The 54,874-nt window shown below is 70.0% G+C and carries 55 protein-coding genes and 2 pseudogenes (1 of these 57 cut by a window edge); 27 read left to right on the top strand and 30 right to left on the bottom strand.

What is annotated here, in order from left to right; translation table 11 throughout:
* Positions 1-147 precede the first annotated feature (147 nt).
* The 4 genes from ACIREO_RS24920 to ACIREO_RS24905 all read left to right on the top strand — a co-directional run bounded on the left by ACIREO_RS24920 (position 148) and on the right by ACIREO_RS24905 (position 5,628).
* Complete coding sequence (locus ACIREO_RS24920) at positions 148-894, top strand: SDR family NAD(P)-dependent oxidoreductase (RefSeq protein ID WP_404113912.1); 747 nt, start codon at positions 148-150, stop codon at positions 892-894.
* Positions 891-1,958, top strand: a complete 1,068-nt coding sequence (locus ACIREO_RS24915; RefSeq protein WP_404113910.1) for an aldose 1-epimerase family protein — start codon at positions 891-893, stop codon at positions 1,956-1,958. Before ACIREO_RS24920 ends, ACIREO_RS24915 begins: the two co-directional genes overlap by 4 nt.
* A gap of 98 nt (positions 1,959-2,056) precedes the next feature.
* Positions 2,057-4,057: a DUF4139 domain-containing protein gene (locus ACIREO_RS24910; protein WP_404113908.1), complete on the top strand. Its 2,001-nt coding sequence runs from the start codon at positions 2,057-2,059 to the stop codon at positions 4,055-4,057.
* 8 nt (positions 4,058-4,065) lie between these two features.
* Positions 4,066-5,628, top strand: coding sequence for a mucoidy inhibitor MuiA family protein (locus ACIREO_RS24905; protein ID WP_404113906.1), 1,563 nt, complete (start codon positions 4,066-4,068; stop codon positions 5,626-5,628).
* Positions 5,629-5,736: 108 nt separating this feature from the next.
* Here the strand turns inward: ACIREO_RS24905 and ACIREO_RS24900 are convergent, their stop codons facing one another.
* Positions 5,737-6,186: a spore-associated protein gene (locus ACIREO_RS24900; protein WP_404113904.1), complete on the bottom strand. Its 450-nt coding sequence runs from the start codon at positions 6,184-6,186 to the stop codon at positions 5,737-5,739.
* Between the two features lie 318 nt (positions 6,187-6,504).
* Between ACIREO_RS24900 and ACIREO_RS24895 the strand changes: the two genes are divergently transcribed.
* A complete protein-coding gene (locus ACIREO_RS24895) occupies positions 6,505-7,053 on the top strand; it encodes a tellurite resistance TerB family protein (RefSeq protein ID WP_404113902.1) in 549 nt (182 codons plus the stop codon).
* Positions 7,054-7,118: 65 nt separating this feature from the next.
* Here the strand turns inward: ACIREO_RS24895 and ACIREO_RS24890 are convergent, their stop codons facing one another.
* Positions 7,119-7,535: a thiol-disulfide oxidoreductase DCC family protein gene (locus ACIREO_RS24890; RefSeq protein WP_404113900.1), complete on the bottom strand. Its 417-nt coding sequence runs from the start codon at positions 7,533-7,535 to the stop codon at positions 7,119-7,121.
* 301 nt (positions 7,536-7,836) lie between these two features.
* Here ACIREO_RS24890 and bla point away from each other — a divergent pair, with 301 nt between their 5' ends.
* Positions 7,837-8,769 carry a class A beta-lactamase gene (bla, locus tag ACIREO_RS24885; RefSeq protein WP_404113898.1) on the top strand — a complete coding sequence of 311 codons (933 nt, stop codon included), beginning with the start codon at positions 7,837-7,839 and terminating at the stop codon, positions 8,767-8,769.
* Positions 8,770-8,788: 19 nt separating this feature from the next.
* Here bla and ACIREO_RS24880 read toward each other — a convergent pair whose 3' ends face one another.
* Both ACIREO_RS24880 and hemC read right to left on the bottom strand, forming a co-directional pair.
* Positions 8,789-9,175: a VOC family protein gene (locus tag ACIREO_RS24880; RefSeq protein ID WP_404113896.1), complete on the bottom strand. Its 387-nt coding sequence runs from the start codon at positions 9,173-9,175 to the stop codon at positions 8,789-8,791.
* Between the two features lie 235 nt (positions 9,176-9,410).
* A complete protein-coding gene (gene hemC / locus ACIREO_RS24875) occupies positions 9,411-10,346 on the bottom strand; it encodes a hydroxymethylbilane synthase (RefSeq protein WP_404113894.1) in 936 nt (311 codons plus the stop codon).
* 398 nt (positions 10,347-10,744) lie between these two features.
* Here hemC and ACIREO_RS24870 point away from each other — a divergent pair, with 398 nt between their 5' ends.
* Complete coding sequence (locus ACIREO_RS24870; protein ID WP_404113892.1) at positions 10,745-11,560, top strand: SAM-dependent methyltransferase; 816 nt, start codon at positions 10,745-10,747, stop codon at positions 11,558-11,560.
* 129 nt (positions 11,561-11,689) lie between these two features.
* Here ACIREO_RS24870 and ACIREO_RS24865 read toward each other — a convergent pair whose 3' ends face one another.
* The 5 genes from ACIREO_RS24865 to ACIREO_RS24845 form a co-directional block, all read right to left on the bottom strand.
* Complete coding sequence (locus ACIREO_RS24865; protein WP_404113890.1) at positions 11,690-12,598, bottom strand: helix-turn-helix domain-containing protein; 909 nt, start codon at positions 12,596-12,598, stop codon at positions 11,690-11,692.
* 107 nt (positions 12,599-12,705) lie between these two features.
* The gene (locus ACIREO_RS24860; RefSeq protein ID WP_404113888.1) at positions 12,706-12,942 is read right to left on the bottom strand and encodes a DUF397 domain-containing protein; all 237 of its coding nucleotides are present in this window, start codon (positions 12,940-12,942) and stop codon (positions 12,706-12,708) included.
* A 242-nt stretch (positions 12,943-13,184) separates the two neighbouring features.
* A complete protein-coding gene (locus ACIREO_RS24855) occupies positions 13,185-13,817 on the bottom strand; it encodes an SGNH/GDSL hydrolase family protein (protein WP_404113886.1) in 633 nt (210 codons plus the stop codon).
* A gap of 110 nt (positions 13,818-13,927) precedes the next feature.
* The gene (locus ACIREO_RS24850) at positions 13,928-14,089 is read right to left on the bottom strand and encodes a hypothetical protein (protein WP_404113884.1); all 162 of its coding nucleotides are present in this window, start codon (positions 14,087-14,089) and stop codon (positions 13,928-13,930) included.
* Positions 14,090-14,202: 113 nt separating this feature from the next.
* Complete coding sequence (locus tag ACIREO_RS24845; RefSeq protein WP_404113882.1) at positions 14,203-14,613, bottom strand: organic hydroperoxide resistance protein; 411 nt, start codon at positions 14,611-14,613, stop codon at positions 14,203-14,205.
* Positions 14,614-14,724: 111 nt separating this feature from the next.
* On the opposite strand from ACIREO_RS24845, the gene ACIREO_RS24840 reads away from it, so the two are divergent.
* From ACIREO_RS24840 to ACIREO_RS24830, 3 genes are all read left to right on the top strand, one after another.
* Positions 14,725-15,204: a MarR family winged helix-turn-helix transcriptional regulator gene (locus ACIREO_RS24840; protein ID WP_404113880.1), complete on the top strand. Its 480-nt coding sequence runs from the start codon at positions 14,725-14,727 to the stop codon at positions 15,202-15,204.
* 76 nt (positions 15,205-15,280) lie between these two features.
* The gene (locus tag ACIREO_RS24835; protein ID WP_404113878.1) at positions 15,281-16,114 is read left to right on the top strand and encodes a PP2C family protein-serine/threonine phosphatase; all 834 of its coding nucleotides are present in this window, start codon (positions 15,281-15,283) and stop codon (positions 16,112-16,114) included.
* 63 nt (positions 16,115-16,177) lie between these two features.
* Positions 16,178-17,167 carry an MASE1 domain-containing protein gene (locus ACIREO_RS24830; RefSeq protein ID WP_404113876.1) on the top strand — a complete coding sequence of 330 codons (990 nt, stop codon included), beginning with the start codon at positions 16,178-16,180 and terminating at the stop codon, positions 17,165-17,167.
* Between the two features lie 62 nt (positions 17,168-17,229).
* Here the strand turns inward: ACIREO_RS24830 and ACIREO_RS24825 are convergent, their stop codons facing one another.
* Entirely contained in the window at positions 17,230-18,519 is a 1,290-nt protein-coding gene (locus ACIREO_RS24825; RefSeq protein ID WP_404113874.1) for an FAD-binding protein, read from the bottom strand.
* Between the two features lie 31 nt (positions 18,520-18,550).
* Positions 18,551-19,357 carry an SAM-dependent methyltransferase gene (locus ACIREO_RS24820; RefSeq protein ID WP_404113872.1) on the bottom strand — a complete coding sequence of 269 codons (807 nt, stop codon included), beginning with the start codon at positions 19,355-19,357 and terminating at the stop codon, positions 18,551-18,553.
* 307 nt (positions 19,358-19,664) lie between these two features.
* On the opposite strand from ACIREO_RS24820, the gene ACIREO_RS24815 reads away from it, so the two are divergent.
* From ACIREO_RS24815 to ACIREO_RS24800, 4 genes are all read left to right on the top strand, one after another.
* Positions 19,665-19,859 carry an antitoxin gene (locus ACIREO_RS24815; protein WP_403995456.1) on the top strand — a complete coding sequence of 65 codons (195 nt, stop codon included), beginning with the start codon at positions 19,665-19,667 and terminating at the stop codon, positions 19,857-19,859.
* 210 nt (positions 19,860-20,069) lie between these two features.
* A complete protein-coding gene (locus tag ACIREO_RS24810) occupies positions 20,070-21,653 on the top strand; it encodes a sigma-70 family RNA polymerase sigma factor (RefSeq protein WP_404113870.1) in 1,584 nt (527 codons plus the stop codon).
* A gap of 137 nt (positions 21,654-21,790) precedes the next feature.
* Positions 21,791-23,620 (top strand): FUSC family protein, encoded by a 1,830-nt coding sequence (locus ACIREO_RS24805; RefSeq protein WP_404113869.1) that lies wholly within the window; start codon positions 21,791-21,793, stop codon positions 23,618-23,620.
* A gap of 21 nt (positions 23,621-23,641) precedes the next feature.
* Positions 23,642-24,019: a VOC family protein gene (locus tag ACIREO_RS24800; protein WP_404113867.1), complete on the top strand. Its 378-nt coding sequence runs from the start codon at positions 23,642-23,644 to the stop codon at positions 24,017-24,019.
* Between the two features lie 42 nt (positions 24,020-24,061).
* Here the strand turns inward: ACIREO_RS24800 and ACIREO_RS24795 are convergent, their stop codons facing one another.
* The 3 genes from ACIREO_RS24795 to ACIREO_RS24785 form a co-directional block, all read right to left on the bottom strand.
* Positions 24,062-24,403 (bottom strand): hypothetical protein, encoded by a 342-nt coding sequence (locus tag ACIREO_RS24795; RefSeq protein ID WP_404113865.1) that lies wholly within the window; start codon positions 24,401-24,403, stop codon positions 24,062-24,064.
* Positions 24,404-24,439: 36 nt separating this feature from the next.
* Positions 24,440-26,170, bottom strand: a complete 1,731-nt coding sequence (gene ctaD / locus ACIREO_RS24790) for a cytochrome c oxidase subunit I (RefSeq protein WP_404113863.1) — start codon at positions 26,168-26,170, stop codon at positions 24,440-24,442.
* Positions 26,171-26,347: 177 nt separating this feature from the next.
* Positions 26,348-26,899, bottom strand: a complete 552-nt coding sequence (locus ACIREO_RS24785; protein WP_404113861.1) for a glycoside hydrolase family 25 protein — start codon at positions 26,897-26,899, stop codon at positions 26,348-26,350.
* Between the two features lie 191 nt (positions 26,900-27,090).
* On the opposite strand from ACIREO_RS24785, the gene ACIREO_RS24780 reads away from it, so the two are divergent.
* Positions 27,091-27,750, top strand: coding sequence for an NADPH-dependent F420 reductase (locus tag ACIREO_RS24780; RefSeq protein ID WP_404113859.1), 660 nt, complete (start codon positions 27,091-27,093; stop codon positions 27,748-27,750).
* 81 nt (positions 27,751-27,831) lie between these two features.
* On the opposite strand, the pseudogene ACIREO_RS24775 reads toward ACIREO_RS24780, so the two are convergent.
* A pseudogene (locus tag ACIREO_RS24775) lies at positions 27,832-28,254 on the bottom strand (radical SAM protein); the annotation flags it as partial.
* Between the two features lie 181 nt (positions 28,255-28,435).
* On the opposite strand from ACIREO_RS24775, the gene ACIREO_RS24770 reads away from it, so the two are divergent.
* On the top strand, positions 28,436-28,981 hold the full coding sequence (locus ACIREO_RS24770) for an SRPBCC family protein (protein WP_404113857.1): 546 nt from the start codon (positions 28,436-28,438) through the stop codon (positions 28,979-28,981).
* A 79-nt stretch (positions 28,982-29,060) separates the two neighbouring features.
* Here ACIREO_RS24770 and ACIREO_RS24765 read toward each other — a convergent pair whose 3' ends face one another.
* Complete coding sequence (locus ACIREO_RS24765) at positions 29,061-29,519, bottom strand: STAS domain-containing protein (protein ID WP_404113855.1); 459 nt, start codon at positions 29,517-29,519, stop codon at positions 29,061-29,063.
* A 232-nt stretch (positions 29,520-29,751) separates the two neighbouring features.
* Here ACIREO_RS24765 and ACIREO_RS24760 point away from each other — a divergent pair, with 232 nt between their 5' ends.
* Complete coding sequence (locus tag ACIREO_RS24760; protein ID WP_404114074.1) at positions 29,752-30,243, top strand: MarR family winged helix-turn-helix transcriptional regulator; 492 nt, start codon at positions 29,752-29,754, stop codon at positions 30,241-30,243.
* A gap of 33 nt (positions 30,244-30,276) precedes the next feature.
* On the opposite strand, the gene ACIREO_RS24755 is transcribed toward ACIREO_RS24760, so the two are convergent.
* The gene (locus tag ACIREO_RS24755) at positions 30,277-31,464 is read right to left on the bottom strand and encodes a PP2C family protein-serine/threonine phosphatase (protein WP_404113853.1); all 1,188 of its coding nucleotides are present in this window, start codon (positions 31,462-31,464) and stop codon (positions 30,277-30,279) included.
* Between the two features lie 282 nt (positions 31,465-31,746).
* Here ACIREO_RS24755 and ACIREO_RS24750 point away from each other — a divergent pair, with 282 nt between their 5' ends.
* Positions 31,747-32,604: a SigB/SigF/SigG family RNA polymerase sigma factor gene (locus ACIREO_RS24750; RefSeq protein WP_404113851.1), complete on the top strand. Its 858-nt coding sequence runs from the start codon at positions 31,747-31,749 to the stop codon at positions 32,602-32,604.
* 242 nt (positions 32,605-32,846) lie between these two features.
* On the opposite strand, the gene ACIREO_RS24745 is transcribed toward ACIREO_RS24750, so the two are convergent.
* Both ACIREO_RS24745 and ACIREO_RS24740 read right to left on the bottom strand, forming a co-directional pair.
* The gene (locus ACIREO_RS24745) at positions 32,847-33,035 is read right to left on the bottom strand and encodes a hypothetical protein (RefSeq protein WP_404113849.1); all 189 of its coding nucleotides are present in this window, start codon (positions 33,033-33,035) and stop codon (positions 32,847-32,849) included.
* Between the two features lie 267 nt (positions 33,036-33,302).
* A complete protein-coding gene (locus ACIREO_RS24740) occupies positions 33,303-34,163 on the bottom strand; it encodes a pentapeptide repeat-containing protein (protein WP_404113847.1) in 861 nt (286 codons plus the stop codon).
* 128 nt (positions 34,164-34,291) lie between these two features.
* Here ACIREO_RS24740 and ACIREO_RS24735 point away from each other — a divergent pair, with 128 nt between their 5' ends.
* Positions 34,292-34,792: a hypothetical protein gene (locus ACIREO_RS24735; RefSeq protein ID WP_404113845.1), complete on the top strand. Its 501-nt coding sequence runs from the start codon at positions 34,292-34,294 to the stop codon at positions 34,790-34,792.
* Between the two features lie 98 nt (positions 34,793-34,890).
* Positions 34,891-35,118, top strand: a complete 228-nt coding sequence (locus tag ACIREO_RS24730; protein ID WP_404113844.1) for a hypothetical protein — start codon at positions 34,891-34,893, stop codon at positions 35,116-35,118.
* Positions 35,119-35,181: 63 nt separating this feature from the next.
* Here the strand turns inward: ACIREO_RS24730 and ACIREO_RS24725 are convergent, their stop codons facing one another.
* A complete protein-coding gene (locus ACIREO_RS24725) occupies positions 35,182-35,940 on the bottom strand; it encodes an ArsR/SmtB family transcription factor (RefSeq protein WP_404113842.1) in 759 nt (252 codons plus the stop codon).
* A 187-nt stretch (positions 35,941-36,127) separates the two neighbouring features.
* On the opposite strand from ACIREO_RS24725, the gene rhaI reads away from it, so the two are divergent.
* The 3 genes from rhaI to ACIREO_RS24710 all read left to right on the top strand — a co-directional run bounded on the left by rhaI (position 36,128) and on the right by ACIREO_RS24710 (position 40,966).
* The gene (gene rhaI, locus ACIREO_RS24720; RefSeq protein ID WP_404113840.1) at positions 36,128-37,294 is read left to right on the top strand and encodes an L-rhamnose isomerase; all 1,167 of its coding nucleotides are present in this window, start codon (positions 36,128-36,130) and stop codon (positions 37,292-37,294) included.
* Positions 37,295-37,356: 62 nt separating this feature from the next.
* Positions 37,357-39,402 carry a bifunctional aldolase/short-chain dehydrogenase gene (locus ACIREO_RS24715; RefSeq protein ID WP_404113838.1) on the top strand — a complete coding sequence of 682 codons (2,046 nt, stop codon included), beginning with the start codon at positions 37,357-37,359 and terminating at the stop codon, positions 39,400-39,402.
* 82 nt (positions 39,403-39,484) lie between these two features.
* Positions 39,485-40,966 carry a rhamnulokinase family protein gene (locus ACIREO_RS24710; protein WP_404113836.1) on the top strand — a complete coding sequence of 494 codons (1,482 nt, stop codon included), beginning with the start codon at positions 39,485-39,487 and terminating at the stop codon, positions 40,964-40,966.
* A 105-nt stretch (positions 40,967-41,071) separates the two neighbouring features.
* Here the strand turns inward: ACIREO_RS24710 and ACIREO_RS24705 are convergent, their stop codons facing one another.
* Positions 41,072-42,130: an enoyl-CoA hydratase/isomerase family protein gene (locus ACIREO_RS24705; protein ID WP_404113834.1), complete on the bottom strand. Its 1,059-nt coding sequence runs from the start codon at positions 42,128-42,130 to the stop codon at positions 41,072-41,074.
* A gap of 178 nt (positions 42,131-42,308) precedes the next feature.
* Here ACIREO_RS24705 and ACIREO_RS24700 point away from each other — a divergent pair, with 178 nt between their 5' ends.
* Positions 42,309-44,408: a SpoIIE family protein phosphatase gene (locus ACIREO_RS24700; RefSeq protein ID WP_404113832.1), complete on the top strand. Its 2,100-nt coding sequence runs from the start codon at positions 42,309-42,311 to the stop codon at positions 44,406-44,408.
* A gap of 91 nt (positions 44,409-44,499) precedes the next feature.
* On the opposite strand, the gene ACIREO_RS24695 is transcribed toward ACIREO_RS24700, so the two are convergent.
* The 5 genes and pseudogenes from ACIREO_RS24695 to ACIREO_RS24675 all read right to left on the bottom strand — a co-directional run.
* On the bottom strand, positions 44,500-45,144 hold the full coding sequence (locus ACIREO_RS24695) for an LAETG motif-containing sortase-dependent surface protein (RefSeq protein WP_404113830.1): 645 nt from the start codon (positions 45,142-45,144) through the stop codon (positions 44,500-44,502).
* Positions 45,145-45,347: 203 nt separating this feature from the next.
* Positions 45,348-45,836 (bottom strand): GNAT family N-acetyltransferase, encoded by a 489-nt coding sequence (locus tag ACIREO_RS24690; protein ID WP_404113828.1) that lies wholly within the window; start codon positions 45,834-45,836, stop codon positions 45,348-45,350.
* A gap of 53 nt (positions 45,837-45,889) precedes the next feature.
* Positions 45,890-46,873, bottom strand: coding sequence for a DUF6397 family protein (locus tag ACIREO_RS24685; RefSeq protein ID WP_404113826.1), 984 nt, complete (start codon positions 46,871-46,873; stop codon positions 45,890-45,892).
* 135 nt (positions 46,874-47,008) lie between these two features.
* Positions 47,009-47,392 (bottom strand): roadblock/LC7 domain-containing protein, encoded by a 384-nt coding sequence (locus ACIREO_RS24680; RefSeq protein ID WP_404114072.1) that lies wholly within the window; start codon positions 47,390-47,392, stop codon positions 47,009-47,011.
* A gap of 180 nt (positions 47,393-47,572) precedes the next feature.
* Positions 47,573-48,053, bottom strand: a pseudogene (locus ACIREO_RS24675) (GTP-binding protein); the annotation flags it as partial.
* A gap of 200 nt (positions 48,054-48,253) precedes the next feature.
* Between ACIREO_RS24675 and ACIREO_RS24670 the strand changes: the two are divergent.
* Entirely contained in the window at positions 48,254-48,853 is a 600-nt protein-coding gene (locus tag ACIREO_RS24670; RefSeq protein WP_404113824.1) for a class I SAM-dependent methyltransferase, read from the top strand.
* 4 nt (positions 48,854-48,857) lie between these two features.
* Here ACIREO_RS24670 and ACIREO_RS24665 read toward each other — a convergent pair whose 3' ends face one another.
* Positions 48,858-49,763 carry an oxygenase MpaB family protein gene (locus ACIREO_RS24665; protein WP_404113822.1) on the bottom strand — a complete coding sequence of 302 codons (906 nt, stop codon included), beginning with the start codon at positions 49,761-49,763 and terminating at the stop codon, positions 48,858-48,860.
* Between the two features lie 192 nt (positions 49,764-49,955).
* Here ACIREO_RS24665 and ACIREO_RS24660 point away from each other — a divergent pair, with 192 nt between their 5' ends.
* Positions 49,956-50,861, top strand: a complete 906-nt coding sequence (locus ACIREO_RS24660) for a hypothetical protein (RefSeq protein WP_404113820.1) — start codon at positions 49,956-49,958, stop codon at positions 50,859-50,861.
* A 54-nt stretch (positions 50,862-50,915) separates the two neighbouring features.
* Here ACIREO_RS24660 and ACIREO_RS24655 read toward each other — a convergent pair whose 3' ends face one another.
* From ACIREO_RS24655 to ACIREO_RS24645, 3 genes are all read right to left on the bottom strand, one after another.
* Positions 50,916-51,458, bottom strand: a complete 543-nt coding sequence (locus tag ACIREO_RS24655; protein WP_404114070.1) for an MOSC domain-containing protein — start codon at positions 51,456-51,458, stop codon at positions 50,916-50,918.
* Positions 51,455-51,637, bottom strand: a complete 183-nt coding sequence (locus tag ACIREO_RS24650) for a hypothetical protein (protein ID WP_327111752.1) — start codon at positions 51,635-51,637, stop codon at positions 51,455-51,457. Before ACIREO_RS24650 ends, ACIREO_RS24655 begins: the two co-directional genes overlap by 4 nt.
* 96 nt (positions 51,638-51,733) lie before the next feature.
* Positions 51,734-52,798: a fatty acid desaturase family protein gene (locus ACIREO_RS24645; RefSeq protein ID WP_404113818.1), complete on the bottom strand. Its 1,065-nt coding sequence runs from the start codon at positions 52,796-52,798 to the stop codon at positions 51,734-51,736.
* A 260-nt stretch (positions 52,799-53,058) separates the two neighbouring features.
* Between ACIREO_RS24645 and ACIREO_RS24640 the strand changes: the two genes are divergently transcribed.
* Positions 53,059-54,874, top strand: the 5' portion of a protein-coding gene (locus ACIREO_RS24640) for a DEAD/DEAH box helicase (protein WP_404113816.1). 1,070 nt of this gene lie beyond the right edge of the window; 1,816 of the gene's 2,886 nt are visible here — the first part of the coding sequence; its start codon is at positions 53,059-53,061; its stop codon lies beyond the right edge, outside the window.

Here is a 54,874-nt window from a genome sequence, read left to right as displayed (position 1 = left end):
CTTCGTGACTGTATTTGTCGTTCCGCACCCTGTTGTTAGCGCTACCGGTAGCGCTAACATGCACGCTAAGCGGGCTCCGCTCGCAGTGTCAATGCCACGATCCGCCCCTTCGGCACCCGGCCGGCACCGGGAAGATGGGACCCACCGATGAAGCAACAGCAAGCCGCACTCGTGACGGGTGCCGGAGGCGCCCTGGGCCGGGCCATTGCCGCCCGCCTGGCCGCCTCGGGACACGATGTCGCCGTACTCGACCGCGACGCCGCGTCGTTGAAGGAGACCGTCGAACAGGTGGAGAGGGCCGGCGCCCGGGCGCTGGCGCTCACCACCGACCTGCGCAACCCGCAGGCTGTCGAGGACGCCGTCGCCCGGTCCGCGGCTGAGCTGGGAACCCTGCGCGTCCTGGTCAACAACGCCGCCGTGTACCCGAGCCGGCCGTTCCTCGACGTACCGCTCACCGAGTACGAGGACGTGGTGGCGGTCAACCAGCGGGCCTACTGGGTCGCCGCGCAGTCCGCCGCGCGCCGCATGGTCTCCACGGGTGGTGGGGCGATCGTGAACGTCGCGTCGATCACCATGCACGGAGGCTGGGACTCGCTCGCCGCGTACATCTCGACCAAGGGCGCCGCCGTCGCGCTCACACGTGCACTCGCCCGGGAACTCGGCCCGGCGGAGATCCGCGTCAACTGCGTCTCCCCCGGCGCCTTTCCCACAGCGGCGGAGGAGATCCACGAGGACCCCGAGGCCTACCGGCGCCACGTGCTCGAACGCCAGTCCCTCAAGCGGCGCGGCCGCCCCGAGGAGCTGGCCTCGGTGGTGTCGTTCCTCTGCGGACCCGATGCCTCCTTCGTCACCGGCCAGTGCCTCGAGGTCAACGGAGGGTGGGTGATGTCATGAAGCTGAACGGACGCGACTACGACCGTCAGGCCCTCGCCCGGCTCGCCGGCGACCTGAGCGCTGCGGGCGGCGTACGGTCCGTCGTACTGGACGACGGTTCCGAACGCGGGATCCGCACACTGGAGTTCCGTACGGGGGCGGGTCTCTCCTTCGACGTTCTCGTGGACCGGGCCATGGACCTGGGCGGAGCGGAGTTCGAGGGCCGTGGCTTCGGCTGGCGCTCCGCGACCGGTTTCCGCCACCCGGGCCTGCACGAGTACCGGGACGACGACGGCCTCTCGATGATGCGCAGCTTCTCGGGACTGCTGCTCACCGCGGGCCTCGACCACACGCTCTTCGGAGCCGAGGTCGACGCCTCGCAGTACCACTACCCGCCGCGTCGCACCGTGTCGCACGGGCTGCACGGACGGATCGCCAACCTGCCTGCCCGGCTCACCGGTTACGGCGAACAGTGGCAGGACGACGGAAACTGTGTGCTGTGGGCCGAGGGAGAGGTGCGCCAGGCCGCGATCTTCGGTGAACATCTGCGGCTCACCCGTCGTATCGAGGCGGATCTCGGCGGCACGGAGATCCGGCTGACCGACCGGGTGCGCAACGCGGGCTTCGACACCACACCGCACATGTACCTGTACCACATCAACATCGGCTGGCCCTTCCTGGACGAGGGCGCGCGGTACGAGATGCCTGTGCGCCGCACACTGTGGCAGAGCGACAGCGTCGCCGAACAAGGTGTCTCGAACACCTCCATGCCCGGCCCGCGCACGGGGTTCGTCGAACAGGTCTACGAACACGAGCTGGAACCGGACGCCGACGGCCGGGTCCGGCCCCGTCTGGTCAACGAACGCCTCGGCGTGTACTTCGAGTTGGAGTACGACGCGGCGCAGTTCCCCGCCTTCTTCCAGTGGCTGCATCTGCGCGAGGGGGCGTACGCGGTGGGCTTTGAACCGTCCACGCACCACGTGGAGGGCGAGACCGCGGCCCGTGAGGACGGTTCCATGACGTTCCTGGCTCCCGGCGAGGAACGTGTCTACACGACCACGTTCCGGGTGGGGCGGCTCGGCTGAGCTCTCCGCCGGGCCGCCGCGGGTCAGGACGAACACCTGAGGACACGCGCGGCGGCCCGGGCGTAAACTCTGCCCGGAACCGACGGGGGGCAGAACACATGACGGGCGATGCGGCGGAGCGGTGGGGGTCGGTCCTCGACTCCGTGGTGGTGTACGGCCAGGGCGCGGTCTGCCGGCGTCTGGCCCGGGGCAGTGTGCCGCCCGGCGGCAGGGTGCGGGTGACGGGGCTGCCCCGCTCACTCGATCCGGGTTCGCTGCGGGTCCGCGTTCCGGGCGTCCGCGGGATGCATGTCAGCGAGGCGCGCGTGGAGGTCGAGGCCGAGCCGCTCGGCGCTCCCTCGCCCGACGGCTTGCGGAGCACCGTCGAGCGGCTGCGCGAGGAGGCCGTGGCGGCACGGGGCCGCCGGGACCACCGCTTGAGCCTCATCGAGGAGGTCAGGGCTCTGCGCCCTGTCCCGCCCGCCCGCCGGCGCGAGGACGGACACCGCCGCACCCCGGCCGACGCGTGGCTGGAGCTCGCCGGTTTCGTGGAGGAACGCCTGACGGGCCTGCACACCGGCCTCGTCGAGCTGGAGGAAGCACTGCGGCGCGCCGAGCACGAGCTCGAGACCGCCGCGGACGGACTCGCCCGCGCCTCGACCGACACCCCGTCAGCACATGTGGAGACCACGGTCTCCGCCGTGCTGACCATCGATGTCTCCGGCACCGACGACCCCGCTGCCGAGGTGGAGCTCGAAGTCGAGTACGGCGTGCCGGGCGCGGTCTGGGTGCCGGCCTACCGGCTCGCCTGCCGTCAGGGCGAGCGCAGTGGCCGGCTGGTGCTGCGTGCCTCGGTGGCACAGCGCACCGGCGAGGACTGGACCGGCGTGACCATAGGCCTGGCCACGGCGGATCTGCGGCGCGGGACCGACCTGCCGCGGCTGCGCTCCATCCGGATCGGACGCAGTCAGCCCTCGTCCACTCCTGCCGGCTGGCGCGAGCCCCCGGCCGGTCTCGCCGATCTGTTCACCGGCTACGACGCTGCGGGGCCCCGGCCTGTGAGCCGCGCCGCGCCTGTGGCCGCCCCTGCTGCCGGGGGGCCGGTCGCCCCACCGCCACCGCCGCCCGTGCCCCAGGCCTACGGGGGGCCTCCCGCGCCCTCGGCAAGGGCGGGCGCCGCCGAGAGGCGGCGTCCCGCGGGCATTCCCTCCGCGGTCCCCGCCCCCATGGCACCGGGGGGATCCGCCCCGCAGGCCTCCCCGTTCCCGGCGCCGGAGACCGGCCCGCCACGGCCGAGCAGCGCGGAACTCGACTACGCCGCCCTCGTCCTGCGCGGTCCCGAAGCGGAGGGAGACAGCAGAGGGAGGCTGTTCCCCGGCTCTCCCTTCGACCCGGTGGCGGTCGAACACCGCCGCCGCGCCGAGTCGGTGGCCGCGCTGCCGCTGCCCGGGCATGCCGTCCGCCCCCGGGAGTCCGCGGGGTCCTTCGACCACCGCTTCGACACCGCCGCACGCACCGACATCCCGTCGGACGGCACCTGGCACACCGTCACCGTCGGCGAGGTCGCCGTGGGCACGCACACCGAGTACCTCTGCGTCCCGTCCGTGGAACAGACGGCGTACGCGACCCTGGTGCTCTCCAACGCCACCGGCCAGGCCCTCCTCGCCGGCCCGGTGGAAGTCACCGTCGACGACGACTTCCTGTTGACCGCCGCCCTGCCGACGCTCGCCCCTGGCGGCGTATGCAGGGTCGGGCTCGGACCCGCCGAAGGCATCCAGGTCACCCGCCGTACGAATCTGTACGAGTCCACCTCGGGTCTGCGCAACAGCACCACCGTGCTCGACCACCGCGTCCATGTGGAGCTTGCCAATCGTCTCGCCGGGCCGGTCACCCTCCAGATCCGCGAGCGGGTGCCCGTCACTTCCGAGCCGGATGTCCGGATCGAGGAGCGGGCCGACTGGGCGGCTCCTGAGGACGGCCCGGGGCCCGATCACCACGCCTCGGGCACCCGCGTCTGGCGGGTGGACCTGCCCGCCGGCGGCACCGCCGTGCTCGACGGCGGCTACGAGATCCGAATGCCGGCCGGCAAGGCCCTCGTCGGCGGCAACCGCAGGAGCTGACACACGCCATGACCACGACTCCGAAGCCGATCGCCCTTCCTGTCACCGCCGTGACCTGCCTGGAGGATCGCGCCCACATCGAGCGTGGCGCCGTGCTCGACCTGGAGGCGGGGGTCCAGCGGCTGCGTCTCGGCCCCGTCAGTGCGCTGGCCGTCGACCGGACTCTCCACGCGGAGCTGTCCGCCGATCACGCCGCGACCGTGCTGGACGTCCGGATCACCCGCAGTTGGGTGCCTCGCGGGCCACTGCAGGACACCAGGCACGACTCCGCTCTGCGCCTCCGCGTACACGCCCTCCAGGGGGAACAGCTCGCCCTGGAGCAGCGGCGGGACCGGCTGCACGCCCACCGTGACCTTCTCGCCCGTCTCGCCGCGGATCTGCTGCGGGAGATCGGTGAGGGTGCCGGCTTCGGGGAGACGGACACGTCCCGCTGGGCCGGTGAACTGGACCGGGTCGACGACGAACGCGCCTCCTGCGGCGAGCAGCTGCGCACCGTGGAGGCCAGGCTGATCTCCCTCCACGACGAACTCGGGCAGACCGAGCGAGCCATGCACGCGTCCGAGGAGGAGCCCGCCGAACTCGTCGGCCATATAGAACTGACGGTGGAGACCGCGGGCGCCGGGCCGGTCGCGCTCCGCCTCACCCACCTGACCTCGTGCGCGCTGTGGCGGCCGGCCTATCGGGCGGTACTCGACGGTGACTCCCTGACGCTGGAGACCGACGCGATGGTCTGGCAGCGGACCGGCGAGGACTGGTCGGACGTACGGATGACGCTGTCGACCGCCCGCTCCGCGCTCGCCACCGAGCCGCCGCGCCTCGGCGAGGACCGGCTGACGCTCACGGACCGCTCGGCGGCGGAGCGCCGCACGGTCGGTGTGGAGATTCGCGAGGAGGAGATCGGGACGCTCGGCCCGGCCCCGGTCGTGGGCCTGCCGGGGGTGGACGACGGTGGCGAGGCGCGGGTGTTGCGGTCTCCCGCGCGGGTCTCCGTGCCCGGTGACGGCCGCGCTCACCGCGTGCCACTGTCCGCTTTCACCACGGAAGCACGCAGTGAGTACGCCTGTTCACCCGAACTGTCCCCCCTGGTCACCCGGGTCGTAGGGTTCGACAGCCTGGCCGGCCACGCGCTGCTCGCCGGGCCCGTGGATCTGGTCCGCGACAGCGGATTCGCAGGCCGCGGCACGCTGGACTTCACGGCCCCCGGCGCCCCGGTCGAGCTCGCCTTCGGCAGCTGCGACGACCACCGTGTGGTCCGGCATACCGAGGAGTCACGGGACACTGCCGGAATCACCCAGCGGACCGTCATCACCCGCACGGTCCGACTGCATCTGTCCCGGTTCTCCGCCCCCGGCGAGCAGGGCGACCGGGTGGTCACCCTACGGGAGCGGCTTCCGGTCTCGGAGGTCTCGGCCGTGGAGATACGCGTGCGGAAGGGTTCCTGCTCGCCCGAGCCCGACACGGTCGACGCCGAGGGCATCGCCCGCTGGGACGTCACGCTCCCGCCCGACGGCCGGCGAACGGTCACCCTGGTCTACGAGCTGTCGGCGAGCGCCAAGGTCACCGGGCTCTGATCTCCGCCCCCGGAGCCCCGGGGGCGGCGGCGGTCCCGGCAGACAGTTCCCTGCCCGGCCCGCCGCCGCTCACGGCACGGGGCGGCTCCCCGGCTTCACGAGGTGGGATCAGCGGATCTCGGTGACCCGCTGCTCCTTGCGGGCGGCGCAGTTGGAGTTCTCCACCGACACGTACACGTTGTCGATGTTGCCGCCCCAGCTCACGCAGTAGCCCTTGCCGTAGACGTAGCCCGGACCCGCGTACGAGGTGAAGTTCCCGTCGTCACCGGCCCATGCGTCGGTCGCGGGGACGTAGATGTACGCGGACATGTGCTTCGCGGTGCCCGGATTGGCGCGGATGCTCGCGACACAGTTCTGACCGTTGGAGGAGTTGTACGTCAGGTAGACGGTGCCCAGCGAGCCGACCGGCACGGAGTTCACGGTCTTGTAGGCCTTGCCGCAGACACCTTGCGGCGTGACGTTCGGTGCGGCGGAGGCCGTCGTGCTGAGCGCGACCGTACCACCCACCGCCAGTGCGGTGAGCGCCCCTACAGCCGCGACATTGCGAACGAATCTCATATTTCCCCCTTGTGTCCCTGAGAGCGGTTTACTCCCACTTGATGTGACCCTCGAACGGCACGGATGGTTGCACTGCGTCCACCGAACGTGAAGGAACGGACGACCGGCCCACGACCCGCGGTTGTCACCCCGCCGCCAGGATCTCCACGCCGAGCTCCTCGATCTGACCGACAACCGCGTCACCGAGTCCCCGTCGGCGATCACTCCGCAGCCGGAAACCGTCGGCCACTTTGCGGAACCTTTACCCATGGCCGGCCGTTGGGTGGGTGAACGCACCGCGCTCGACCGACAACTCAGACGAAGACCGAGGTGACCTCAATGGCAGTGTGGGACCGGCTCAAGGATCAGGCCAGGACTCTGCAGCAGTCCCAGGGAGCACGCGGGCAGACCGCCGGGCGGAGTGGCGGACAGGGATCCGGTGGCGGTTCGCGTGCCAAGCTGGTCAGCACGCTGAAGTCACAGCTCGGTTCTCTGAAGACGGAGCTGAAGAGCGGCGCCTACCGCGATGCGAGTATGGCGATGTGCGCCCTCGTCGCGGCCGCCGACGGACATGTGGACCCTGCCGAGCGTCAGCACGTGGAGTCGATGATCCTCGGCAACGACGTCCTGCAGAACTTCCCGCCGGAGCAGTTGCGCCAGCGCTTCAACAAGCATGTGGACCAGCTCGGTCTCAACTTCCAGCAGGGCAAGGCCGATGCCATGCAGGAGATCGTCAAGACCACGAAGAAGCCGACCGAGGCGAGGGCAGTGATCCAGACCGGCATCGTCATCGCCGGTTCCGACGGCGACTTCTCCCAGGCCGAGCACATGGTCCTGCGAGAGGCCTGCACGGCGCTGGGGCTGTCCCCGGCGGAATTTCAGCTCTGACCCGAACACACCTCAGGTCGTCCCACGACGGAGCGGTTCCGGGTGCGCGCCGGTGGGACCTGCGCTCAGCGCACGGTCCGCGAATCGGGTGGCCAGGTGCGCTGCCGGCGGTCTGCGGGGAGTGCACAGGCCGGCGTGCCCCCCGGCAGCCGCTCGCGGTTGTTCGCGATGAGCCGGTAGACGCCGTGGGCGATCCAGCGGAGGGGAGGCAGGGTCAGCAGTGCCCCCAGGACGGCCCAGCCTCTCCCCGCGTTCAGCAGCAGCTTGGCGACGGCCTGCGCGCCACCGTGGATCAGCCCGGACGGCGTGATCCACAACAGTTCGTACTCGGCTCGCTCCCTGGCGGCACCGAGGGAGCCCATCTCCGCGAACTGCCAGGGGGTGATCTCACAGCTCGGCCGGAGCCGGCGTTCGGCGAACAGCACCGAGGAGGTACAGAAGGCGCAGTCTCCGTCGTAGATGAGCACAGGTCGCGTCCGCATGACTTCATCATGCCGCACACGTCCCGGTGACCCATGGTCGACGTACGGCTCGTGGCGCCGACGGGATCGGCCGGCCGAACATCCAGGGCCGCCCGGGGCAACCGTCCCGCATACGCCCCGGCGCCGAGGGGTCGCTGCGACACGACGCGGAGCAGCCCCCCGCCTGCTGACCCGACGTCCTAGTGTGGAGCGCCAGAACGCTGTCGGCCGCTTCCTTCCGCCACGAGATCGTCCGAGCCATCGGTGCGCTCTGCGGAAGGACGCCCGGCAGCCCCCTCGGACCCAGGAAGCCGCCGCCCTCGTGCCCACGCCTCTCCCCCGCCGTACCGCGCTCTCCGCGCTGGCCGGCCTCGTTGTCCTTCCGTCGGCCGGGTGCGGCACGACCGCGCCGGATGCCGCTCCGCCGGCGCCCTCACGGACAGCGCCCACGCGGTCCGAAGGGGCAGCCCGCCGGACGGAGCGTGCCTTCGAGGAACTGGAGCGGAAATATGACGCCCGGCTGGGTGTGTACGCGGTCGACACCGGGAGCGGCCTGACCGTCACCCACCGCCCGGACGAGCGCTTCGCCTACGCCTCGACCTGCAAGGCGCTGCTGGCGGGCGCGTTGCTGGAGAAGTACACGCTCCGGCGGCTCGATCGGCGCGTACGGTACGGCCCCGCTGATCTCGTCGCCAACTCCCCGATCACCGAGCAGCACGTGGACACAGGACTCACCCTGCGCGAGCTGTGCGACGCCGCCGTCCGCCACAGCGACAACACCGCGGCCAACCTCCTCTTCCACGAGCTCGGTGGTCCTCGTGGCCTGCAGGACGCGCTCGTCGCCCTCGGCGACCGCACCACCCGGTGCGACCGGTACGAACCCGACCTCAGCGAGGCCGCGCCCGGTGACCTCCGCGACACCAGCACACCTCGTGCCCTTGCCGGGGCTCTGCGCGCCTATGTGCTCGGCGATACTCTCGGCAGGGACGAGCGGACCGTGCTGACCGACTGGCTCGACCGGAACACCACCGGCGACGCGCTCATCCGTGCGGGCGCCCCGGCCGGATGGGTGGTGGGCGACAAGACCGGCACGGGCGGCTACGGCACGCGTAACGACATCGGTGTCGTCCGGCCGCCGGACTCCGCGCCGATCATCATCGCTGTGCTCTCCCGTCGTGATGCCCGGGGAGCGGAGCCACAGGACACCCTCGTCGCGCATGCGGCTCGGATCACGCTCACGGCCTTCGTCCGGTGAGGTCCGTCCCCGGCGGCGCTCAAGGGCGGTACCGGAGCGGATGGTCGGTGGGCACCTCGGTCAGCACGATGCGGTGACCGTCGGGGTCGGTGATCCACATCTCGATCAGGCCCCAGGGTTCCTGGAGCGGTGGACGCAGGACGACCGCCCCACGGGCCGCCACCTCCTCGTGCGCCGCCGCGCAGTCGGCGACCTGCATCCAGAGCTGCATCGTGCCGGTGGGCGGGGCGTCCGAACGACCCGACACCTCGAGAAAGCCTCCGCCGAGGAAGTACACCGTTCCACGGTCCGGGCCTGTGCCGAACTCCCTGTAGACGGGCAGTCCCAGCGTCCGTCCGTAGAAGTCACGGGAGGCCTCCGGGTCAACGGGCCTCAGCAATACCCTGCTGCTCAGTACATGCACCATGGCGTCGACCCTACGCGCAGCGGCCCGCCCCGTTCCTCTTCCTCCGCTCCTGCGAACGCGCAGGTCCTCCGGCCAGGTCCGCAGATGCGATGACCTGTGGTGGACCGTGTCCAAGTGTGGCGGAGACCAAGGCAGTGCGGAGCGGGTACCCGCGGCGCTCGGCCGGAGCGAGGTTCCCGCGTCCCCGGAGGCCGGGAAGCCGCTGGGACGCCCCGATCGGGGACCACGCGGAGGCTCAGTGGGCGATGGTGTCGATCAGCTCACGTGCGCCCTGGCGCAGCAGGGCGACGGCCACGGAGGTTCCGAGGGTGGCGGGGTCGAGGGGGCCGGCCCATTCGTGGGCGTTGAGGACCGTCTTGCCGTCGGGGGTGAACACGCAGGCGCGCAGCGAGAGATCCCCGTTGCGGTGCGCCGTGGCGTACCCCGCGATCGGTGAGTTGCAGTGGCCCTGGAGGACATGGAGGAACATGCGCTCGGCCGTGATCTCCCGGTAGGTACCCGGATGGTTGAGCGCGCTGACGAGGTCGATGGCCGCCGTGTCCTCTTCGCGGCACTGCAGGGCGAGGACGCCCGCACCGATGGGCGGGCACATCGTCTCCGGGGAGAGGATGTCGCTGATCACGTCGGGGCGGCCGATGCGGTGGAGACCGGCGACGGCCAGGAGGAGAGCGTCCGCCTCACCCGCGGCGAGTTTCGCCAGTCGCCGGTTGGCGTTGCCTCGGAACGGCACGCAGGTCAAGTGAGGGTGTGAAGCCGCGAGTTGTGCGGTCCGTCGGACGGACGAGGTGCCGACACGCGTGCCGTCGGGGAGCTGGTCGAGCGTGAGCCCGTCCGGGTGGACGAGGGCGTCGCGGATGTCATCGCGTTCGAGGAACGCGGCGAACGTCGTACCGGCGGGCAACGGACGGTCGGCGGGGATGTCCTTGACGCAGTGGACGGCCAGGTCGGCCTCGCCTGCGAGCAGAGCGGCGTCCACCTCCTTGGTGAAGGCCCCCTTGCCCTCCACCTTCGAGAGATCCCCCATCCACTTGTCGCCCGTCGTCCTGACGGGGACGACCTCGGTGACGGTGGCGGGACTACGGACCGCGAGTTCGGCCCTGACGCGCTCGACCTGGGCCAGGGCCATGGGTGAGTCGCGCGAAACGATGCGGATCAGCTCAGGGGCGGACATGACTCCCACGATAGACCGCGAGGGCCGGGCAGCGATCCTCCGACGCGGTTGCGGGCATCTGCTTCCGGACCATCGCGGCGAAGACCGCGGATATCAGCACCGTCGATTTCCGGCCGCGTTGAAATGTCGCTCCGCACGACGCGCCCCCGGCTCCACACGCCCGGCCGTACGCGCCAATAGGTCTACCAGCAGCAAGAGTTGGCATATCGTCGCCCTCAAACGCCCTCACAGACGGGACCGGGCCCTGCGACGGACCGTCCTGTCCTCGCTCTCGAGTGGCTGATTCGGAACCCCGCGCCCTTGCATCACTCCACAGAGGACTGTCAGCCGCCCGACGAGATCCCTAGCATGGCTCCTCACGGACACCGACATCACTCTTTTGGAACCGCGAGGGCTGGATGAGCAACGGGGACACCTCCATTCCGACCAACATCGACGTGAACGTGCCGAGCGTCGCACGGATGTACGACTACTACCTGGGCGGCAAGGACAACTACCCTGCCGACCGGGTGGCGTCCGAGCAGCTGCTGGAGCACGTTCCGAGCACCAAGGTCCTGGCGGTGAACAACCGGAGGTTCCTGCGGCGCGTCGTGCATCACCTGGCGTCCGAGTACGGGATCCGCCAGTTCATCGACCACGGATCAGGCCTGCCGACCCAGGACAACGTCCATCAGGTCGCGCAGTTGGTGGATCCCGGCTCCCGGATCGTCTACATAGACAACGACCCCATCGTCCTCGCGCACGGCAAGGCCATACTCGAGGAGAACGACAGGACCGCGGTCATCCAGGCGGACATGCGGGACACCGAGGGGATCTTCGGTCACCCGGAGGTGAACCGGCTCATCGACTTCGACGAGCCGGTGGCCGCGCTGTTCGTGTCCGTGATGCACTGCATTCCCGACGAGGACGACCCAGCGGGTCTGGTGCGCAGGGTGGCGGCCCGTCTGGCTCCGGGAAGTTTCCTGGTGGTGTGTCAGCTCGTGAGTGAGGACGCGGCCGTCCGCGACTTCGTCACGGATTTCATGGCGAAGAGCACCGGCAACCAGTGGGGCCGGGTGCGCCGGCAGGAGGACGTACACGGATTCCTGGAAGGCCTCGACGTGCTGGAGCCGGGCCTGGTCGAGGTGTCGACGTGGAGGCCGGATTCGGACCTGGCACCGAAGCAGGAGACCCAGGAGTGGATCGAGTACGGAGGAGTCGGCCGCAAGTGGTGACGCGGTTCGCTTGATGCCGGCGCGGTGACGACGGGGCGGGCGCCGACGCGCACGTGACCCTCCCCGTGCCGGCAGGGTCGGGTGGTTCGGCTGCGGTCGCACAGCGGGGCCGTCAGCCGGCTGACTGTCCTAGCTGTAGCGCTCGAGAGCCCGCCTCAGCAGGTGCCTGCTCTCGGCCGGGCTCGGCGACTGGGCGCTGAGCGAGTCCAGGATCCACCGGTACTCGTCCGTGCTCTCCTGCTTGTTGACGGACGTGGCGTTGGTCAGATGCTCGATGTACGCGACGTCGGGGAGCCCTTCCACCGCGAACCGCAGATACGTGATGCCGTTGCCCGGAGACGTGTGGGCGGTCACCTCGAAGGGCGCCACCTGCACGATGACGTGAGGCAGCTCCGTCATCTCCAGCAGGTACGCGAGCTGCTCACGCATGACCCGGGTACCACCCGTCGGGCGCAGCAGCACCGCCTCGTCGAGCAGCACCCAGAGCTTCGGCGCGTCCCGTCGCTGCAGCAACTGCTGCCGTCTGAGCCTCAGCTCGACCCGGCGCCGGGTGATCTCCTCCGATTCGAGGGCGTGTCCGGAACGCACCACAGCGTAGGCGTAGTCCGCTGTCTGCAGCAGCCCGGGAACGTAATGCCCCTCGTACGTACGGATGGACGCCGCGGCCTCCTCCAGACCGACCAGGGGCTCGAACCAGTCCGGCAGCACGTCGGCGTAGTTGCGCCACCACCCGCGCTGTCCCGCCCTGCGCACCAGGTCGATGAACTCGGCCGTCCTGGCGGAGTCGGCCACACCGTAGAGCGCGAGCAGGTCGGCCGCGTCGCGTTCCTTGCAGGGGGAGTGTCCGGTCTCCATCCGGCTGATCTTCGCGGTCGAGCACCGGATCCGGTCCGCGGCGACCTCGGGCGTGATGCCCGCATCGCCGCGCATCCGCCGCAACTGCGCGCCCAGAACCAGGCGCAGAGCTGTGGGACTTGCCCCGGTGGCCGAGGTGAGCGTCGGCTTCCGTGACGGCTGAAGCGATTCGATGCCGGGCATGCGGACTCCTGAGGACGGGCGTCGTGACGCCAGTGTGCCATCAGGAGCCCCGCCATGGCCCGGCCGATGCGAGAGTGCCGCGACTTTTCGGCTCTCCCGCCGCGAATTCAGCCGGCCATGCTGTCGAAGTCGCCGTCCCTGACGCCCGCGAGGAACGCGCGTACCTCGTCTCCGGTGTACACGAGGGCGGGCCCGTCGGGGTGCCGGGAGTTTCGTACGGCCACTGCTCCGCCGGGCAGAAGCGCCATCTCGACGCAGTTCCCGCTGGGATTGCTGTGGTGGCTCTTCTTCCACTCCACGCCGGTCAGGGAGTTGGCGGGAACGCCGTTGTCGAAGTGCTGCATGCGGTCCGTCCTCTTCGTTGCGCTGACACCCCTGCGTGCAATTCCGGATGCAATTGCACGCAGTGTGCGGACGGCGAGGATACTAGTGGTCATCCGGCCTTGACGGCACCACTGAGCCGGGCTTCGGCGGAGGGTGACCAGCTCTCACGCACACGGAGAGAACGGGCAGGTCCGTCCGGGACGGGATTCCGGTCTTCCCGGCGCCGGGGCACGCCTGGCAACAACGTTCCGGGACAGCACGCCTAGAGCCCTGCGAGTGCCGTCCAGGCCTTCGCCAGCAGCGTGTGTCCGAGCGGCGTGGGATGGACCCCGTCACCCGCGATGTATCGGGCACCGCCGGCGGCGAGCGCCGCCTGGTTGAGCAGCCCGTCCGCCGCCAGAAGAGCGGCGCCGAATTCCTCGGACAGCCTGCGGACCGCCCGGATCCTGGGGTCGAGGTCCTCGCGCCAGGCCCACTGCTCGTCCCGTACGGGCACGAGGAAGGGCTCGATGAGGATCAGCTGGGCGTTCAGCTCGTCCCGGACCTGCGTGAGGACGGCTCGGTAGTCGTCCTCGTACGCGCGCACCGAAGTGACGGTGCCGGCGTAGTAGCGGCGCCAGGTGTCGTTCACACCGATCAGGACCGACACGACGTCCGGCTCGATGTCCAGGGTGTCCTCACGCCAGCGAGCACGCAGATCCGACATGCTGTCGCCGGCCACGCCCCGGTTCACGAACGTGACGGCGCTGTCCGGGCGGGCGGTCCGCACGCGTTCGGCGGCCATCCGGACGTAGCCGTTGCCCAGGGGGCTGTCCCGTTCCATCAGCCGTCCCGCATCGGTGATGCTGTCGCCCTGGAACAGGACGGAAGCCGAGGGGTGCAGGCTGATGGTCACTCGGTCTCCGGAGCGTGAGGGTCGAGGGGGCGGCGGACATGATCCTCCCCACGGAGGGCCGGCCCGATCCGGGCCGGGCCCGAAGGGACCCGGCGTGGTCCGGACCGGCCTCAGCGGGCGGCGGCCGGAGCACGCACCGCGCTGAAATCGAGCGCGAGCTCCACCTCGAGCAGCGTCTCCTCGGCCACCCGTCGCACCTCCGCCGGAACGTCGCCCTGTTCTTCCACCAGTCCGGCATAGATCGGCGCGTCGGATACCTCTGCGAAACTCACGTGAACTGCCTATCGATCGGTTATGCCCGCCAATCAGCGGAAACGGGAGCTGAGTGTACGCGCCCCCTCGGGCCGTCCGGGAGCGGACCCCGGGAACGGGCATCGGCCGTCCGCTATTCGATGACGAGCTCGACGTCGATGTTTCCGCGCGTGGCCTTGGAGTAGGGGCAGTACGCGTGCGTCGCCTCGACCAGACGACGGCCGGTCTCCCCCTCGAGCTCCTGAGGGAGTTCGACGCGCATGACGACCGCGAGACCGAAGCCCGAACCGTCCTGCCCGATCGAGACCTCGGCCGTCACGGCGACGTCCTTGGTGTCGACCTTCATCTCGCGGGCGACCGAGCTCATCGCGCTCGCGAAGCACGCGGCGTATCCGGCGGCGAACAGTTGCTCCGGGTTGGTGCCCTCCCCGTCGCCCCCGAGAGCGGGCGGCAGGGCGAGCGCCAGGTCGATCCGCCCGTCGGAGCTCACCGCCCGGCCTTCACGGCCGTTGGCGGTGGCGGCAGCGGTGTACAGCGCGTCCATGGTGTGCCTTCTCTCTCGTGCGACGGTGACCGCGGTCCGGCCACTCCCATGAGAGTGACACACAATTTAATTGCACACAACTAAATAGCGGATGCAGGCTACCCTGGACTCATGACGCCACCACCGACCCCTTCGCCCGGACTGGCCGACCTGCCGGACACGGAACTGCTCAAGCTGGACCACCAGGTCTGCTTCTCCCTGCAGGCAGCCTCCCGCGCGTTCGGTGGCGTCTACCGGGAAGCGCTCAAGGACCTCGGCCTCACCTACCCGCAGTACCTGGCGATGATGGTTCTGTGGGAGCACGGCCCTCTCCCGGTCAAGACGATCGGGGAGCGGCTGCACCTGGACTCCGGCACACTGTCGCCCCTGCTGAAGAGGCTGGAGTCAGCCGGCCTCGTACGGCGTGAGCGCGGCCCGCAGGACGAGCGGTCGGTCACGGTCCACCTCACCGGGGCCGGAGCGGAGCTGCGTGAACGCGCGCTGCCCGTCCCCCGCTCGATCCTCAGGTCCACCGGCCTGTCGGTCCAGGAGGTTCTGGCCCTTCAGGAGACCCTGGGACGGCTCACCGACTCCCTCGGCCGGGCCGGCTGACCTTGATCAGGTCAGCGCTCGCAGGAGTTCCGACGCCGAAATATGATGCAGGAACTATCGCAACGCGGAGCGGCCCATGAACCGGCGTCGAACTCCCCGGTCGGCGAGTGCCGAGGACCTGCTCAGCACCTTGCAGCATCTGACTGCCCGTGCGCGGAAAGAGGTGGAGCTGCACCAGGCCCGCGTCGAGCTGGCCCAGGCCCTGCAGCGCAAGATGCTGCCCGCGGCCCTGCCCGTCTTCGCAGGACTGCAGACGGCCGCTCGCTATGCTCCGGCGCGCGACGGGCTGGACATCGGCGGCGACTGGTACGACGGCTTCGTGCTGCCGGACGGGTCGCTCGGCCTCGCCATCGGCGACGTCCAGGGGCATGACGTGGAGGCGGCCGCCTTCATGGGGCAGGTCCGGATCGCCATGCGCGCCATCGCCAGTTCGGCGGCCGATCCCGGTGAGGTGATGGGCCGCACGAACGATCTGATTCTTTCGATGGATTCGACCCTCTTCGCCACGTCTACCTTCCTCCGGCTCGACCCGCGGACGCGGGAACTGTGGAGTGCCCGCGCGGGTCACGTCGCGTCCGTGTGGGCGACGGCCGACGGACGCTCGGGAATCACCGCCGACGCCGGCGGGCTGCCGCTCGGCATCGAGCTGCGCCAGCACTACCCCGTCACCCGGCGCGAGCTGGATGTCGCCGGAGCCTTCGTCCTGCTCACCGATGGAGTCATCGAAGGGCCCTCGCTGCCGATCGACGACGGGCTGGACCGGATCAGGCGTCTGGTGAGCGCCCACGTTGGTGCCGACGCCGAGGAGCTGGCGGACCGGGTGCTCGAGGCCGCGGTGTTCACGGGCCATGAGGACGACGCGGCCGTGCTCGTCCTGCGCCACGGTGACGGCTCCTCGGACCCCGGGTAAGCCGGTTCTGCAGTCGCGCGTGTCACAACCGTCCGCCGTCATGGGCGGTGTCTTATGAGATGCGTGATCCGCAGCGAGGAAACCAGACGCCGAACCCTGATCGTTCTGCAGATGCTGGGCATCGCCGCCGCCTATTACGTGTCCGGGCGTCTCGGTCTCCTCAGAGAGGTCAAGGTGGAGAGCTCAGTCGTCACCCCTCTGTGGCCGCCCTCCGGAATCGCCCTGGCTTCCCTGCTGTATCTGGGCCCACGGATCTGGCCCGGGATCGCACTCGGCGCTCTGGTCACCGTCATCGCCATGAGCGACGGTTTCACCTTCTGGGGGCTGGCTGTCGCGACGGGCAGCGCTCTGGCCCCGCTCTGTTCCTACCTGGCCCTGCGCGCGGTGGGCTTCCGCACGGAGCTGGACCGCCTGCGCGACGGGGTCGCCCTGGTCTTCCTGGGAGCGCTGGGCGGCATACTCATCGGCGCCACCTCGGGCTCAGTGGTCCAGATGCTGAGCGGGGCACTGTCCGCGACCGAGTTCTGGCCGGTCTGGTCGGCCTGGTGGGCGGGAGACACGATGGGTGTCCTCATGGTCACGCCCCTGCTGCTCGTCCTGAGCAGGGCACGCATGCCCAGGAGGAACGACAGGTGGGCGGAGGCTGCGGCACTCGCGCTGGTCGCGGTGGCGTTGACGGCCGTCGCGGTCAGGAGCCCACTGTCCATGATCTACCTCCTCTTCCCGGTAGTCGTCTGGGCGGCGCTGAGCTTCCAGCTGGCCGGCAGCGCACCCTGCGCGCTCCTGATGTCCGTCATGGCGATCATCGCCGGGACCGAAGGGATCGGGCCGTTCGCGGACCACTCGGTGATCGAGGTCATGCTCAACCTGTGCGTCCTCAACGGCTGCGTGGCACTCACCGCGCTCCTGCTCGGGGCGATCGTGACCGAGCACAACAACATCCGCCATGAGACGGAGCTGGCGTGTGAGGAGCTGGCCGCTCTCGTCGAGGAGCTCGCACCGGGGCCGGCGGCCGGGCACCGGCCCGAGGGACCGGGGAGCGGACAGCGCTGAAGGCCGTTCGCCCGGACACGGGCCCTGAGGTCCGGGGCCCGGTCCGGACGGAACCCGAGACCTCAGCCGGTACGGGGGAAGTGGTCCGCCAGGAAGTCGTTGCGGAACGTCCCGGTGGGATCGAGCCGCTCGGCAAGCCGCCCGAAGTCGCCGTAATGGCCGTACAGCTCCCGGAGCGTGCCGGGCGGCGTCGTGAAGACCTTGCCCCAGTGCGGCCTGGCCCCGAAGGGGGCGAGGGCCTCCTCGATGGCTCCGACCACGGGCTTGACCGCGGCGGCGTCGGGCACCCAGGTGAAGTGGAACGCCACGGAGTCCCTCCCCTGTGCCGGGCTCAGCCACAGGTCGTCGGCGGCCACGGTCCGGATCTCACCGATCTGGAGCAGCGGCGAGAACTGCTGCCGGATCCGGTCGAGGGCCTCGTAGGCCGCCACGGCGTCGTGCCGGGCGACGAAGTACTCCGACTGGAGTTCCTCCCCGTTGCTCGGGGTGAATTCCAGGCGGAAGTGAGGGAGCCTGGCGTGCCAGGGACCGGGGACACCCTGCTGCTGCGTGCAGTGCTCCGCCGCCACACCGGGGACCGGGTGCCTCGCCCCTTCCGCCAGCGACGCGCCGAGCAACCGGTGCGGGGCGGTGCGGGGGCCGTCATCCGCGACACGCTGCTTGAGCCACACCTGGTCGAGGGGACCACCGTGCCAGCCGGTGAAGAGACTCACGCTGTACGCCGCGGACATCACCTCGTCGAACCGGCCGAGCAACTGCTCCTGCGGGAGCCCCTCGTACACCCACTGCTGGATCTCGAACGCGGGCACGAGGTCCAGGGTCAGCCGTGTCACCACCCCGAGCGCGCCAAGGGAGACCACCGCACCGTCGAAGTCGGCGTCGCCCCGCTCGAGCGACACGATGCCGCCGTCGGCGGTGACGAACTCCAGCGCCCTGACGGCGCCCGGCAGGGAGCGGTTTCGCACGCCCGAACCATGGGTTCCTGTGGCGCATGCTCCCGCTACGGAGATGTGCGGCAGCGAGCCGAGGTTGTGCAGCGCGAAACCGCTGCGGTGCAGGGTCTCGGTCAGCTCACCGAAGCGCAGACCGGCGCTGACCGTCGCTGTGCGGGCCTCGTGGTCGATCTCGATGGCGCGGGGCAGCCCGGCGACGGATATCAGGGTGCCGCGCGTGTCGGCGACCGCGTTGAAGGAGTGGCCGGTGCCCAGCGCCCTGACAGCCGTCCCGGCGGACACGATGTCCTGGAGCTCCGCGACAGAGCTGGGTGTGCGCAGGTGCTCCGCGCCGAACGTGATGTTGCCGGCCCAGTTCGTCTGGCGGGCGGACGGGGCGCGCGCCGAATGATCGATCATGCCACCGGAGCTTACGCCCGCCGCCAGGGGCTCAGGGCTTGCGTCCCACACCGCTGACGGCGTGGCCCTGCGGTCCGTCCTCCCTGCTCCGGGCCGGGTCGGGACGCCAGTCCGACGTCCTGACGACGCCTGGCTCGACCAGTTCCAGTCCGTCGAAGAACGCGGCGATCCGGTCCGGGGCGCGCAGGTGGTAGGAGTTCGCCGAATGCGTGTTGTAGGCCTCGATCGCCCGGTTCATCGTGTCGCTGGTGTCCGTGCCGTCAGCGAGGGCGAGGTAACTTCCCGGCTCGAGCACCTCGATCAGACGGGTGACCAGGCCCCACGGGTCCTCGTCGTCGGGCAGCTGCCCCATGATACCGAGCAGTGTCAGGCCGACGGGACGGCTGAGATCGAGGGTCCTTGCCGCCTCCTCGATGATGCGGCCGGTGTCGCGCACATCCGCGTCGACGTACGCGCACGCGCCCTCAGGAGTGCTGGTCAGCAGTGCGCGGGCGTGCGTCAGCACGAGCGGGTCGTTGTCTGCGTACACGATCCTGGCCTCCGGGGCCGTCCGCTGGGCGACCTCGTGCGTGTTGTCGGCCGTGGGCAGTCCCGTGCCGATGTCGAGGAACTGCCGGATCCCCGCTTCCCCGGCCAGGAAGCGTACGGCTCGGACGAGGAAGGCCCGCTGGTCACGCGCGACGCCCGCGATGTCCGGGAAGGTCCTGAGGATCATCTCGCCCGCCTCGGCGTCCGCGGGATAGTTGTCCTTGCCGCCGAGCAGGTAGTTCCAGACGCGGGCCGAGTGCGGCACGTCCGTACTCAGCCGGTCGGCGGATGGCTGTGGGTGATCGCTCATGACGAAGCCTCACACACCGCGGTGATGACAGAGCCGGCCGTACGGCAGGGCTCAGTACGGCAGGGGCCGTCCGGACGGTGTTCGCAGGTCCAGCGGGGGCGGCCCCGTCGGGGGTTGCGGACGGCGGACGATCTGGATGCGGCCCACGGCCACCACCTCCTCCTGGTAACCCGGTATCTGCCCACCCAGCCGCCCTTCACACGTCGCGCGCCCGCCGGAACCGTCCGGCGGGCGCGCGCGGATGCGGACCGGGCGATGTGCGGTAACCCTGGTCAGGTGGGGGAAGCCGACACGAGGAGGATCCGCCATGTCCGCGCTGGACAAGATCAAGAAAATGCTGAAGGGCCATGAGGACCAGGCCGGAAAGGGCGTCGACAAGGCCGGAGACATGATCGACGACCGGACACAGGGCAAGTACGGCAAGCATGTCGACACCGGCCAGGACAAGCTGAAGCAGCAGCTCGGCGCGGATCGCGACCAGGACAACCCGCCCCGCTCCTGACCAGGAAAACGCGTCGGCCCGTCGTCCGGCCCTCGCCCGGTGCCCGGCCCCGGTGACAGCACCCTCTGTCACCGGGGCCGGGCACGCTGCGTGTACGGATCCCGGAGCGGATCTCGAGCACATGACCGGATTCCTGTTATCGTCCCCGCCGCACAGCGTCTCCCGAGTGTGGGAAGTGACGGAACAGGATCCCGGAAGAGTGAGCAGAGCATGGGCGAGACACGCGAGACGGCGTTGATCAAGGCCGCGCAGAAGGGCGACCCCGAGGCGCAGGACCGGCTCGTCGCGTCCTACCTGCCGCTGGTCTACAACATCGTCGGCCGCGCGCTGAACGGTCATGCCGACGTCGACGACGTGGTCCAGGACAGTGTGCTGCGCATGCTCCGCGGCCTGCCCGCACTGCGTACCCCTAAGAGCTTCCGGTCCTGGTTCGTGGCCATCACCATGAACGAGATACGCGGGCACTGGCGCGAGCGCAGGACCGGGGAGATGTCCGCGGACCGGATGGACGAGGCCCACGACGTCGTCGATCCCGCCGCCGACTTCGTCGAACTGACGATCGTCCGGCTCGGCCTGACAGGTCAGCGCAGGGAGGCCGCCGAGGCCACACGGTGGCTCGACGACGACGACCGCGAGCTGGTGTCGCTGTGGTGGCTGGAGACGGCCGGGGAGCTGTCCAGGGCGGAGGTGGCGAGCGCCCTCGACCTGTCCCCCCAGCACACCGCTGTGCGCGTCCAGCGGATGAAGGAGCGGCTGGAGGCCGCCCGGGTGGTCGTACGGGCCCTGGCGGCGCACCCACGGTGCGTCCTGCTCGAAGACCTGACAGCCCGGTGGGACGGGATGCCGTCCGCACTGTGGCGGAAGCGTCTGGTGCGCCACGCGCGTGAGTGCACGGTATGCGCGGGGCACCGGTCGGGGCTGGTCCCCGCGGAAGGCCTGCTGGTGGGGCTGGCCCTGGTCCCCGTGGCGGCGTCCGCGGGCGTCCCGGCGGCGGAGCTCGTGCCGACGGCGTTCCTGCCCTCGGCAGCGGCCGTGTCCGCCCCCGGACGTGCCGAGCGCCGGCGGGACGGCGTCAGACGCCGACGCCGCACGACGGTGGTCGCCGGCCTGGCCGCGGTCGCCGTACTGGGAGGCGGGGGCACCGCGGTCCACCTCCACACGGACGACGCGGACGGGGACCCCGCGACGGCCACAGCTCCGCTCACCGGTCCGTCAGCACCGGTGAGCTCGCCGTCGTCGCCGTCGGCCTCCCCCTCCTCCCCCGCCGCCACCTCGGCGTCGCCGTCACCGTCGGCGACCACGTCTCCGTCCGCGTCCAGGAGCCGGAGCTCCGCCCCCACTCCAGAGAGGACGCGGCGGACGCACACGCCGTCCTCCGAGCCGGCTCCGGCTCCGAAGGCCTCGTCGGCCCCTTCGGTGGCCGACGAGGTCATCGCCCTGGTCAACGCCGAGCGGGCGAAGGAGGGCTGCGCGTCGGTGAGCGGGAACAGCCTGCTGACGAAGGCCGCATCGGGTCATTCCGCCGACATGGCGGCGCGGGACTATTTCTCCCACACGTCGCCGGACGGCACGGACCCCGGCGCACGCATCACCGCCGCCGGGTACCGGTGGAGCACGTACGGCGAGAACATCGCGAAGGGCCAGCCGACCGCCGCGGCGGTGATGGACTCCTGGATGAACAGCGACGGCCACCGGGCGAACATACTCAACTGCGCCTTCAAGGAGATCGGGATCGGCAGGGAGGACTCGTCCGGCGGCCCCGTGTGGACCCAGAACTTCGGCGCCGCCCTCTGACACGTACGGTCCGCGACACCGTCATGCCGTGGAAACGGACAGGTAGCACGCTCTCCACGTAAGGGATCTACGCTGGGTACGAGCCCAGGCCGAAGGCGTCCGCCGGCGACAGTGTCCTCCCCGCGGACAGGAGCACGGTGCCCACGCTTTCCCTTCTTGCCACCCGGCTGCCCCCTTGGCTCGCGCATGCGCTGCGCGCTCAGCGCGGACCGGTCCCGTGGAACGCGGTGCTGCGCGGGACGCTGGCCGCCCTGCCCCTGCTCGTGTCGGTGGTCGCGGAGCGGCCGACCGCCGGGGTCCCCGCCGCACTCGGCGCGATGCTGGCCGGCATCAACGACCGTCCCGGAAGCCGCCGCGCCTCCGTGGCCCGGCTGGGCTTCCCCGCGCTGGCGGGCTCAGCCGGCCTGCTGCTCGGCACGGTGATCGCGGCGGCTGTGGGCAGTGGTCGGTCCGTCGTCGTCCTGCCGCTCGTGTTCGGGCTGCTGGGCCTGGTCGCGGGAGCGGTCAGTTCCACCGGGCCCGTCGCGTCCGCGTGCGGCACACAGGTGATGGTCGCGGCCGTGATCGGGGCCGGTATGCCGCTGCCCGAGCCCGGACCGGTGCGGGCGCTGCTGTTTCTGGCCGGTGCCGGATGGCTGCTGCTGCTCCGGCTGGTCCTTCCGTCGCCGGGGAAGCTGCGCGGCGGGCCGTACCGGCTCGACGGGGAGCGGGAGGCGGTCGCCGGGGTGTACGAGGCCGCGGCCGGGCTCCTGAGCGCCACAGGCGGCCCGCGGGCCCGCGCGGGGCGGGCGGCGCTGAGTGCCGCGCTGGACCGGGCGCAGGACGCACTGTCCGGCCCACGCCTGCGCCGGTACGCGAGCTCCGCGGCCGAGCGTCGGCTGCACGCCCGGTACACGGCGGCGTTTCCGCTGGCTGAGGCGGCGACCGCACTGGCATGGGCAGGGGCCCCGTTGCCCGCACGGATCGTGGAAGGCCCCCGGAGGCTGGCGGCCGCGGTCCGGATCGGCGGGCCGTGCGGACCGCTGGCGGCTCCGTCCAGGACCGATGCCGGGCTGCGGGCCCTGGACGATGCCCTGCTGCGAGCCGCGGCGGCCTTCGACCGCCCCGCCGACGCGCCGCCGGGCGGGCGCGAAGCGCGCTCGTACGCGTCCGTACTGTGCCGGGCGTGGAGTGCGGCGGGGCGCGAGTACGGCCTTCGGGTCGCGGTGTGCTGTGCGACGAGTACGGTCGTCGCGCAGTGGCTGCATCACGACCACTGGTACTGGCTGCCCGCCACCACCGTGTTCCTCGTCAAGCCCGATCTGGGGCCACTGGTCTCACGAGTGGTGTGCCGGGCCGTGGGTACGGTCGTGGGCGCCGTGGTCTTCGGTGGCCTGGCCCTGGCGTCAGGCCCCTTCCCGCTGGTCGCGACGGTGGCGCTCTGCGGTGCGCTTCTTCCTGTGGCCACCCGTCACTTCGCGGTGCAGACAGCGGTGGTCACCGTGCTCGTGCTGTCCCTCGTCGTGCTGGGGGGTGAGCCGCCGGCCTCCTGGGGGCGCGTGGTGGAATCCCTCCTCGCCTGCGCGACGGTGCTGCTCGTCGGGCACCTGCCGCTGCCGGGCCGGCGGGGCCAGGCCGTACGGGCCGCCCTCGACACGGCGGTGGCGGCGGCCCACCGCTATCTGGGGCACGTCCTGGATGCCCGGGAGGACCACACCGGAAGGGCGGCGCTGCGCCGGGACGCCTACCGCTCGCTGTCGGCGGCCCGTGCGGCGATCGACCTGTCGGCGGCCGAACTCCCTCCGGTGGCCAGGCACTCGGCTGGTTCCGAGGGGGTCGCGGGGGCGCTGGAACGACTCGTCGACACCACCACGGCCTGTGCGGTTCAGCTGGACCACCCCTCCGCCGAACTGCCCTCGCCGCACTCCGAACTGCTCGCCGCGCACCTCTCCGAGCTCGACAGGGCGTGGGCGGTCCCGGTCCGGTGAGCTGCTTCTAGGATGCTGCACATGATCGCTGAACTGCAGTGTGTGGTGCTGGACTGTCCTGACCCGGCGCGACTGGCCGGGTTCTACGCGGCCGTGCTCGGAGGGGAGGCCGGACGGCCCGACAAGCGGTGGGCTCTCGGTGACGACTGGGCGACGGTGCACACCCCGGCCGGACTCGTGTTCTGCTTCCAGCGGGTCGAGGATTATCTGCCTCCGAGGTGGCCGGACCCCGCCGGCCCGCAACAGTCCCACCTTGACTTCGGTGTCCCGGATCTGGACCGTGCCCAGGAGCAGGTGCTCGCGCTCGGGGCGACTCTGCTGGACCGAGGCGACGACACGCGCGGCTGGCGGGTGTTCGCGGATCCGGCCGGGCATCCGTTCTGTCTGCTGCTCCACTGACCCCGGGTGCCTGGACACAGGAACAGGCACCCGGGGCGGGGGTCAGCGGCTGATCGACGTCAGGGCGGCGCAGGTACCGCCCACCGTGCCGATGGCCAGGACGGACAAGGCCACGCAACGGGCCCTGAGCCGTTCGTAACGCGCCGTGTACTCGCCCCGGAGCTCCACGGCACGGCCGGCGATCCTTGTGAGCGTCTCCCGGCAGACCTCGATCCTGTCTGCCGTGAAGACGCGCTCGACGTCCTCACGCTGGGCGGTGGTGAGCCACGGCAGCGCGTCGGTGAAGGAGCGGGCCTGTCTGCGGGCCTCCTCGACCTCGGCGTTCCAGAGCAGGTAGCCCTCGACCTGAGCCAGGCCACGGGCGCTCTCCTTGTCCGGTTTCACGCGGTCCTCCTCTCCTCGGCCTGTCGCTCCGGGTTCCTATTCCTGCTTGTCCCCGGGAGCCACGGTGACGGAGGCGTGAGGCTGGTTCGCCACGTCCTCGAGGGCACGGATCGCGGGGTAGTGCAGGTCGAACGCCGGCGATTCGGAGCGGATCCGGGGAAGTGTCAGGAAGTTGTGCCGCGGGGGCGGGCAGGATGTCGCCCATTCGAGCGAACGGCCGTAGCCCCAGGGGTCGTCGACCTCGATCTTCCTGCCGTACTTGGCGGTCTTCCAGACGTTGTACATGAACGGAAGCATCGACAGCCCCAGCAGGAACGAGGAGATCGACGAGATCGTGTTCAGGGCGGTGAAGCCGTCGGCGGCGAGGTAGTCCGCGTAGCGTCGCGGCATGCCCTCGGCACCGAGCCAGTGCTGCACCAGGAAAGTGCCGTGGAAGCCGATGAACAGCGTCCAGAAGGTCATCTTCCCGAGCCGCTCGTCCAGCATCTTGCCGGTGAACTTCGGCCACCAGAAGTGGAACCCGGCGAACATCGCGAAGACCACGGTGCCGAAGACGACGTAGTGGAAGTGCGCCACGACGAAGTACGAGTCGGAGACGTGGAAGTCCAGCGGCGGTGAGGCCAGGATCACGCCGGTCAGACCACCGAAGAGGAAGGTGACCAGAAAGCCGACGGACCAGAGCATCGGTGTCTCGAAGGACAACGACCCCTTCCACATCGTGCCGATCCAGTTGAAGAACTTCACACCGGTCGGCACCGCGATGAGGAATGTCATGAACGAGAAGAACGGCAACAGCACACCGCCGGTGACGTACATGTGGTGCGCCCACACCGTCGCCGAGAGACCGGCGATGGCGATCGTCGCCGCGATCAGACCGACGTATCCGAAGATCGGCTTGCGGCTGAACACCGGAATGATCTCGGAGACGATTCCGAAGAACGGCAGCGCGATGATGTACACCTCCGGGTGGCCGAAGAACCAGAAGAGGTGCTGCCAGAGCAGTGCGCCACCGTTGGCCGCGTCGAAGACATGTGCGCCGAATTTCCGGTCGGCCTCCAGCGCGAGCAGCGCGGCGGCGAGGACCGGGAAGGCCAGCAGGACCAGGACGCCGGTCAGCAGGACGTTCCAGGTGAAGATCGGCATGCGGAACATCGTCATGCCGGGGGCGCGCATGCAGATGATCGTGGTGATGAAGTTGACCGTACCGAGGATCGTGCCGAAGCCGGAGAAGGCCAGGCCCATGATCCACATGTCTCCGCCGACCCCTGGCGAGCGGACCGCGTCGGTGAGCGGGGAGTAGGCGAACCAGCCGAAGTCGGCCGCGCCCTGCGGGGTGAGGAAGCCGGCCACGACGATCAGCGAGCCGAAGAGGTACAGCCAGTAGGCGAACATGTTCAGCCGTGGGAACGCCACATCGGGCGCGCCGATCTGCAGCGGCATGATCCAGTTCGCGAATCCGTTGAACAGCGGCGTCGCGAACATCAGCAGCATGATCGTGCCGTGAATCGTGAACGCCTGGTTGAACTGCTCGTTCGAGACGATCTGGTCACCCGGACGGGCCAGCTCGGCACGCATGACGAGCGCCAGGATGCCACCGACGATGAAGAAGGCGAACGACGTGATCAGATACATCGTGCCGATCGTCTTGTGGTCGGTGGTGGTCAGCCACCTGATGACCACGTTCCCCGGCTGCCGACGCCGTACAGGCAGTTCGTCCTGGTAGGCGGCATCGGCTTCCGCCGATGCTGAGGGAACCCTCGTCGTCACTGCGGCACTCCTTCGGTCGACGGCCGATTGCGGACTCGGCGACCAGAATGGACTCCCCGCGGCGCCGCCGCAGGTCATCTCCGTGCGCACTGCACCGGTGGCTGGCAAAGGGCACTCCACTGGCCGATGGTCATCAACTCGGTGTTGACGACCGCATCGCACCTCCGCGGTCCGGCCTCAGGCCGTGGCCCAGTCGCGCATCGCCTTCCGCGAGGGGAAGTCGGCCACGTTCTTGTCGAGCGGATCGTCGGTGTACTGGTGGATTCGCCAGTCCGCCTCGATCCGTGGTGCGGCCGCCTTGCCGTAGTCGGCGATCCAGAGTCCGTCACCGGCGTACGAGGTCGTGTCGTGGTTGATCCAGAAGGAGCGATTGCAGTAGAGCAGGACCCGGTGATGAGGCCTCAGCTTCTTCACCTCCCGGATGAAGCGGTCCTTGTCCGCATTGCTCGCACGCGTCCCCTCCCCGGTCTGTTCCCAGTCGACGGCGAGGAGGTCGCCCTCCTTCTCCGGCGTCTTGTCGAGGAAGTAGTCCGCCTGCTCCTTCGCGTTTCCGGGCCAGAGGAAATGGTAGAAGCCGACGACACAATCGGCGTCCCTCGCGCGCTTCACCTGGCTCTTCAGTCTCGGATTGACATAGGAGCGGCCTTCGGTCGACTTGACGAAGACGAAGTCCGATCCGTCAGTGTCGTAGTCCGTCTGAAAGGCGCTGACATCTACGCCGTGCAGCACGGGCACCACCTCCAAGTGGGGCGTTGCGGTTCCGTTTCTCTCTTCCATACGTGCCCACGCGGAGCCCTCTCATCCGCCGCCCGGGTGCTGAACCGATTCGGCACACCCGGAATAGTGTCCGCACCCCCGGGGTTGGTGATCCGTCGAGACCCTTTCACTCCAGGCACGCGGCATCGGAAGGTCGGATTTTCATGAAGATCGGCATCATCGGGGCAGGCAACATCGGCGGCAACCTCACCCGGCGTCTCACCGCGCTCGGACACGACGTGTCCGTCGCCAATTCCCGCGGGCCCGAGACGCTCAAGGACCTCGCCGAGGAAACGGGCGCCACGGCGGTCACGGCGGCGGAGGCGGCGCGGGGAGCACAGATCGTCGTGGTGACCGTTCCGCTCAAGTCGGTCCCGGACCTGCCCTCGGGCATCCTCGACGGAGCGACCGACGATGTCGCCGTCATCGACACGGGTAACTACTACCCGCAGCAGCGTGATGGACGTATCGCGGCCATCGAGGACGGGCTGACGGAGAGCCGGTGGACCGAGAAGCAGATCGGCCACCCGGTGATCAAGGCGTTCAACGGCACATACGCCCAGGACATCCTCGACAAGGGGCGCCCCCAGGGCACACCTGGCCGCCAGGCTCTCCCCGTGTCCGGCGACAACACTGCGGCCAAGCAGGCGGTCCGGATCCTGATCGACCAGCTGGGCTTCGACACCGTCGACACGGGCGGCCTCGACGAGTCCTGGCGCCAGCAGCCAGGAACGCCCGTGTACGGGAACCGGGGCGACGCCGACGCCATCGCGAAGGCATTGGCCGACGCCTCCCCGGAACGCACCGCGGAGTGGCGCGCCTGACCGGCGGCAAGCCCGTCACCGCGCCGGACCGCACCTCGGCCGCTGTGGCCGGGGCGTGGTCATCGGTCAGCCTGACGCGGCTCACTCCTGGGCAGGGAGACTCTCCATGAACGAACTGACCGAGAACACGGCCCGGCCGGGGCCCGCGGGGCCGTAGCCGGGCGGTGAGGACAGCCCGCACTCCTCCATGGCCGAGCGATAGGCGGCGAGCAGCCTGATGTGGTATTCGAGGGGCGCGCCGTCGGGGTTGGTCTTGCCCGGGGGCGTCGTGGGCTCGGGGCACCAGGTCGTGAAGCACGGGGTGATGCCGTGCGACATGAAGAAGCGAAGGCCTTCGGTGGTCGAGGCGATGGCCTCGTCGACGGTCGTGAAGCCGAAGGGCTCCGCCATCTCGACACCGGCGACGAAGTTGGGAATCACGTTGCGCGCGCCGAAGACGTCGGCGGAGTCGAGGATGCGGCGGTGCCACTCGTCGCGTCCCACATAGCGTTCCTTGCCCGGGCACGATGCCGGTGGGGCCGGGTCGGCTGGTGCCCGGCATGTGCGGGCTCCTCGGGTCCGGTGTGCTGGACGCTGTTGCGTGTACGCCACACTGTCCAACGAACCAGAACCGCCCAGCGTTCGCAGATGATCCCTCCGGCTTACGCGAGATGCCCCGGCCGGCCGAGGACGAGGAGTACCTCTCATGCCCCGCACCATGTCCGTATCGGACAGCATCCTGATCCGGGCGGCGCCGTCAGCCGTGTACGCACAGGTGAGCGACCCCACGGCGATGGGCCGGTGGAGTCCGGAGAACCAGGGCGCGCGGATACTGGGGGACCGCCAGGGAGCTCATGTCGGCATGGTCTTCGAGGGCCGCAACAAACGCGGCTCCTTCCGCTGGACGACCCGGTGCACGGTGACGGCCGCCGACCCGGGCGAGCGGTTCGCCTTCCGCGTGCACGCGATCGGGGCGCGGCGTCCGCGGCTGCCGGGTGCCATCGCTCTGTGGGAGTACCGCTTCGAGGCGGTCGAAGGCTCCACCCGGGTCACGGAGACCTGGACCGACAACCGTCGGGCGTGGCCCGACTTCCTCGCCAACGCCTTCGACCGGGTCGCGACGCGTGGGCATACGTTCGCGGAGTTCCAGCGCGGAAACATCCGTACGACCTTGGAGCGCCTCAAGACCGCGCTGGAGCACGACGGCCCGGAAGAGGCCGGTCTGGTGCAGAACGGCCCGCACCAGGGGTGAGACGTCCGGCGCGGTCCGGTGAAAGCCGCACACCGGCTGCCGGCGGCCGGATCGTGTTCGCGGAGCCCGGCGGCAGCCCTCAGAGGGCTTCGCCGGGCATCACGACGCGGGTCAGGGCCTCGGCCGTGGTGAGGACCGTGGGTATGAGGACAGCGACGCCCGTGATGTCCAGCAGTCTCGCGAGGTGTGACGGCGCGGCGGCCAGGCACAGGGACCCGTGCCGGTCCTTCGCGTACCGCAGGATGCCGATCATCGTGTTGAGACCGGAGGAGTCGCAGAACTCCACGGATGCCAGATCGAGAACCACGTGAGGTCTGCCCTGTCTGATCAGTTCCAGGGCTCTGGTCCGCAGCACCGGAGCGCTGTCCGCATCGATCTCTCCGGCGACGGTGAGGACTGCCACGGCCTCCGCCGGGTACCGGACGGTGAGCTCGAGGGTCTGGCTGTGCGTCATGGGTGTCAGTACTCCAAGCCGGGAGCGGGTTCCCATCGCGGCGGAGGCGACGGCCCGCTGGAAGATCACAGATTCAGATGTCAACCACAGAAACATACCCCACGACAACTATTGTCATGGGGAAACATACTGGAGTGCCGGCCGTAATTTCGGAAGCCTGCTGCAGAGGGGGGTACGATATTCAGGGCCACGCGCGCGCCCCTGAACCTTTTGCCCTGGCTTTCCATACGAGCGCGACGAATGCCCGGCTCGTTTTTTGCTCAGTCCGGTGGCCAGACGGACGAGTGAGGCGATGCCGGATCGGAGTGTCATCAATATGGGCCTGAGCCCCGAACCCGACCGCCGGTCCCGGGACGCGGCCCGCGAGGGTTCCGAGTTCGTCGAGCTCCTCGAAGTCCTCTGGGAGCACGGACGCGAGGCCCCGCCGACGGGCCCGGTCTCCCCTTCCCAGCTTCGCGTGCTGTACACGCTGGACCGCGAGGAGGGCATCAATCTGCGAATGCTCGCCGAATCCCTCGGATCAGCCTCCCCCTCGGTCAGCAGGCTGTGCGACCGCCTCCAGGCCACGGGGTTCGTGGAACGCGCCCCCAGCCCTGTGAGCCGCCGGGAGCTGGAGCTCCGGCTGACCAGCCACGGCAAGGCCTACCTCGTCGACCTGCGTACGCGCAGGGAGGAGGTGTTGATGTCCACGATCGACGCCATGCCGGCCAAGGCGCGGCGTTCCTTCCTCGAAGGACTCAGGGCCTTCCGCGAAGCCGCCTCGGGGCAGGACGGCAGCGGCGCGAGACCCCTGCGGTCGACCGGATAGAGGCCGGTCGACCGCCCTTCCCCCCGCCGACGGTCACTCGAGCGCCTCACCGGCGGCGGCCCGTCGGCCGAACCAGTCGAGGCAGACCACCAGGGCATCGTCGTCCAGCGGCGCCGCACCTTGGTATTCCCGCAGATCGCGGAGGATCGCCATCGGCACCTGCTCGGACGGCAGCAAGCGGTGCGCGGACAACGACCGCGCCAGAGCGCGCTGCCCATAGCGCTCGCCCGCCGCCGAAGCGCTGTCGTAGACACCGTCACTGCCGATCAGCAGCCGGTCGCCCGGCTCCACCCGCAGGCGCTCCGCGACGTACTCCGTCTCTTCGAACATGCCCAGCGGAAGCTGCGCGTCGAAGTCGAGGGTCTCGACGGCACGCCCCCTGAGCCGCCACACGCGGGGGGATCCCGCGTCCACGGCCTCCATCTCCCCCGATGCCAGATCGATGCGCAGCAGCAGGACCGACGCGTGCAGCGCGCCGCGGTGCTGGGCGTAGACGGCCTGATCGGCGAGGCTGGCCTGGCCGGCGAGGTCGAGGCCGGCGCGCCGGGCGTTGCGCAGCGCGTTGACGACGAGGTTGGTCAGCAGGGCCGCCTCCATCCCCTTGCCCATTCCGTTGGTGACGGTGAGCGTGAGGTGATGGGCCGACACAGACCAGTCGAAGTTGTCGCCGAAAATCGCGTACGCGGGCTCCAGATGGGCGCCCAGTGAGAACTCGGGGCGGGACACGGAGCGGCCGGGCAGCAGCTCCCACTGCATCTCCGCGGCCAGGGTCAGCCGCGTGGCGCGGCGGGCCAGGAGGTAGAGGTCGGTGTCCCGTTCGGCGACCAGGATCTCGTGACCGAGCGCTTCGCAGATGTACTGCATCCCCGCGAGGCCCGCCGGGGTGCAACTGCTCTCCGGTGCCGTGACGCTGAGGACGCCGAGCCGGTCACCCCGAACAGTGACGGGCAGGTGCGCGGTGGCCGGCCCCGGCGCGGTCACAGGCTCCACGAACGGCTCCTGGGCTCCGAAGGCCCGCCCCTGCGGGCTGTCATGGACGGGCACCGGTTCGGCGAGCGGCGCCTCGGACACCACCTGTAGCGTGGTCATGCCGTAGTCGGCGAGCCGCAATTCCACACTCTGTACGTCGCACTGCTCCCGCAGAGCCGCCCTGACGACATCGAGGAGCAGATGGGGTGCGGCCTTGCGCAGCTCCCGCTCGACGGCAGCGAATCTGTCCACGTGATCCTGTTTCTCATCGTGTTGCGCCGAACCCCGGACCGCCCCGGCCACCGGCCTCCAGCGTACGGGTCCTGTACCCGATCCAGCGCGGCGCGCCCGAGAGGTCGCACCAGCGGCCGGTGAACTCATCTTACGATGCCCAGGAGCAACTGTTTCCACGCAGCAAGAAAATTCGCCTCAGCGCACATAGGCCCACCAGTGCGGGGCAGGGGCTGGAGACGAAGCGCGCTCAGCACAAGGGAGGGTGGGAACCCAGTGATTCCTGAACAGACTGCCGGAACCGTGTCGGCTGACGAGGGGTCGGCTACGGAGGCCTCGCCGGGGCACGTCGGTGAGCTGCCCTGGATCGAGGATGCGGGCAAGGTGGCCCCGAAGGACGCTCGCGCTCTGTCGATGCTGTTCTTCGAGCAGTTGCAGGTCCTGGAGGAGGGCACGCACGAGTACCAGTACGCGCGCAACACCCTCATCGAGATGAACATCTCCCTGGTCCGGTTCGCCGCGCGCCGCTTCCGCAACCGTGGCAGTGGCGACATGGAGGACATCACCCAGGTCGGAACGATCGGTCTCATCAAGGCCATCGACCGCTTCGAGCTCTCTCGGGAGGTGGAGTTCGCCACCTTCGCCGTCCCCTACATCGTCGGCGAGATCAAGCGCTTCTTCCGGGACACCACGTGGGCCGTCCATGTCCCCCGGCGGCTGCAGGAACTCCGGGTCGATCTGGCGAAGGCGAAGGACGAACTCTCCACTCGCATGGACCGCGACCCGACGGCGAAGGAACTGGCCGACTTCCTGGACCTCACGGAGGACGAGGTCATCGAGGGCGTCATCGCCTCGAACGGTTACACCGCGGGATCCCTCGACCTGCCGACCGACGGCAGCGAGAGCACGGGCAAGGCGTCGCGCACCTTCGCCGACATCCTGGGCGAGCCGGACTCCGCCATGGAGACGGTGGAGAATCTTCACGCCCTGGCCCCGCTCCTCGGGGAACTCGACGAGCGCGAGCGCCGCATCATCGAGATGCGCTTCGGGCAGGAGATGACGCAGTCACAGATAGGCGCCGAACTGGACGTCTCCCAGATGCACGTCTCCCGCCTCCTCACACGCACGCTGGGCAAGCTCCGCGACGGCATGCTCGCCTGATCGCCTGATCCGTCCACGCCCCGCACCGCTCAGCCGTCCCGCCCCCGCGGAATGCCACCGGGCCGGCCGGGTCGCGCTGCCGCAGGCCATCTCTCGACTCGACGCGTGCGCGGCACCCTCGTCGCCGAGGCCACCCGACGCGGCAGTTCGGCTCAAGCTCCACCGGGATTTCGCGCCCAGCCCCCGGCCGCGCCGGTGGTCCCGTGAACGGTCCACCGGCGCGGCCGGGCAGGCCGCCTGCCTCACTCCCCGGCCGTCGGGGACGCCGCCGCGGAGGCCGCCCTCCTCGCCCCGGGGCCGTACCAGAACACCAGGGCCGTCAGGATGGCGAGCATGCCGGCGTGCTCGGGCGAGGCGTTGGTGAGGATGACCATATCGAAGCCGATCGCCCGGAGTTCGAGGTCGACGGTGGTGATGAACTTCGTCAGCACCCACCTGGGTGGTCAACAGCAGGGCCGCGCCGAACGGCAGGATCGCGAGCCCGCCCTCCAGGGCGTTGAAGCCGACGACGTTCCGGAGGTACCGCACCAGGTAGATCAGGAAGCCGGTGAGAACCGCCGCGAGGAGCAGGAGGTCCACGAAGGCTCCGGCCCGCGTGCGGTCGGCGAAGATCTTTCCGGGCAGCAGGGGTTCGACGGTGCGCCGGTCCACCACGAGTTTCACACCTGTGACATGCCTCCGCGGCACGCACCGGGTGTTCAGGCGGTCTCGGTGCCGCTCGCCGTCCAGTGCGAAGGACGGGCCAGGGAGTCAGGCAGCTTCGTGGCGGCGTTGCCCCTCGCCGCGTTCAGCTGCGCCTGGGTGAGGAAGAGGGCACCGGTGAGGTCGGCGTCGGACAGATCGGCGTCACGGAAGTCGGCGCCGATGAGCTCCGCCCGGCGCAGGTCGGCTCCGCGCAGGTCAGCCGCGATGAGGTACGCCCCTCGGAGTTCGGCCCCGCGCAGGTCGGCACCTCTGAGCCGGGCTCCGATGAGGTCAGCACCTCGTCGGCTCCGTGTGCCACGCCGGGGAACGGTGGCGCGTTCGAGTTCTCCGGCGCGCAGGAGCAGGGCCGCTGTCGTGTCCCGGTGTGCGGACACATCCAGCTCCGTGAGCTCCTCGGCGGGCAGATGAGTGAGGCGTTCCGTCACTTCGAGGGCTTCGCGGAGATCGGCGTGCAGGTCCGTGGCCGCCGGCAGGGTGAGGGCTTCGGTCAGATACCAGAGCAGTTCATGAAGCTGCCTCATCACCGGGAAGACCTGGAACATCTGCTGGGCGGTATCGGCGGCCGTCCGCCAGTCCCGGCCGGCATAGGTCTCCTGGGAGACCTTCTGGCCCGCACCGAAGCAGTCGTACACGGTGCAGCCGGAGAAGCCTTCGGGCCGAAGCCGGGTGTGGATGCCGCATCGGAAGTCGTCCGCCAGATTGGGGCAGGGGGTCCCCGCCGCCTTGTCGATCGCGAAGTCCGCCGACGCGGTCAGCGTCAGTGCGACGCAGCAGAGCCCGAAACAGTTCGCGCAGTCGGCGCGCAGGGCGGCTCGTTCCGTGAAGGGTTCGGCCGTGGGGTCGTCGTCGGGCACGTAGGTGGTTCCTCCGAGATGCGGTTTCCGTCAAGCTTACGGGCATCAGAAAATCCGGCGGCGAGGCCTCTGTCAGTGCACGGAGGCACACTTGGCAAGAGGGCTCGGCACCGGCGAGGGGACAGGACGTGAGCACGTCGCAGGAGCAGGAGAGAGGCTTCGAGCCCGCCACCGGCGACGGTCGCGAGATCCTCGGCCCCCCGGGCGGACGCGCCGGGGAGGTGCGGGCCGGGGAGGTGCGGGCCGCCTTCGAAGGCATGCTTCAGATCAGGCGGCTGACCGGTGAGGGGCGTTCGGATCCTGAGAGTGCGCCCGCCCCCTGGGAGCTGCACCGTCCGCTGCGGGCGGTGGCGTTGGCCCTGGAGGCCGCAGGGATACCCGCGTCGGCCGTCGGCCCGTCCGGGGAGCGGTCCGCCACGGGCTATCGCGTGTGCGAGGGCGAGATGACCGGCTCGGTGCGCGTCGAGTGGGCAGGCCCGCCGGGCAGTGGGGCGGCTCACGACGAGGAGGAGGCGCTGGCCCGGTGTGCCACGGTGCTGCGGCGCCTGGGGTGGACGGCCTTGCTGTACCGCGGGCCGCGCCGGCGGCGATTCCTCGAGGTCGAACCACCGCCTGCGGCCCGGCCCTGAAGCACCTTCAGCATGGGCGCGGGGGGCGTTGTCAGAGCCGTTGTCAGACCCATGAGGAATGCTTGACGGTCCGACACCTCTGACCGGGAGATGCTGAGATGCACGAAGCCGAAATCGCCGCGGCCCAGGCGTACGTCCGTCTACTGGCTGCCACGCGCGCCGCGCTCGCCGACCCGGCCGAAGCCCCGCTGTACATGCCGTTGCTCGCCGCCCCGATCGAGGAGGCGGACGAGGCCCTGCGGAGCGCGGGCCTCACGGGGAACGAGGACCGGCTCTTCGCTCTCGTACGGAAGCTCCAGCCGAGTCTGACCGGTTCCGGTCGCTGACCGTGCCCCGGCCGGCCACCCTCGTGTCCCGTCCCGAGAGGCGGGCGCTCGCGCGGTGGCCGGTTAGCGCTCGCCGTACAGGAGCGAGCCGGGGGTGGTGAGGAGCTTCCCCGTCTCCAGCCAGGTCTTCAGGCCGGAGAGGATCATCGGCCAACCGCCGTACAGCTCCTCGCTGGCGCCCTCGCGCAGCTCGTCGTGGGTTACGGTCAGCCGGCAGGAGTCGCCGACGGGCTCGATCTCCCAGGTGACGCGGGTCGGGCCCTCGCTCCGCGCCTCGTCGCTCCAGAGCGCCACCATGCTCTGGACGAGCTTGCGCGGCGGGTCGACCTCGAGGTTCCGCCCCTCTCCGAGCGAGCCCGGAGCGCCGGGGGCACCCATCTCGAGGCGTGAGCCCTCGGTCCAGTCCGAGGTGATCCGGGCGCCGAAGTTGTATCTGCTTCTGATCTCGGGAGCGGTGATCGCCTCCCAGAGGCGTTCAGGAGTGGTACGGATGTAGATCTCGAAGACCCTCTCCGTGGGACTCTCCAGTCGGCTCTTGAGAGCGCCGAGCCCGGCTGCCCAGGGCTCCGCGTACTTGCTCACCCACCGGTCGTGGACGAGCCGGATGGGCACCGGGTTCAGGAAGTGCAGTTTCTCCCGTCCGCGTCGTCGCGTGACGACCATGCCCGCCGCCTCCAGCAGCTTGAGGTGCTTCATCACCGCGAACCGCGTGATCTCGAAGCGGGCCTCCAGCGCACTCAGTGTCTGCCCGTCCTGACGGAACAGCTCGTCGAGCAGGCTGCGCCTCGTCGGGTCGGCCAGAGCTTTGAACACCGCGTCCATACGGCAAACATACGTGACCATTTGGTCACCTGCCACGCAAGCCGTCGATGAATTGATTCAAACCCCGAAGAAACTTGACTGGCCGCTTGACTAGTGACAGTGCCAAAACCTAGCGTACGTTCCGGATGAAACGATTCACATCCCCGATCCTGACAGGTCGCCGGATGACTCTGCTTACGAGGTGTTCATGTCTGATGTGTCGGCCGTCAAGGCAGCTCTGAAGTCTCAGGTCATCGAGACGCCCTCCTGGGGTTACGGCAACTCCGGGACCCGATTCAAGGTCTTCGCCCAGCCCGGCGTGCCGCGCGATCCTTTCGAGAAGCTGGCGGACGCGGCTCAGGTGCACGCCCATACCGGGGTAGCCCCGAAGGTGTCGCTGCACATTCCGTGGGACAGGGTCGACGATTACCCGGCGCTGACCCGCTACGCCGAGGGGCTCGGGCTGCGGATCGGTGCGATCAACTCCAATGTCTTCCAGGACGACGACTTCAAGCTCGGCTCGGTCACCCACCCGGACCCGAAGGTCCGCCGCAAGGCCACCGACCACCTGCTCGAATGCGTCGACATCATGGACGCCACCGGCTCCCCCGACCTCAAGCTGTGGTTCTCGGACGGCACCAACTACCCGGGCCAGGACGACATCACGGGCCGCCAGGACCGCCTGGCCGAGGCGCTTGCCGAGGTCTACGAGCGGCTCGGCGACGACCAGCGGATGCTGCTGGAGTACAAGCTCTTCGAGCCCGCCTTCTACACCACGGACGTCCCGGACTGGGGCACCTCCTACGCCCACTGCCTCAAGCTCGGGCCGAAGGCCCAGGTCGTCGTCGACACCGGCCATCACGCGCCGGGCACCAATATCGAGTTCATCGTGGCGTTCCTGCTGCGCGAGGGGAAGCTCGGCGCGTTCGACTTCAACTCCCGTTTCTACGCCGACGACGACCTGATGGCAGGTGCCGCCGACCCGTTCCAGCTGTTCAGGATCATGCACGAGGTGGTCAAGAACAGCGGCCTCGAAGCCGCGACCAACGTCAACTTCATGCTCGACCAGTGCCACAACATCGAGGCCAAGATCCCGGCCGTCATCCGCTCGGTGACCAATGTCCAGGAAGCGACCGCGAAGGCCCTGCTGATCGATGCCGAGGCGCTGGCCGACGCGCAGCGCTCCGGCGATGTCCTCGCCTCCAACGGGGTACTGATGGACGCGTTCAACACGGACGTACGGCCGCTTCTCGCCGAGGTACGGGAAGAGCTCGGTCTGGCTCGCGACCCGTTCGCGGCCTACCTCGCCTCCGGCAACCAGGAGCGCATCGCCGCCGACCGCGTCGGCGGCGAGCAGGCGGGCTGGGGCGCCTGAGCCCCGCTCCCCCGCCGCACGTCCAGCCGCACCCGCCAGACCCTCTTCCCGAAGGAACCCTCATGACGTCCGCGACGCACGCCGAAGTCGCCGCGCTCCTGGAGCGCGCCCACCGGATCGGATCCGATCCCCGTAACACCAACTACGCCGGTGGCAACGCCTCGGCCAAGGCGACGGAGACCGACCCGGTCACCGGCGGCGAGGCCGAACTCCTCTGGGTCAAGGGCTCGGGCGGTGACCTCGGCACGCTGACCGAGGCGGGTCTCGCCGTGCTCCGGCTGGACCGGGTGCGAGCGCTCAAGGACGTGTATCCGGGGGTGGAGCGCGAGGACGAGATGGTCCCGGCGTTCGACTACTGCCTGCACGGCAAGGGAGGCGCCGCCCCCTCGATCGACACCGCGATGCACGCACTGGTCGAGGCCGCACACGTGGATCATCTGCACCCGGACTCCGGGATCGCACTGGCCTGCGCGGCCGACGGCGAGAAGCTGACGGCCGAGTGCTTCGGTGACAAGGTCGCGTGGGTGGGCTGGCGCCGGCCCGGCTTCCAGCTGGGTCTGGACATCGCGGCGGTCAAGGAGGCCAATCCGCAGGCGGTCGGTGTCGTCCTCGGCGGTCACGGCATCACGGCGTGGGGCGACACCTCCGCGGAGTGTGAGCGCAACGCCCTCTGGATGATCCGGACCGCCGAGACCTTCCTCGAGGACAACGGCAGGGCCGAGCCGTTCGGTCCGGTGCTCCCCGGCCGGGAGGCACTGGACGAGGCAGCGCGCCGGGAACGCGCCGCGGCGCTGGCCCCGGTGATCCGCGGGCTCGCGTCCACCGACCGGCCCCAGGTGGGGCACTTCACCGACACGGCACCGGTGCTGGACTTCCTCTCGCGCGCCGAGCACCCCCGCCTCGCCTCTCTCGGCACGTCCTGCCCGGACCACTTCCTCCGTACGAAGGTCAGCCCGCTGGTCCTCGACCTGCCCGCCGACGCGCCGCTGGAGGAGGCTGTCGCCCGGCTCGAGGTGCTCCACGGGGAGTACCGGGAGGCGTACCGCGCGTACTACGAACGCCATGCCGCGTCCGACTCCCCCGCGATGCGTGGAGCCGACCCGGCGATCGTGCTGGTGCCCGGCGTCGGCATGTTCTCGTTCGGCAAGGACAAGCAGACCGCCCGGGTCGCCGGGGAGTTCTACCTCAACGCCATCAATGTGATGCGGGGTGCCGAGGCCGTCTCCACGTACGCGCCGATCGAGGAGTCCGAGAAGTTCCGGATCGAGTACTGGGAGCTGGAGGAGGCCAAGCTCCGCCGGATGCCGAAGCCGAAGGCGCTCGCCACCCGGGTCGCGGTCGTCACCGGGGCGGGATCGGGCATCGGCAAGGCCATCGCGCACCGGCTCGTCGCGGAGGGGGCCTGTGTCGTCGTCGCGGACCTGAACGCCGTGAACGCGGCGGCTGTCGCCGAGGAGCTGGGCGGTCCGGACAAGGCCGTCGCGGTGACCGTGGACGTCACGTCCGAGGAGCAGATCACCGATGCGTTCAAGGCCGCCGCACTCGCCTTCGGCGGTGTGGACCTGGTCGTGAACAACGCGGGGATCTCCATCTCCAAGCCGCTGCTGGAGACCACGGCCCGGGACTGGGACCTGCAGCACGACATCATGGCGCGCGGTTCGTTCCTGGTGTCCCGCGAGGCTGCGCGGGTGATGCGGGCCCAGAATCTCGGTGGCGACATCATCTACATCGCGTCCAAGAACGCCGTGTTCGCGGGCCCGAACAACATCGCGTACTCGGCCACCAAGGCCGACCAGGCGCACCAGGTGCGCCTGTTGGCGGCCGAGCTGGGTGAGCACGGCATCCGCGTCAACGGGGTCAACCCGGACGGGGTGGTACGTGGCTCCGGAATCTTCGCGGCGGGCTGGGGCGCCCAGCGTGCGGCGACCTACGGCATCGAGGAGGAGAAGCTCGGCGAGTTCTACGCCCAGCGCACGATCCTCAAGCGCGAGGTTCTCCCCGAGCATGTCGCCAACGCCGTCTTCGCGCTGACGGGCGGCGACCTCACCCACACCACCGGCCTCCACATTCCCGTCGACGCCGGTGTGGCGGCGGCGTTCCTGCGCTGACCATGTGCAACCCTGCCGTTCCCCGGGTGCTGTTCGTGCGCGACCCGGGGCGCGGCTCCGCCCTGATCGGATGAGATGTTCCATGTCTGCGACTTCACGGCACGACCCGGTGTTCGCCGCGGTGGACCTGGGTGCCACCAGCGGCCGGGTCATCACCGGCCGGGTCGGCCCCGACGAGCTGGAGCTCACCGAGGCTCACCGCTTCGCCAATACGCCGGTCCAGCTCCCCGACGGGCTCCACTGGGACGTGCTCGCCCTGTACCAGGGAGTGCTGGACGGACTGCGCGCGGCGGCGCGCGGGGGTCCCGTGGCCTCGGTGGGCATCGACACCTGGGCCGTGGACTACGGGCTCCTGGACTCCGACGGATCGCTCCTCGGCCTCCCTTTCCACTACCGCGACGGGCGTAACACCGCAGCCGCCGAGGAGGTCCTGGCCCGTTTCGGCGCGCAGGAGCTGTACGGCGTCGGCGGACTGCAGCACCTGCCGTTCAACACGGTCTTCCAGCTGGCCGCCCACCGTGCGACGGCTCAGTGGCCGGCGGCCCGGACGATGCTGCTGATGCCCGACCTCCTGGTGTACTGGCTGACGGGGTCGGTGGGTGCGGAAGTGACCAACGCGTCGACGACGGCTCTGTTCGACGCGCGGACCGGCGACTGGTCCGATGCGCTGATCGGGCAGCTGGGGCTGGAACGTTCGCTGTTCCCCGCCCTGCGGCAGCCGGGCGAGCGTGCGGGCACGCTGTTGCCGCATGTGGCCGGGTACACCGGTCTGTCCACGGACACACCGGTGACGACCGTCGCCTCGCACGACACGGCGTCAGCTGTGGCCGCTGTTCCCGCCACGGAACCGGGATTCGCCTATGTGTCGTGCGGCACCTGGTCGTTGGCGGGGCTCGAGCTGGACGCTCCGGTGCTGACCGAGGAGTCGAGGGCGGCGAATTTCACCAACGAACGCGGTGTGGACGGCACGGTGCGCTATCTCCGCAACATCATGGGGATGTGGCTGCTGGAGGAATGCCGTCGTACGTGGGAGCGCGACGGCACACCGACGGACCTCACTGCCCTTCTCGCGGACGCGGCGCGTGCCCGGCCGTTCGCCTCTGTGATCGACCCGGATGATCCGGTCTTCCTGACGCCCGGTGACATGCCGTCGCGGATCGACGCCGCTCTCGCCCGGACCGGACAGCCCACGCCGGACGGCCCGGGCGGCTATGTGCGGTGCGTGCTGGAGAGCCTGGCACTGGCCCACCGCAGGACTCTGCGCGAGGCCGCCCGACTCGCCGGCCGCGAGCTGACACGGATCCATCTGGTGGGCGGCGGTTCGCGCAACGAGCTGCTGTGCCAGTGGACCGCCGACGCGACGGGGCTGCCGGTCACCGCGGGGCCCGCCGAGGCCACCGCGCTCGGCAACGTGCTGCTCCAGGCAAGGGCGTACGGGCTGGTGGGCGGGCTTGCGGACATGCGGAGGCTGGTCGCGCGCACGCAGGAACTGCGCCACTACACCCCGCGGGGTGACCCGGGGGCCTGGGACCCGGCAGCCGACCGGCTGACGGCACGCGTGTGAGCGGTCCCCTGCCCTCTCCTGCCCCTCTGCCTGCTCGGGAGGCGGGCGGATCGGCCATGCACGGACGGTGGGCGGGGCATCCATGCACGGGCGGCGGGCGGCGCGTCAGACCGAGGACAGGCCCAGTTCCTGGTCCCCGAGCGGCTCGAAGTGGCGGGCGACCTCGGCGGAGGTGACATCGCGGGCCTCGGCGGGGCTCCATCGCGGGGCGCGGTCCTTGTCGATGATCCGGGCGCGTACGCCCTCCACCAGGTCATGTCCGGTGAAGGCCCGGCAGGAGACCCGGAACTCCTGGTCGAGAGCGGCTTCGAGACTGCCGAGCCGTCCGGTCCTGCGTACGGCGGCAAGAGTGACCTTGAGCGAGGTCGGTGATGCGGCGAGAAGCGCGTCAGCGGTCTCCTTGGCGTCGGGCAGTCCGCTGTCGACCAGCCGGTCGATGATCTCCTCGACGGTGTCCGCGGCGTAGCAGTCGTCGATCCACTCCCGGTGAGCGGCCAGTTCCCCTTCCGGCGCCTCGGCCGCGTACCGCCGCACGGTTTCCGTCACCTCGGCGGGTGTCGCGCTCCGGGCGAGCGCCGTGGTGAGGTCGTCGAGATGATGCGACGGGACGAAGTGATCCGCCAGACCGCACAGGATGGCGTCGGCCGCGCCGACGGCGCGGCCGGTGAGCGCGAGGTGGGTACCGAGCTCGCCCGGCGCGGCGGCCAGCAGATAGGTGCCCCCGACGTCGGGAACGAAGCCGATCCCGGTCTCGGGCATCGCGACGCGTGAACGCTCGGTGACGACGCGCACGTCCCCGTGTGCCGATACGCCCACCCCTCCGCCCATGACGATGCCGTCCATGAGCGCCACGTACGGTTTGGGGAACCTGGCGATCCGGGCGTTCAGGCGGTACTCGTCACGCCAGAAGTCCACGGACGCGCGTCGGCCCGCACGGGCGTCCTCGTAGATCGACCGGATGTCGCCGCCGGCGCAGAGGCCCCGCCCGCCGGCCCCACGGATCACGACGCCGGTCACCGCGTCGTCCTGCGCGGCCAGAGTGAGCGCTTCGCTGATTCCACGCACCATGGTGTGGGTGAGCGCGTTCAGGGCCCGGGGCCGGTTGAGGGTGATGTGCAGGATGTGACCCTCGGTGTGCAGCAGGACGGGCTCGTCGTCGTTCATGTGTGCGCTCCGGTCAGCCGTGGACGATCTCCGGGTGCCATTCTGCGACGGCCGTCGCAGCGGTCCGTCGCCGGGTCTCCCACGATGGCGCTGTGGCACTCCCGCATCGCGGGCTCGACAATTGAGACCGACGGGCCGCGACGTCCAGCAGCCCCGCCGGACGATCTCCGGAGCAGGCATGACCGACTCTTCACGGCGAGCAGATGACGAAGCAGCTTCACGGTTCCGGCTCGAACGGCGCCACGCCGGTGAGACAGGGATCGCGGAGCGGCTCGCCCTGAACCGGACCGGCAGCTTCGAATGGGATCTGGACGCCCGTACCGTGGACGTGGACGAAGCCGGACTGATGGTCTTCGGCCTCGATTCCGCGACGTTCGAGGCGTCGCCGGCGGCCGTGATCGACCGCCTTGACGCAGCGGACCGCGCCCGCCTGGAAGCCACCGTCGACGAGGCGATATCCGGCGGGAGCAGTTCCTACAGCGTCCACTTCCAGGTGCCCCTGGAGGACGGGACCCGGCAGTGGACGCACGTCCAGGCGCGGATCCTGCGGTCCGAGGACGGCCGGGCACACCGTGTCATCGGTGTGGTGCGGGACGCGACGGCCGAGGTCACCCATTCGGCCTTCGTACTGGATCTGGAAAAGCGCCGCCGCCGCCAGACGGCCATCGTCGAACGCACCACCACCGCGATGTCACGTGCGGTGACCGTGGACGACGTCACCGCCGCGCTCACCGGCCCGGGTGGCCTGGTCGGGATCGGTACGGACGGGCTGGCGCTCGGGCTCGTGGAGAACACCGCACTCAAGATCATCGCGCTGAGCGGTGACTCGGTGGAGGTCCTCGAAGGCCTGGGTTCCGGGCAGCTCGACGCGACGCTTCCCCTCGGAGACACCGTCCTCAGTGGGCGGCCCCGGTTCATCACCTCACTCGGTTCGCTGATCCGGCGCTATCCGGCGCTCGAACCGCACATGGGCGAGCTCAACTTCCAGGCCGTCGCCTACCTGCCGCTGGTAGCCCAGGCCCGCTCGCTGGGCGGACTGGCTCTCTTCTACCGTGAACGCACGGCCTTCAGCGCCGACGAGAGGATCCTGTGTCTGGGGCTGGCCGCCATCGTGGCCCAGTCGCTGCAGCGCGCGATCCTCTTCGACGAGGAGCGCGAATTCGCCACCGGGCTCCAGTCGGCCATGCTTCCGCGCCGGATCCAGGAGATCGCGGGCGGCGAGATCGCGGTGCGCTACCACGCGGCGTGGAGCGGGCGCGAGGTCGGCGGCGACTGGTACGACGTGATCACCCTCCCGAGAGGCCGTATCGGTGTCGTGGTGGGCGATGTCCAGGGACACGACACACACGCCGCAGCGATCATGGGCCAGCTGCGTATCGCCCTGCGCGCGTACGCCGCCGAGGGCCACCCCCCGGCGACCGTACTGGCGCGGGCCTCCCGCTTCCTCGCCGAGCTGGACACCGACCGGTTCGCCACATCGACGTACGCCCAGGTGGACCTCGCCACGGGAGCGGTACGTGTGGCGCGCGCCGGACACTTCGGGCCGCTGATCAGGCATACCGACGGGCGGGTCGGCGTCCCTCAGGTACGCGGGGGGCTGCCGCTCGGAATCTCCACGGATTTCCGGGACGAGGAGTATCCGGAGACCCGCCTGGACCTGGTGCCGGGCGAGACGTTCGTCCTGTACACCGATGGGCTGGTCGAGGAACCGGGTGCCGATGTCGACACCGGAGTCGCGGCACTGATCCACGAGGTGAGCGGCGGGCCCGACGGTGCCGAGGCCCTGGCCGACCATCTGTCGGACCGGCTGTGGGAGCGGTGGGGTTCGGGCGACGACGTGGCGCTCCTCGTCCTGCGGCGCAGTCCGGATCTCGGGTCTCCGCGTGCTCCTCGGCTGCACCAGTACATCCATCAGGCGGACCCCCAGGGGCTGTCGGAGGCCCGGTCCATCGTCCGCCAGGCGCTGACGGACTGGGAACTCGCCGGCCTGGCGGACGACGCGGAGCTGGTCACCGGGGAGTTGCTGGTCAATGTGCTGCTGCATACGGAGGGCGGGGCGGTACTGACGCTGGAGGTACTGCCGGAGCCCGTACGGCGCATCAGGCTGTCGGTCCAGGACCGCTCCAGTGTCTGGCCGCGACGCCGCACACCGGGCGAGACGTCGACCTCGGGGCGTGGTCTGCTGCTTCTCGACGCGGTCGCCGAACGCTGGGGTATCGAGCCCCGAGGGGAGGGCAAGGCCGTCTGGTGCGAGATCGGTCCCACTGACCGATCCTGACGCCGAGGGGCGCACCGCAACGGAGTTGCGGTGCGCCCCCACCCGGTCCGCCGGTGATCTGCCACCGCCGCGCCGGGAAGCCTCGAGTACGTCAGTGCTGTGCGCTGCGACGCTTACGGACGGACCAGAGGATGCCGCCGCCGGCGAGCAGAACCGCGAGAGCGGCTCCGCCGATGACGGGCGTGGCGGACGACGAACCGGTCTCGGCCAGGTCCGGCGCGCTGTTGCTCGGCTCCACGGGGGCAGGCGCGGCCTCCGAGGCGGTCTCGCTCGGCGTCGCACTCGGCTCGGGGGTCTCCGAGGCCGGCGGCTTCGTGCTCGGGGCCTCCGAAGGCGTCGCCTCGGTCGGGGTGGGCGACGGGGTGTCGTCCTCACACACCGGAGCGGTCTTCGTGTCTTCGACGGAGTACTTGTCGCTGTCCCCCGCCTTGACGACCAGGCGGACGGTCAGCTCCTTGTCGTGATCCGGGAGCTGGAGCGGCGTCTTCGTGCTGAAGTCCCGGCCGAACTTGGTCGTGGCAAGCAGATCGTCCCCACCCACGACGGAGACGGTCACCTCGTTGGTGGCGTCACCCGAGTAGGCCGTGAGGTTGAGCGTCACTTCGGAGCAGGTCACGGCCCAGGTGGGAGTGTGAGCTGCGGCCGGACCTGCGGAGAGAACTCCGCCGGCCAGGCCGACTACCGCGGCGGCCGCGAATGCTCCTGCGCCGCGCCACGATCTCCTGGGTATGGTCATGGATTCTTCCTCCATATGAGTTCACCGCTGGGATGGCGGTGGGGCGCACAGTACTGCTCCCCGTCCCGGAGGGCGCACCCGCCCCATGCCTCAGCGAGGCATCAACCACGCCCGAATCACCGCTACTTGTGACATGCCGGACACATCAGTATGGCCGGAAGCCACTGTCCTCACAGACGTTCCCGCGTCCTGTGAGGGTGATTTCAGAGAGGCTTGTACATGATGTGCAGGCCCACATAGCCCTGCGCGGGGTGGTTGAACCCTTCGGGCAGGGTCCCGATGACCTCGAAACCGAGCGAGCGGTACAGCCGGACGGCGTGGATGTTCGTCTCCACCACGGCGTTGAACTGCATGGCCCGATACCCCGCCGTTCGCGCCCAGTCCACGGTGTACGCACACAGAGCCCTGCCCACGCCGCGTCCGGAGTGCTCGGGGGCGACCATGTAGCTGGCGCCGGCGATGTGCGAGCCGTTGCCCATGTGGTTCGCGTTCATCTTGGCCGTGCCGAGGACGGCCCCGGCATCGTCCACCGCGACGACGGTGCGGCCCGGCTCCGGAAGGAGCCACCAGCGCAGCGCCGCGTCCTCGCCGAGCTCCACGGGGTAGGTGAACGTCTCGCCCGCGGCGACGATGGCGTGGAAGAACGGCCAGATTCCGGGCCAGTCCTTCTCGGTGGCTTCTCTGATCAGCATGGGAGTCAAGATGCCCGGGACGAGCGGCCCCACGCAATCGATTTGGCGACCTTTCAGCGCCCTGGCCTGCGCAGGCCGATCCGCACGAGCAGCCCTCGCCCGGCGCCGGGCCTTCGACCGGGGCCGCGGGAGGCTCTCCCTGTCCGCCCGAATGCCGATCCCGCGCCGTCCGGCAAGGGTCGAACGCTCGCCGGCCGGTCCGGAACCGGGCGGCTCGGAACCAGGCAGGACAGGGGATCGTATCCGGGTCGCGGAGCGGGGCGGAGTTCACGCGCCTGTTCCAGTTCCAGCGTCAGATTCACCCGGCGCCAGAGAATCTCGTCCGGATCATCCGCCAGCATCAGCCGCGTCATGGCCTCCCTCCCGGATACGGACCCCGGGCGCCCGAAGACGGAGTCCGGCTGCATGCGGGCCAGGTAGGCCCGCTCGTAGGGGTCCTCCACCACCTCCGCGAGCTGGACGGGATCCAGAGAGGATGCGTGCAGAGCCGCGCGCCTCCACGGGTCCTCCGTGCGGCTCAGCAGGCGGTCGATCCTGCGTGAACGCCAGTTACGCGCACGCCAGTCGGTGCCGCCCTCCAGCATCGTCCGCATCCCTGCCGGGCTCTTCCCCTCGATCAGATCGGGCTCCCTCACGGCGAAGGCGAGGAGGTCGTCCACCAGATAGAGCCAGACCACCGCGCGATAACGGTTCAGGCAGAACGCCACCGGGGAGACGCAGCCGATCCGAGCCAGCCCCGTGAAGCGCTCGGGCCTGACTCCGAGGAGCGTGGCGCCCTCCGCCGTGCCTGCTGTACGCACCTGGTCCCGCAGCGATCCGGGAAACCCCGGCAGTCGGCGCAGCCTGTCGATCTCCTGCTGCCGGATCCGCGGCCGCGCCCCGCCCGCAGCGGGCTCCGCACCGATCAGTCCAAGATGAACGGCGAGATCGAATTCACCGCGCTTCAACGCCAGTTCCTGAGCAGCTCGTCCCGCGGACACGCACATGGCTGCTCGCGCGCCCGCCGTGTGCGTGCCGACGGCTTCCGTAACGGTCATGACCGTCCTCCCCCGTGAGGTCAAATACTCTGTGTGACCACGGTAGCCCGGGGGGAAGCCGCCCGCAGAGCCTGTGGACAACTCCTGGATCTCCACAGAAAGTGCAGTTCAGAGGGGGTCGATACGTTCGTCTCCCTATCGCGCGGTCACGCCGAGGTGTTCGCCCACCCGATTGACCATCAAGGTCATCTCGTACGCGACCTGGCCGACATCGGCTTCAGCGGCGGTCAGTACGCACAAGCAGCTGCCGTCCCCGGCCGCCGTCACGAAGAGCAACGCCTCGTCGAACTCCACCATGGTCTGGCGTGCTCTTCCCGCACCGAAGTGACGCCCCGATCCGCGGGCCAGGCTCTGCAGCCCGGACGAGACCGCCGCCAGGTGCTCCGCGTCCTCCCGGGCCAGGCTGGTGCTGGCACCGGTCACCAGTCCGTCGTTCGAGAGCACCAGCGCGTGCTGGATGTGTTCCACCCGGCTGGTGAGATCGTCAAGTAGCCAATCGAGTCCCCGGTCCAGCGCCATGTGCTCGTCCTCCCCGTTCATCCGTTCCCCGCGTTTCGCGCAAGCCTTGCGTACGGCTTCCCTGCGGGCAAGCGCCTCCCCACTCCGGGGGCGTTGCTTCGCGCCACCGGCCGCCCGCTGTCGAAGGCGGGTCTCCGGCGCACGGTTCGGGGCCTGGATGACCTTGCCGGCACCCTTGTCTCACCCGGGGCCGGCGGCCTGGCCGACCGACTCCAGGAGCCGGGCGGTGTGCATCCTTCCGGCGTACTCGACCATACGGATCAGGACTTCCTTTCCGGAGGCACGGTCACGTGCGTCGCACAGGACGACGGGCGTGCCCCGGTCCAGATCCAGTGCGCGCGAGACGTCGTCCTCGGCGTGGGTTCTCGCGCCGCTGAAGCAGTTGACGGCGATGACGAACGGGATGCGGCGGTGTTCGAAGTAGTCGACGGCCGGGAAGCAGTCCTCGAGACGCCGGGTGTCGGCCAGGACGACGGCTCCGATCGCACCCTGGGACAGCTCGTCCCACAGGAACCAGAACCGGTCCTGCCCCGGCGTGCCGAAGAGATAGAGCGACCCCCGAACGAATCGTGATCCGGCCGAAGTCCATGGCGACCGTCGTGGTGGTCTTCTGATCGACCCCACCGGTGTCATCGACGGACCGTCCTGCCTCGCTGAGGAGAGTGAACGGATTTTGACTTATGTGTCCGGACTGGTTCGTTCAATGCCCGGATGGGATCGCAATCCGTCCTGAGTAGGCGGTGCGCACGACAACTGGCGGAGCCCTCGAAGCACAATGTTCCCGAACGATCCGGCAACGTTCGAACATGTGCACCGCTTCGTGTCGTTTCGCTCGGGTGCGGACTGCGCGATCATGTCCGTATGGCCGACGACCACACACACGTCCAGGACTTCTTCTCCGCGCGGGCGGCGGACTGGGACCGCCGTTTTCCCGATGACGGCCCCGCCCATGCCGCCGCCGTGGGCGAACTCGGCCTGCGTCCTGGCGACGCCGTGCTCGACGCGGGGTGCGGTACGGGGCGGGCGCTGCCGGCCCTGCGCAACGCCGTCGGGCCCGGCGGCACGGTGCTCGGGGCCGATCTGACGGGCGAGATGCTGGATGAGGCCCTGCGGGCCGGCAGGGAAGCGAGCGGCACCCTGCTGCTGGCCGATGTCGCGCGGCTCCCACTGCGTGCCGGCGCGCTCGACGCCGTCTTCGCCGCCGGGCTGATCTCGCATCTCCCGCATCCCGGGCAGGGGTTGTCGGAGCTGGCGCGGGTGGTGCGCCCGGGCGGCCGGCTTGCTCTGTTCCACCCCATCGGGCGTGCCGCGCTGGCCGCACGGCACGGCAGGGCATCCTCTGACGACGACCTCAGGGCCGAGCCCCGCCTCACGCCCCTGCTCGCCGACACCGGCTGGCGGCTGGACGCCTACACCGACAAGGACAGCCGGTTCCTGGCGCTGGCCGTGCGGGCCGGCTGAGGCATCACTCGGCCGGTGCGTCCGATGGCCGTCCGTGCGGCACGGGACAACCGCGTACGCCCGGCGTGGGGAACGTGCCGAGCCCGGCCACCTCGTAGCCGTCCGGGTAGCCCTTGATCTCGGGGTTCTGCCGCGCGAAATGCGGGGTGGAACGCGGTGGCATCAGCCGTACGGCGCGGGCCCTCAGACGCAGGGCGCCGCGGGTCAGTCCCCGGGCCACGCGGCCGGGTCGCCGGTACCGGAACGTCCGCAGCAGGGAGTCGTCGAGCAGAGCCATGCTGGCCTTGCGGACGACGGGGGCAATCGGGCGCGGGTACCAGGAGCCCATCAGGGCCAGGGTGGCGTCGGAGACCGCTCGTGCGCCCTCGTCCCAGCCGAAGTGCTCCTCCTCGTAGGAGTCCAGGGCGCGTTCGAAGTCCTCGTACGTCTGCGGCAGGTCCTGGATGCCCATGCGGGCGCCGAGCGTGCGGTAGTAAGCGGCGAAGGCGCGCAGCTCGTGGCCGGACAGCCTGCGCCAGCCGTATGTGTCGAGCCAGCGTTTGGGGGTGACGACGAACGTGCACAGCACATAGCGCATGTCGTCGTTGCTGATGTCGTAACTGCGGTGCATCCGGTTGATCCGACGGACAGCCGTACGCCCCTCTTCGCTGTCGAAGCCGTGTTCGACGACGGTATCGAGGAGAAGTGCGGTGTCGTCGTACCTCTTCTGTGAACGTTCCGTCAGTTCGCCTGTCTCGGCGAGCAGTCGGCCGATGCTGGGTACGGCGTACGTGCGGTACAGGGCGAGTTCGAGAGCGCGGGTGATGTCCCAGGGGAACTCGTACGACACGGTGAGCCGGTAGATCTCGAGGAAGTCCCGCTCCGGGTCGAGCCGCTGGATCTCCTTCAGGCGTTCGAACCGCTCCGTCATGCTGTCCCCCTCGTCGGCCGGAGGCACAACCCTACGTGTGCCCTGCGGGCCGGCGCCACGGCACGAGGGATGCTGTGGCGTGCTCCGGCAGCCGGTTGTGCGCTCCTGGTGAGTGGCCGTTGCCGCTTGTCAGGGCCTCGACGACAGGGTTACCGACTGGTTAGGGTGCGCCGACGGAACAAGCGATCAGGGATGAGGGTGTGTGCTGTGACTGCGACGGACGACACGGTCGCCGACGACGACGCGTTGTTTGTGCTGACCGCGGTGCTGCTGACCCCCGCACAGTTCCCCAGCGTGCTCGGCGACGACTACGTGGCAGCGTGCGCCGCGCTCGGACTCGAGCCGTACGCCGAGGGGTACGGACTCGTGCTCGGCCAGGACAGCGACGGAGCCCGGTGGACGGTGGTCGTCGAGGACGTCTCGCTGGTGGCTGTCGCCATCGCCTCGTGGGACTGCGGAATGGAGTACGACCTCTCCCCCGACGACCGCTCGGTGGTATGCGCGCTCCCGGGGTGGCCGCTCGCACTGGCGGTCGCCGCGCCGGACGTCCCCGAGCCGCACGATCCGGCGCCCGGGCCGGACGATGTGGGCCTGACGCCTCTGACTCCGCCGGACACCGAGGTCTGGGGCGCTCCGCAGCGACGCCTCGGGGCGGACGAGATCGCCCTGCAGTGGGCCGCGTGGCGCGAGCAGATCGATGACGAGACCGCCTTCGGCCCGTCCGAGGAGTCCGGGCCGGACGGTGACGCCTCGGCCGACAGGATCCCGGCCGAGGACGAAAGCCCGGCCGAGGAGGAGAGGAACGCGGAGGAGCCCGCCGGGGCCGGTCAGCACCCCGGCATACGCAAGGCACTCGAAGCCGCCCGGGCGTATGTCGGCTCGCCGCCCCCGCCCGGCCGGATCCGTTCCTCGTTCGCCCCTGGCGGGGCACGTACGCTGCGGGTCGACGGCCCCGGCTGGTCCCTGGTGGCGAGGACCGACGACATCGCGTTCGTCCTGCTGGATGAGGAACCGGGCGAGATCATGCCGGTAGGCCGTGGCCCGGAGCTGCCGGGCCTGCTGAAGTCTCTCGACGCACTGGCCGTCCGGCCGTCCTGACCCAGCCCCGCGCCGCGGGGCCCCGCGCGGCTCCTCCAACACGACGCGTGTATGCTACACGCGACGTAGGGGGCGGTGCGGCTCCACGGGCAGCTCCGCCTCGACCGCGTCACCGGGCCGCACGACCCCGCCCGTCGTGACGACGCCCATGATTCCGGCCCTGCGGACGACCGTACCGTCGTCCGCGCGGCCGACGACCTGCTTGAGCAGGCCGTCCTGGAAGTTGTCGATCTGCAGGCACGGGTTCCGCAGCCCGGTCACCTCGACGACCGCTTCGTCGCCGAGGTGGAGCAGGGTGCCCACCGGGAGGGAGAGAAGATCGATGCCGCTGGTCGTGACGTTCTCCCCGAGGTCTCCCGGGCCGACCTCGAATCCCGCCTCCCTGAGCTCGGCGAAGAGCTCCTGGTGGATGAGGTGGACCTGCCGCAGATTGGGCTGCGTCGGGTCCTGGGCGACCCGCGAACGGTGTTTCACCGTCACACCCGCGTGGATGTCTCCCTCCACGCCGAGCCCGGCCAGGAGGGTGACGCTCTCCCTGTTGGGCTTGGTGAAGGTGTACTCGCCGTTGCTGCTCACGGCGGTGACCACGCTCTTCAGCGGCCTATCTCCTTACGCCCGATCCTCCGGAGCCTGCGCCGCTGCGACGGGTCAAGCATCAGATAGCCCACCGTGGGTACGCCGATGAGGACCAGCAGCGACCACCAGAATCCGATGAACGGAATCAGGACGACTGCTGCGACGACTCCCCCGATGGCGATCTTTGCACCGTTCGACATGATCCATGCCTCCTTCGCGGCCTGAGCCGCTTCTGGTGGGAGAACGCCTGCGCGCCCCCATCGGTTCCTGCTCCGCGGAACAAGTCCCGCGACGGCCTACCGGAGCGGCTCCCCGACCTCGTGCATGTGCTGCAGCGCCTGCCGGTAGGACTCGATGATGCCCGTCTCCGCGTACGACATCCCGATCGAAGCGCAGTGCGCCTTGACCAGCGGCTGCGCCAGGCGGAGGTGGGGGCGGGGCATGCTCGGGAAGAGGTGGTGCTCGATCTGGTAGTTGAGGCCACCGAGGAACCAGTCGGTGAGCACGGCGCCCCGTACGTTGCGCGAGGTGAGGACCTGGCGCTGGAGGTGACCCCAGCGGTCACCGTCGGGGTCGGGCATCTCCATGCCCTTGTGGTTCGGGGCGAAGGCCATGCCCAGGTGGAGGCCGAAGAGCGCGTGGTGGACGAGAGCGAAGACGACGGCCTTGCCCGGGGACATGACGGTCAGGAGCAGCGTGGCGTACAGCGCGAGGTGGCCGGTCAGCAGAAGGCCCGACAGCACGCGTTCACGGGCGGGCTGGCGCCGCAGGAACTGGAAGCCGTAGATCTTGAGCGCGATGCCTTCGAGAAGCAGCATCGGAAAGAAGAGCCGCGCCTGGTTGCGGGTGAGCCAGCGGGAGAAGCCCTCGCGCTGGGCGGCCTGCTTCTGGGTCCAGACCAGGGCCCCCACCCCGACGTCGGGGTCCTTGTCTATGTGGTTCGGGTTGGCGTGGTGGCGTACGTGCTTGTCGTTCCACCAGGCCTCGTTCATTCCGAGGAGCAGATTGGCATGGACGAGGCCGACGATCCGGCCGGCCTTGCGGTCGCCGGTTATCTGGGAGTGGCCCGCGTCGTGCCCGAAGAAGGCCGTGCGGGTCCACAGGACGGCCAGCGGCAGGGCGAGGAACAGGTTCCACCAGGTGTCACCGAGGAGCACCATGCCGGTGATCACGGCTCCGAGAGCGGCCAGGTTGGCGGCGATCCCTGCCGCGTACCATCCCGTACGCCGCTCCAGGAGCCCTTGCCCCCTGACGGTCTTCAGGAGCGGCGCGAAATCACTTCCGGGGGCCGGCGGGGCCGCCGGGACCCCCGTTCCGTCGCCGATGTGCTGCGCATCGGTGGCTGCTACCGCCTGGGGCATGACGTCTCCGGTTTCTGGGCATCTGCGCTGACCTCGTCAAACGTACGGAGGGCGGGCTTGCGGCAGCCATGGCGCCATCACCCCGGTCGTGCGGGGGGGAATCCCCCGTGACCGGTAGTGGGGCGGGCTGTACCCCAAGCTTCAGAAGGCAGAAATGAGTGAGGTGGATCACTGGGCATTTCTCCCGGAACGGGCCGTGGGTGGAGTACCCTCGGCGAACCCCGGGCTCACTAGTCAAATTTGAGGAATCTGACATCGCTGTGCACAGGCTCCCTGCGGCAAATCTCAACGAGATCTCTGAACTGTCCCGCTGCTCCGCAGTCTTCCTCCCCGCAGATCCGGCCCGTACCGGCCTGATCGCGTTCTGGAATGCGGACGGTAGCACCCCTCCCGGCGAACACGGGAGTCCGACGGAGCTGACGGTCGTCGGAAGTGACGTCCGCCCTTACGCGGTCCCGGCGTTGCTGATGCCTGTGCGGGACGCGCTGCCGGTCCTGACACGGGCGCGGGTGGGCTCCCACGCGTCCCCTTCTGCGGCCTTCTGGGGCGCCGCGGGAGTCCTCGCGCTCCAACTCGTCGCGCGCGGGCTACTGCTGCCCGGGCTGAGCCCCACGGACCGCGATGCCTGGCGGGCCGGCCCGCTGAGCGCGGACGACCTCGCGCGGATCCGGGTACTGGCGGCTTCCATGCCGCCCGATGCTCACGCGGTGCCGCTCGACCCATCGGCCGTTCCCATGATGCTGGCCGAACCGGCCTCGCTGCTCCGGTCGTTCCTCGACGCGGTCGTCGACGGACTGCCTCGTACACCGGCGGCTGAATTCGTCACGGGCACACCGGCGTTCGCGGTGCCGGCGGCGCAGCATCTGCCGGGACTGCGGCCGTGGGCGGCCGATGTGGCGGCCGGCCACGACGCGGGCGTGCGGCTCTCGCTCCGTGTCGAGGTCTCGGGACTCGGCGACGCGGCCCGCACGGAGGACGGCGAGGACGGTCCCGGACGCGTGCCCTCGTTCCGTGCTGTCCTGCAGATCCACAGCGTCCAGGACCCGGCCCTCGTCGCCGACGCGGCGGATGTGTGGGCCGACCGCTCCCCCGCCGCGTCCCTGTTCGGTCCGCGCGCCCGCATGGACGCCCTGCTCGCTCTGCGGCAAGCCGCCCGGGCCTGGCCGCCGCTGACGCCCCTTCTGTCGGCCGCGGTCCCGGACGCGGTCGAGCCCGCCGACGAAGAGATCGCGGAGCTGCTGGGCCCGGCTGCCAGGGCCCTTGCCGCAACGGGTGTCCAGGTGCACTGGCCCAAGGAGCTGGCGGGGAAGCTCACCGCGCGAGCGGTGATCGGCCCGCGGGGCGACGGAGCCGCGACGGCGGTACGGACCGGAGCGGACACACCGTCCTTCATGTCGGCCGACGCACTGCTGGCGTTCGACTGGCGGTTCGCGCTGGGTGACAGGAATCTGAGCAGGGCGGAGCTCGACCAGCTGGCGGAGGCCGGCAGACCACTCGTCAGACTGCGCGACCAATGGGTGCTCATCGACCCGGAGGACGCCCGCCGGGCCCGCGAGACCCAGGACCGTGAGGTGGCCCCCATCGACGCGCTGGGGGCCGTGCTGACCGGGACCACCGATGTCGACGGGCACCGGGTGGAAGTGGCGGCCACGGGCTGGCTCGAGCAGCTGCGCGAGAGGATCGCCGACCCCGAGTCGGAAAACCACCGGACGGTCGGTCAGCCGGACGCGCTCGACGCGAGTCTGCGTGACTACCAGCTGCGTGGGCTGAACTGGCTGCACACGATGACCTCGCTCGGCCTCGGCTGCTGCCTCGCCGACGACATGGGACTCGGCAAGACGATCACGCTGATCGCTCTGCATCTGCACAGACAGGGCATCGAGTCCGCTGCCGGACCCACGCTCGTGGTGTGCCCGACCTCCCTGATGGGCAACTGGCAGCGGGAGATCGAGAAATTCGCCCCGGGCACACCGGTACGCCGTTTCCACGGCGGGTCGCGCTCGCTGGAGAACCTGGCGGACGGCGAGTTCGTGCTCACCACCTACGGCACCATGCGTCTCGACGCGGCACGGCTGG

The organism is Streptomyces sp. NPDC102441 (assembly GCF_044765585.1).
Lineage (GTDB): Bacteria > Actinomycetota > Actinomycetes > Streptomycetales > Streptomycetaceae > Streptomyces.
This window is presented reverse-complemented; position numbering and strand designations above follow the sequence as displayed.

Coding starts and splice junctions, on each gene's coding strand:
- ACIREO_RS24920 (WP_404113912.1), top strand. CDS start 148: ATGAAGCAACAGCAAGCCGCACTCGTGACGGGTGCCGGAGGCGCCCTG.
- ACIREO_RS24730 (WP_404113844.1), top strand. CDS start 34,891: ATGCACGAAGCCGAAATCGCCGCGGCCCAGGCGTACGTCCGTCTACTG.
- hemC (WP_404113894.1), bottom strand. CDS start 10,346: ATGTCCGCCCCTGAGCTGATCCGCATCGTTTCGCGCGACTCACCCATG.
- ACIREO_RS24695 (WP_404113830.1), bottom strand. CDS start 45,144: ATGACCATACCCAGGAGATCGTGGCGCGGCGCAGGAGCATTCGCGGCC.
- ACIREO_RS24800 (WP_404113867.1), top strand. CDS start 23,642: ATGATCGCTGAACTGCAGTGTGTGGTGCTGGACTGTCCTGACCCGGCG.
- ACIREO_RS24705 (WP_404113834.1), bottom strand. CDS start 42,130: ATGAACGACGACGAGCCCGTCCTGCTGCACACCGAGGGTCACATCCTG.
- ACIREO_RS24645 (WP_404113818.1), bottom strand. CDS start 52,798: ATGCCCCAGGCGGTAGCAGCCACCGATGCGCAGCACATCGGCGACGGA.
- ACIREO_RS24815 (WP_403995456.1), top strand. CDS start 19,665: ATGTCCGCGCTGGACAAGATCAAGAAAATGCTGAAGGGCCATGAGGAC.
- ACIREO_RS24890 (WP_404113900.1), bottom strand. CDS start 7,535: ATGCGGACGCGACCTGTGCTCATCTACGACGGAGACTGCGCCTTCTGT.
- ACIREO_RS24895 (WP_404113902.1), top strand. CDS start 6,505: ATGGCAGTGTGGGACCGGCTCAAGGATCAGGCCAGGACTCTGCAGCAG.
- ACIREO_RS24650 (WP_327111752.1), bottom strand. CDS start 51,637: ATGTCGAACGGTGCAAAGATCGCCATCGGGGGAGTCGTCGCAGCAGTC.
- ACIREO_RS24690 (WP_404113828.1), bottom strand. CDS start 45,836: ATGCTGATCAGAGAAGCCACCGAGAAGGACTGGCCCGGAATCTGGCCG.
- ACIREO_RS24835 (WP_404113878.1), top strand. CDS start 15,281: ATGAACCGGCGTCGAACTCCCCGGTCGGCGAGTGCCGAGGACCTGCTC.
- ACIREO_RS24710 (WP_404113836.1), top strand. CDS start 39,485: ATGTCTGCGACTTCACGGCACGACCCGGTGTTCGCCGCGGTGGACCTG.
- ACIREO_RS24680 (WP_404114072.1), bottom strand. CDS start 47,392: ATGGCGCTGGACCGGGGACTCGATTGGCTACTTGACGATCTCACCAGC.
- ACIREO_RS24915 (WP_404113910.1), top strand. CDS start 891: ATGAAGCTGAACGGACGCGACTACGACCGTCAGGCCCTCGCCCGGCTC.
- ACIREO_RS24825 (WP_404113874.1), bottom strand. CDS start 18,519: ATGATCGATCATTCGGCGCGCGCCCCGTCCGCCCGCCAGACGAACTGG.
- ACIREO_RS24910 (WP_404113908.1), top strand. CDS start 2,057: ATGACGGGCGATGCGGCGGAGCGGTGGGGGTCGGTCCTCGACTCCGTG.
- ACIREO_RS24870 (WP_404113892.1), top strand. CDS start 10,745: ATGAGCAACGGGGACACCTCCATTCCGACCAACATCGACGTGAACGTG.
- ACIREO_RS24880 (WP_404113896.1), bottom strand. CDS start 9,175: ATGGTGCATGTACTGAGCAGCAGGGTATTGCTGAGGCCCGTTGACCCG.
- ACIREO_RS24860 (WP_404113888.1), bottom strand. CDS start 12,942: ATGCAGCACTTCGACAACGGCGTTCCCGCCAACTCCCTGACCGGCGTG.
- ACIREO_RS24770 (WP_404113857.1), top strand. CDS start 28,436: ATGCCCCGCACCATGTCCGTATCGGACAGCATCCTGATCCGGGCGGCG.
- ACIREO_RS24725 (WP_404113842.1), bottom strand. CDS start 35,940: ATGGACGCGGTGTTCAAAGCTCTGGCCGACCCGACGAGGCGCAGCCTG.
- ACIREO_RS24810 (WP_404113870.1), top strand. CDS start 20,070: ATGGGCGAGACACGCGAGACGGCGTTGATCAAGGCCGCGCAGAAGGGC.
- ACIREO_RS24900 (WP_404113904.1), bottom strand. CDS start 6,186: ATGAGATTCGTTCGCAATGTCGCGGCTGTAGGGGCGCTCACCGCACTG.
- ACIREO_RS24760 (WP_404114074.1), top strand. CDS start 29,752: ATGGGCCTGAGCCCCGAACCCGACCGCCGGTCCCGGGACGCGGCCCGC.
- ACIREO_RS24820 (WP_404113872.1), bottom strand. CDS start 19,357: ATGAGCGATCACCCACAGCCATCCGCCGACCGGCTGAGTACGGACGTG.
- ACIREO_RS24715 (WP_404113838.1), top strand. CDS start 37,357: ATGACGTCCGCGACGCACGCCGAAGTCGCCGCGCTCCTGGAGCGCGCC.
- ACIREO_RS24700 (WP_404113832.1), top strand. CDS start 42,309: ATGACCGACTCTTCACGGCGAGCAGATGACGAAGCAGCTTCACGGTTC.
- ACIREO_RS24845 (WP_404113882.1), bottom strand. CDS start 14,613: ATGGACGCGCTGTACACCGCTGCCGCCACCGCCAACGGCCGTGAAGGC.
- ACIREO_RS24865 (WP_404113890.1), bottom strand. CDS start 12,598: ATGCCCGGCATCGAATCGCTTCAGCCGTCACGGAAGCCGACGCTCACC.
- ACIREO_RS24905 (WP_404113906.1), top strand. CDS start 4,066: ATGACCACGACTCCGAAGCCGATCGCCCTTCCTGTCACCGCCGTGACC.
- ACIREO_RS24665 (WP_404113822.1), bottom strand. CDS start 49,763: ATGACGGAGCGGTTCGAACGCCTGAAGGAGATCCAGCGGCTCGACCCG.
- ACIREO_RS24840 (WP_404113880.1), top strand. CDS start 14,725: ATGACGCCACCACCGACCCCTTCGCCCGGACTGGCCGACCTGCCGGAC.
- ACIREO_RS24670 (WP_404113824.1), top strand. CDS start 48,254: ATGGCCGACGACCACACACACGTCCAGGACTTCTTCTCCGCGCGGGCG.
- ACIREO_RS24685 (WP_404113826.1), bottom strand. CDS start 46,873: ATGACCGTTACGGAAGCCGTCGGCACGCACACGGCGGGCGCGCGAGCA.
- ACIREO_RS24660 (WP_404113820.1), top strand. CDS start 49,956: ATGAGGGTGTGTGCTGTGACTGCGACGGACGACACGGTCGCCGACGAC.
- ACIREO_RS24780 (WP_404113859.1), top strand. CDS start 27,091: ATGAAGATCGGCATCATCGGGGCAGGCAACATCGGCGGCAACCTCACC.
- rhaI (WP_404113840.1), top strand. CDS start 36,128: ATGTCTGATGTGTCGGCCGTCAAGGCAGCTCTGAAGTCTCAGGTCATC.